Annotated in this window: 49 protein-coding genes and 1 pseudogene; 17 read left to right on the forward strand and 33 right to left on the reverse strand. The window is 64.0% G+C overall.

All coding sequences use genetic code 11. From position 1 onward, the window contains the following. Positions 1-168: 168 nt before the first annotated feature. The 9 genes from NLI84_RS16340 to NLI84_RS16380 all read right to left on the reverse strand — a co-directional run bounded on the left by NLI84_RS16340 (position 169) and on the right by NLI84_RS16380 (position 13,667). Complete coding sequence (locus NLI84_RS16340; protein WP_255991748.1) at positions 169-912, reverse strand: peptidylprolyl isomerase; 744 nt, start codon at positions 910-912, stop codon at positions 169-171. Between the two features lie 19 nt (positions 913-931). Beyond that, positions 932-1,615, reverse strand: a complete 684-nt coding sequence (gene narI / locus NLI84_RS16345) for a respiratory nitrate reductase subunit gamma (protein WP_255991749.1) — start codon at positions 1,613-1,615, stop codon at positions 932-934. A gap of 76 nt (positions 1,616-1,691) precedes the next feature. Beyond that, positions 1,692-2,363, reverse strand: a complete 672-nt coding sequence (gene narJ / locus NLI84_RS16350) for a nitrate reductase molybdenum cofactor assembly chaperone (RefSeq protein WP_255991750.1) — start codon at positions 2,361-2,363, stop codon at positions 1,692-1,694. After that, the gene (gene narH / locus NLI84_RS16355) at positions 2,360-3,922 is read right to left on the reverse strand and encodes a nitrate reductase subunit beta (RefSeq protein ID WP_255991751.1); all 1,563 of its coding nucleotides are present in this window, start codon (positions 3,920-3,922) and stop codon (positions 2,360-2,362) included. The genes narJ and narH overlap by 4 nt, the downstream gene beginning before the upstream one ends. Then, positions 3,919-7,653, reverse strand: a complete 3,735-nt coding sequence (locus NLI84_RS16360) for a nitrate reductase subunit alpha (protein WP_255991753.1) — start codon at positions 7,651-7,653, stop codon at positions 3,919-3,921. The genes narH and NLI84_RS16360 overlap by 4 nt, the downstream gene beginning before the upstream one ends. A gap of 130 nt (positions 7,654-7,783) precedes the next feature. Then, the gene (locus NLI84_RS16365) at positions 7,784-9,166 is read right to left on the reverse strand and encodes a NarK family nitrate/nitrite MFS transporter (RefSeq protein ID WP_255991754.1); all 1,383 of its coding nucleotides are present in this window, start codon (positions 9,164-9,166) and stop codon (positions 7,784-7,786) included. A gap of 27 nt (positions 9,167-9,193) precedes the next feature. Then, positions 9,194-10,462: an MFS transporter gene (locus tag NLI84_RS16370; RefSeq protein WP_255991755.1), complete on the reverse strand. Its 1,269-nt coding sequence runs from the start codon at positions 10,460-10,462 to the stop codon at positions 9,194-9,196. A gap of 159 nt (positions 10,463-10,621) precedes the next feature. Further along, entirely contained in the window at positions 10,622-11,932 is a 1,311-nt protein-coding gene (locus NLI84_RS16375) for a cation:proton antiporter (RefSeq protein ID WP_255991756.1), read from the reverse strand. A 730-nt stretch (positions 11,933-12,662) separates the two neighbouring features. Next, on the reverse strand, positions 12,663-13,667 hold the full coding sequence (locus NLI84_RS16380) for a LysR family transcriptional regulator (protein WP_255991757.1): 1,005 nt from the start codon (positions 13,665-13,667) through the stop codon (positions 12,663-12,665). A 245-nt stretch (positions 13,668-13,912) separates the two neighbouring features. On the opposite strand from NLI84_RS16380, the gene NLI84_RS16385 reads away from it, so the two are divergent. From NLI84_RS16385 to NLI84_RS16400, 4 genes are all read left to right on the forward strand, one after another. Beyond that, positions 13,913-14,974: an NAD(P)-dependent alcohol dehydrogenase gene (locus NLI84_RS16385; protein WP_255991758.1), complete on the forward strand. Its 1,062-nt coding sequence runs from the start codon at positions 13,913-13,915 to the stop codon at positions 14,972-14,974. Between the two features lie 88 nt (positions 14,975-15,062). Then, the gene (locus tag NLI84_RS16390) at positions 15,063-15,830 is read left to right on the forward strand and encodes a DUF3750 domain-containing protein (RefSeq protein WP_255991759.1); all 768 of its coding nucleotides are present in this window, start codon (positions 15,063-15,065) and stop codon (positions 15,828-15,830) included. A gap of 226 nt (positions 15,831-16,056) precedes the next feature. Next, positions 16,057-16,275 carry a hypothetical protein gene (locus NLI84_RS16395; protein ID WP_255991764.1) on the forward strand — a complete coding sequence of 73 codons (219 nt, stop codon included), beginning with the start codon at positions 16,057-16,059 and terminating at the stop codon, positions 16,273-16,275. A 13-nt stretch (positions 16,276-16,288) separates the two neighbouring features. Further along, complete coding sequence (locus NLI84_RS16400) at positions 16,289-16,444, forward strand: DUF1328 domain-containing protein (protein ID WP_255991766.1); 156 nt, start codon at positions 16,289-16,291, stop codon at positions 16,442-16,444. 66 nt (positions 16,445-16,510) lie between these two features. On the opposite strand, the gene NLI84_RS16405 is transcribed toward NLI84_RS16400, so the two are convergent. The 7 genes from NLI84_RS16405 to gatC form a co-directional block, all read right to left on the reverse strand. Next, complete coding sequence (locus tag NLI84_RS16405; RefSeq protein WP_255991768.1) at positions 16,511-17,143, reverse strand: glutathione S-transferase family protein; 633 nt, start codon at positions 17,141-17,143, stop codon at positions 16,511-16,513. A gap of 725 nt (positions 17,144-17,868) precedes the next feature. After that, positions 17,869-18,807, reverse strand: coding sequence for a tetratricopeptide repeat protein (locus NLI84_RS16410; protein WP_255991769.1), 939 nt, complete (start codon positions 18,805-18,807; stop codon positions 17,869-17,871). Positions 18,808-18,875: 68 nt separating this feature from the next. Then, positions 18,876-20,303 (reverse strand): Asp-tRNA(Asn)/Glu-tRNA(Gln) amidotransferase subunit GatB, encoded by a 1,428-nt coding sequence (gene gatB / locus NLI84_RS16415; protein ID WP_255991771.1) that lies wholly within the window; start codon positions 20,301-20,303, stop codon positions 18,876-18,878. A 12-nt stretch (positions 20,304-20,315) separates the two neighbouring features. After that, positions 20,316-21,071: a GNAT family N-acetyltransferase gene (locus NLI84_RS16420; RefSeq protein ID WP_255991773.1), complete on the reverse strand. Its 756-nt coding sequence runs from the start codon at positions 21,069-21,071 to the stop codon at positions 20,316-20,318. Beyond that, on the reverse strand, positions 21,071-22,522 hold the full coding sequence (gatA, locus tag NLI84_RS16425) for an Asp-tRNA(Asn)/Glu-tRNA(Gln) amidotransferase subunit GatA (protein WP_255991774.1): 1,452 nt from the start codon (positions 22,520-22,522) through the stop codon (positions 21,071-21,073). Before gatA ends, NLI84_RS16420 begins: the two co-directional genes overlap by 1 nt. A gap of 8 nt (positions 22,523-22,530) precedes the next feature. Then, positions 22,531-23,121 (reverse strand): D-sedoheptulose 7-phosphate isomerase, encoded by a 591-nt coding sequence (lpcA, locus tag NLI84_RS16430; protein ID WP_255991776.1) that lies wholly within the window; start codon positions 23,119-23,121, stop codon positions 22,531-22,533. Then, positions 23,121-23,408: an Asp-tRNA(Asn)/Glu-tRNA(Gln) amidotransferase subunit GatC gene (gatC, locus tag NLI84_RS16435; RefSeq protein ID WP_255991778.1), complete on the reverse strand. Its 288-nt coding sequence runs from the start codon at positions 23,406-23,408 to the stop codon at positions 23,121-23,123. Before gatC ends, lpcA begins: the two co-directional genes overlap by 1 nt. Before the next feature lie 248 nt (positions 23,409-23,656). Here gatC and NLI84_RS16440 point away from each other — a divergent pair, with 248 nt between their 5' ends. From NLI84_RS16440 to NLI84_RS16480, 8 genes are all read left to right on the forward strand, one after another. Continuing rightward, on the forward strand, positions 23,657-24,703 hold the full coding sequence (locus NLI84_RS16440) for a rod shape-determining protein (protein WP_255991780.1): 1,047 nt from the start codon (positions 23,657-23,659) through the stop codon (positions 24,701-24,703). 71 nt (positions 24,704-24,774) lie between these two features. Beyond that, the gene (gene mreC / locus NLI84_RS16445) at positions 24,775-25,650 is read left to right on the forward strand and encodes a rod shape-determining protein MreC (protein ID WP_255991782.1); all 876 of its coding nucleotides are present in this window, start codon (positions 24,775-24,777) and stop codon (positions 25,648-25,650) included. Then, positions 25,650-26,156: a rod shape-determining protein MreD gene (gene mreD / locus NLI84_RS16450; RefSeq protein WP_255991784.1), complete on the forward strand. Its 507-nt coding sequence runs from the start codon at positions 25,650-25,652 to the stop codon at positions 26,154-26,156. Before mreC ends, mreD begins: the two co-directional genes overlap by 1 nt. Next, positions 26,153-28,123: a penicillin-binding protein 2 gene (gene mrdA / locus NLI84_RS16455; RefSeq protein ID WP_255991786.1), complete on the forward strand. Its 1,971-nt coding sequence runs from the start codon at positions 26,153-26,155 to the stop codon at positions 28,121-28,123. Before mreD ends, mrdA begins: the two co-directional genes overlap by 4 nt. Continuing rightward, positions 28,120-29,232, forward strand: coding sequence for a rod shape-determining protein RodA (gene rodA, locus NLI84_RS16460; RefSeq protein ID WP_255991788.1), 1,113 nt, complete (start codon positions 28,120-28,122; stop codon positions 29,230-29,232). The genes mrdA and rodA overlap by 4 nt, the downstream gene beginning before the upstream one ends. 32 nt (positions 29,233-29,264) lie before the next feature. Beyond that, entirely contained in the window at positions 29,265-30,218 is a 954-nt protein-coding gene (locus tag NLI84_RS19050; protein WP_284699958.1) for a septal ring lytic transglycosylase RlpA family protein, read from the forward strand. Positions 30,219-30,340: 122 nt separating this feature from the next. Continuing rightward, the gene (locus NLI84_RS16475) at positions 30,341-33,400 is read left to right on the forward strand and encodes a bifunctional diguanylate cyclase/phosphodiesterase (protein ID WP_255991790.1); all 3,060 of its coding nucleotides are present in this window, start codon (positions 30,341-30,343) and stop codon (positions 33,398-33,400) included. 166 nt (positions 33,401-33,566) lie between these two features. Further along, positions 33,567-34,472 carry a carbohydrate kinase family protein gene (locus NLI84_RS16480; RefSeq protein ID WP_255991792.1) on the forward strand — a complete coding sequence of 302 codons (906 nt, stop codon included), beginning with the start codon at positions 33,567-33,569 and terminating at the stop codon, positions 34,470-34,472. Positions 34,473-34,534: 62 nt separating this feature from the next. Here NLI84_RS16480 and NLI84_RS16485 read toward each other — a convergent pair whose 3' ends face one another. The 8 genes from NLI84_RS16485 to NLI84_RS16515 form a co-directional block, all read right to left on the reverse strand. Further along, positions 34,535-34,801: an acyl-CoA-binding protein gene (locus NLI84_RS16485; protein WP_255991794.1), complete on the reverse strand. Its 267-nt coding sequence runs from the start codon at positions 34,799-34,801 to the stop codon at positions 34,535-34,537. Between the two features lie 98 nt (positions 34,802-34,899). Continuing rightward, positions 34,900-35,307: a VOC family protein gene (locus tag NLI84_RS16490; RefSeq protein WP_255991796.1), complete on the reverse strand. Its 408-nt coding sequence runs from the start codon at positions 35,305-35,307 to the stop codon at positions 34,900-34,902. A 68-nt stretch (positions 35,308-35,375) separates the two neighbouring features. Next, positions 35,376-36,677, reverse strand: a complete 1,302-nt coding sequence (locus tag NLI84_RS16495) for a dihydroorotase (RefSeq protein ID WP_255991798.1) — start codon at positions 36,675-36,677, stop codon at positions 35,376-35,378. Beyond that, positions 36,677-37,639, reverse strand: coding sequence for an aspartate carbamoyltransferase catalytic subunit (locus NLI84_RS16500; protein ID WP_255991800.1), 963 nt, complete (start codon positions 37,637-37,639; stop codon positions 36,677-36,679). The genes NLI84_RS16495 and NLI84_RS16500 overlap by 1 nt, the downstream gene beginning before the upstream one ends. A 106-nt stretch (positions 37,640-37,745) precedes the next feature. Next, positions 37,746-38,486: a transporter substrate-binding domain-containing protein gene (locus tag NLI84_RS16505; RefSeq protein ID WP_255991802.1), complete on the reverse strand. Its 741-nt coding sequence runs from the start codon at positions 38,484-38,486 to the stop codon at positions 37,746-37,748. A gap of 97 nt (positions 38,487-38,583) precedes the next feature. Beyond that, positions 38,584-39,003, reverse strand: coding sequence for a Holliday junction resolvase RuvX (gene ruvX, locus NLI84_RS16510; RefSeq protein ID WP_255991804.1), 420 nt, complete (start codon positions 39,001-39,003; stop codon positions 38,584-38,586). A gap of 84 nt (positions 39,004-39,087) precedes the next feature. Further along, positions 39,088-39,558, reverse strand: coding sequence for an HNH endonuclease (locus NLI84_RS19275; protein ID WP_373316977.1), 471 nt, complete (start codon positions 39,556-39,558; stop codon positions 39,088-39,090). A 200-nt stretch (positions 39,559-39,758) separates the two neighbouring features. After that, positions 39,759-40,316 carry a YqgE/AlgH family protein gene (locus NLI84_RS16515; RefSeq protein WP_255991806.1) on the reverse strand — a complete coding sequence of 186 codons (558 nt, stop codon included), beginning with the start codon at positions 40,314-40,316 and terminating at the stop codon, positions 39,759-39,761. Between the two features lie 137 nt (positions 40,317-40,453). On the opposite strand from NLI84_RS16515, the gene NLI84_RS16520 reads away from it, so the two are divergent. Continuing rightward, on the forward strand, positions 40,454-41,863 hold the full coding sequence (locus NLI84_RS16520) for a cryptochrome/photolyase family protein (protein WP_255991808.1): 1,410 nt from the start codon (positions 40,454-40,456) through the stop codon (positions 41,861-41,863). 58 nt (positions 41,864-41,921) lie between these two features. On the opposite strand, the gene NLI84_RS16525 is transcribed toward NLI84_RS16520, so the two are convergent. Next, complete coding sequence (locus tag NLI84_RS16525) at positions 41,922-43,724, reverse strand: hypothetical protein (protein WP_255991810.1); 1,803 nt, start codon at positions 43,722-43,724, stop codon at positions 41,922-41,924. Positions 43,725-44,605: 881 nt separating this feature from the next. Here NLI84_RS16525 and NLI84_RS16530 point away from each other — a divergent pair. Continuing rightward, positions 44,606-44,761: a hypothetical protein gene (locus NLI84_RS16530; protein WP_255991812.1), complete on the forward strand. Its 156-nt coding sequence runs from the start codon at positions 44,606-44,608 to the stop codon at positions 44,759-44,761. A gap of 197 nt (positions 44,762-44,958) precedes the next feature. Here the strand turns inward: NLI84_RS16530 and fba are convergent, their stop codons facing one another. Further along, complete coding sequence (gene fba, locus NLI84_RS16535) at positions 44,959-46,017, reverse strand: class II fructose-bisphosphate aldolase (RefSeq protein WP_255991813.1); 1,059 nt, start codon at positions 46,015-46,017, stop codon at positions 44,959-44,961. A gap of 131 nt (positions 46,018-46,148) precedes the next feature. After that, positions 46,149-47,036 carry an SEL1-like repeat protein gene (locus NLI84_RS16540; RefSeq protein ID WP_255991814.1) on the reverse strand — a complete coding sequence of 296 codons (888 nt, stop codon included), beginning with the start codon at positions 47,034-47,036 and terminating at the stop codon, positions 46,149-46,151. A 191-nt stretch (positions 47,037-47,227) separates the two neighbouring features. Between NLI84_RS16540 and NLI84_RS16545 the strand changes: the two genes are divergently transcribed. The 3 genes from NLI84_RS16545 (at position 47,228) to NLI84_RS16555 (ending at position 52,207) form a co-directional block, all read left to right on the forward strand. Next, the gene (locus NLI84_RS16545; protein ID WP_255991815.1) at positions 47,228-48,478 is read left to right on the forward strand and encodes an MFS transporter; all 1,251 of its coding nucleotides are present in this window, start codon (positions 47,228-47,230) and stop codon (positions 48,476-48,478) included. A gap of 75 nt (positions 48,479-48,553) precedes the next feature. Next, positions 48,554-50,776 (forward strand): glycosyl hydrolase family 18 protein, encoded by a 2,223-nt coding sequence (locus NLI84_RS16550; protein WP_255991816.1) that lies wholly within the window; start codon positions 48,554-48,556, stop codon positions 50,774-50,776. A 177-nt stretch (positions 50,777-50,953) separates the two neighbouring features. Then, positions 50,954-52,207, forward strand: coding sequence for a carbohydrate-binding protein (locus NLI84_RS16555; protein WP_255991818.1), 1,254 nt, complete (start codon positions 50,954-50,956; stop codon positions 52,205-52,207). A 102-nt stretch (positions 52,208-52,309) separates the two neighbouring features. On the opposite strand, the gene NLI84_RS16560 is transcribed toward NLI84_RS16555, so the two are convergent. The 6 genes and pseudogenes from NLI84_RS16560 to NLI84_RS16585 all read right to left on the reverse strand — a co-directional run. Beyond that, a complete protein-coding gene (locus NLI84_RS16560; RefSeq protein WP_255991820.1) occupies positions 52,310-53,545 on the reverse strand; it encodes an EAL domain-containing response regulator in 1,236 nt (411 codons plus the stop codon). Positions 53,546-53,579: 34 nt separating this feature from the next. Beyond that, positions 53,580-54,737, reverse strand: a complete 1,158-nt coding sequence (locus NLI84_RS16565; protein WP_255991822.1) for a protein-glutamate methylesterase/protein-glutamine glutaminase — start codon at positions 54,735-54,737, stop codon at positions 53,580-53,582. Between the two features lie 8 nt (positions 54,738-54,745). Beyond that, positions 54,746-55,258: a chemotaxis protein CheD gene (locus tag NLI84_RS16570; protein ID WP_255991824.1), complete on the reverse strand. Its 513-nt coding sequence runs from the start codon at positions 55,256-55,258 to the stop codon at positions 54,746-54,748. Beyond that, entirely contained in the window at positions 55,255-56,082 is an 828-nt protein-coding gene (locus tag NLI84_RS16575) for a CheR family methyltransferase (protein ID WP_255991825.1), read from the reverse strand. Before NLI84_RS16575 ends, NLI84_RS16570 begins: the two co-directional genes overlap by 4 nt. 9 nt (positions 56,083-56,091) lie before the next feature. Next, positions 56,092-56,628: a chemotaxis protein CheW gene (locus NLI84_RS16580; RefSeq protein WP_255991826.1), complete on the reverse strand. Its 537-nt coding sequence runs from the start codon at positions 56,626-56,628 to the stop codon at positions 56,092-56,094. Between the two features lie 195 nt (positions 56,629-56,823). Beyond that, positions 56,824-57,226 (reverse strand): annotated as a pseudogene (locus tag NLI84_RS16585) (methyl-accepting chemotaxis protein); the annotation flags it as partial.

A 57,226-nucleotide genomic window follows, 5' to 3' on the forward strand; every position in this document is an offset into this window, starting at 1 on the left:
GTCGCACCGGTCGGTGACCGAGACGCGCAGGTAGTCGATGCGGCGGGCAAAGCGATCACGAAGCTGGGGCAGATCGGGCACGGACATGATGGGCATCCGGTAATGTAGCTACATTCTGCCTCTAAGGCCGCGTGACCACCATTCACTCGCGTGCCTAGTTCTTGTGGCCTATTGCACCAGCGGACTGTCGGCAGCGGCAAGAGCTATGCCGCTGATGCGCGCACGCCCGACCAAAAGCTGCAGATACTGCCGGGTTGCGGTGTCGACGCTGTACGCATGCATCGCACTGGCGATCGCACCCTCGACCTCGTCAAACGGCCGCAAGCGGCCGGCGATGCTCCGATGGATGCGCGCGATATGCAGGCCGAAACGCGTTTCGATCAGCCGCGGAACGATGCCGGGCGCTGCCCCGAACAGTGCGCGCTCGAATTCCGGCACCGTCTGCCCGCGCGCCAGTTGGCCCAGCGAGCCGCCCTGCGCCGCCGACGGGCAATTGGAACGCTCGGCCGCCAGCGCCGCGAAACGTTCGGGCGCGGCCACGAGCTCGGCCAGCGTCGCTTCGGCAAGCTCGCGCAGCGGGCCCAGCGCCACTTGCGGCGTGACCTGGAACAGGATGTGATCGGCCTCGACGAGCTCGCCGACGGTGTAACGTGTCGGGTGCTGCTGGTAGTGCCGCAAACAGCTCTCCCGGTCGGGCTGCGGCACCTTGATCTCGCGCGCCAGCAGCGCATCGATCAGCCCGTCCTCGTCAGGCGCGGAGAGGCCCAGGCGTGCGGCTTCCTCGCACAGCAGGTGGCGCAGGATGACGGCCACGGTGGCCTGATGCAGCGGCAGGGGCTCACCCTCGTGCCGCGGCAACTCGGCCTCGATATCAGCGTCGGTGAGCTCGTAATCATTGACGACGACGGGCATGGTGCTCTCCTTGCGGGTATTAACGCGGGCGTACCAGCTGCCAGGCACGACCGATATAGGTGACCGACGCGAAGCCGCTCCACACATGGACGAGCCGGGTGAACGGGAAGATCACGAACAGCGTCATGCCCATGAACAGGTGGGCCTTGAACAGCCAGTGCGCACTGCTGATGAAGTCCGCCGCGCCGGCACGGAAAGTGACGATGTGCTGCGCCCAGCTCATCAGCAGCACCATCTCGTGGCCGTCGCGATGCTGGGCAGAGACGAAGATGGTGGACAGCCCCAGCAGCAGCGTGATCAGGATCCACAGCAGCAGCACCTTGTCGCCCGGGCGGGTGACGGCGCGCAGCCGCGCATCGCTCAGGCGGCGATGCAGCAGGATGCAAAGGCCGGTCAGGCAGATGCCGCCCATGACGCCACCGGCCAGCATGGCCACCATCTGCTTGAAGCTGTGCGTGACGCCGAGCGCATCCCACACCGCAACGGGAGTGAGCAGGCCGGCCGCGTGGCCGAAGAACAGCCCGAGAATGCCAACATGGAACAGGATGTTGCCCAGCCGCAGCCGGCCGCGGTGCAGCAGCTGCGAGCTGTCGCTCTTCCAGGTGTATTGCTCACGCTCGAAGCGCGCGAGGCTGCCGAAGAGGAAGATGGCGAGCGCGATATAGGGGTAGATGCCGAAAACGAACTGGTGCAGGTAGGTCATGGGGGTTCTCCTGACGTGAGGGTGAGGTGAGGATGAGGTGTCCGGATGGTGGCGCCCTCGCTGTGGCGCCGGCCGATCAGGGTCTCGTCGCACCCTCCTCGCGAAGCGGTGCCTTGCGATGAAACTGCACGGTCTGCACGCCACCGGGTTGCGGCCTGAGCAGCGGCTCGGCACCGTCGGCCCCTGGGCCGAACGTCTCCAAGAGCTCGTCCATGTCGCGCACCGGCGGCTCGCGCAAGGGCTTGGGCGCGACCGTGGCCAGTTCACGCAGCACGGCAAAAATCGTGGCGTAAGGGCTGCCTGATTCGGCCAGCCTGTCGCCGATCGCCGCTATCACGTGAACCGCCTCGTTCAGCAGCGGCAAGGCCTGCTCCGCGGGCAACTGACCCAGGAATTCGAGAAACAGCGGCAGGTAATCGGGCAATTCGCCGGTTTCACTGCCCGGCTCGAAACCATGGCGCTGGTATTCGTTCAGCAAGTCGACCATGGCCTCGCCACGATCGCGGCTCTCGCCGTGCAGATGCTCAAAAAGATGCAGCGCATAGGCCGGATTGCGATCGAAAGTGGCGACGTAATTCTCCTGCAGCGCGATCAGGCTGTTGCTGCGCAGGAAATCGAGCAGCGGCCACAACCGCGCCCGGTTATCGGCCTGCGAGGCCAAAGCGGCGTCGATCTCGTCGATCGCGGCCACCAACTCTGCCTCCGGATAGCTCAGCAGCGCGGACAGTGCGAGACATAGCGTGTTCATACCCCCTCCTTTGCCTTGCGCGACTTGGGCATGTGCACGTAGATCACGCTGCCCTCCTGCTTCTTGCCAAAGAGCCCGCCGTCCGACACGCCGCTGGAGCAGCCGTTGCCAAAGGTGAAACCACAGCTGCCCTTGTCGTTGAAGCTGTCCTCGACCAGCTCCTTGTGGCTGGACGGGATGACGAAGCGATCCTCGTAATTGGCGATGGCCATGATCTGGTACATGTCCTCGACCGTCGCCGCGTCGAGCCCGACTGGCTTGAGCAGCGCTTCGTCACCCTTGCCATGCACCACTTCGCTGCGCTTGTAGGCGCGCATCGCGATCATCCGTTCGAGCGCATCGACCACCGGCGCTTCCTTGCCGGCAGTCAGCAGGTTGGCCAGGTACTTCACCGGGATGCGCAGGCTCTTCACGTCCGGGATGATGCTGTCGCCGACCACGCTGTGCGGCATCTGCCGGTTTTCCGCGGCCGACTGGATCGGCGACAGCGGCGGGATATACCAGACCATGGGCAGCGTGCGGTACTCGGGATGGAGCGGAAAGGCTACCTTCCATTCCATAGCCATCTTGTAGACGGGGCTGTTGCGTGCGGCATCCAGCCAGCTGTCAGGTATGCCCTGGCGGCGTGCCTCTAGTTGAACCCATTCCGAATGCGGGTCGAGAAAGCAATCGAGCTGCGCCTGGTACAGATCCTGTTCGTCTGCCACGGCGGCTGCGGCTTCGATCTTGTCCGCGTCGTAAAGCAGCACCCCGAGATAGCGGATACGGCCGACACAGGTTTCCGAGCACACGGTGGGCTGGCCTGCCTCGATGCGGGGGAAGCAAAAGGTGCACTTCTCGGCCTTGCCGCTTTGCCAATTGAAGTAGACCTTCTTGTAGGGGCAACCCGAGATGCACATGCGCCAGCCGCGACACTTGTCCTGGTCGACCAGCACGATGCCATCGTCCTCGCGCTTATAGATCGAGCCCGACGGGCAAGACGCCACGCAGGCCGGGTTCAGACAGTGCTCGCACAGGCGGGGCAGATACATCATGAAGGTGTTTTCGAAGGTGCTGTACATCTCCTTCTGCACCCCTTCGAACAGCGCATCACGGCCGCGCGAGCTAAACTCGCCGCCGAGGTCATCCTCCCAGTTCGGACCCCATTCGATCTTGTCCATCTTCTTGCCGGTAATCACCGACACCGGCCGCGCCGTCGGCGGGGTTTCGGACAGCGGCGCGTGCTGCAAATGCTCGTAGTCGTAGGTGAACGGCTCGTAGTAATCGTCGATTGCCGGCAGATTGGGGTTGGCAAAGAGGTTGGCGAGGATCTTCAGCCGCCCACCCTGGCGCGGCTCCAGCTTGCCCGCGGCGTTGCGGACCCAGCCGCCCTGCCACTTCTGCTGGTTTTCCCATTCCTTCGGATAACCGATGCCTGGCTTGGTTTCCACGTTGTTGAACCAGGCGTACTCGACGCCATCGCGGCTGGTCCAGACGTTCTTGCAGGTGACCGAACAGGTGTGGCAACCGATGCATTTATCGAGGTTCAGCACCATGCCGACTTGGGCGCGGATTTTCATTTGGCGACTCCTTCTTCGTCCTCGACACGCGGCCCTTCCAGCCAGTCCACCTTCTTCATCTTGCGCAGCACCACGAACTCATCGCGATTGCTGCCCACCGTGCCGTAGTAATTGAAGCCGTAGGCCTGCTGCGCATAGCCTCCGATCATGTGGGTGGGCTTGAGCACCGCGCGGGTCACCGAGTTGTGGATGCCGCCGCGCTTGCCGCTCATTTCGGCGCCCGGCACGTTCACGATCTTTTCCTGGGCGTGATACATCAGACACATGCCCTGCGGCACGCGCTGGCTGACCACCACGCGGGCGGTCAGCGTGCCGTTGCTGTTGAACACCTCGACCCAATCGTTGTCGACAATGCCGGCCTGTTTGGCCTCGGCCTCGGAGATCCACACGTGCGGGCCACCGCGACTGAGCGTGAGCATGCGCAGGTTGTCCGAATAGGTGCTGTGGATGCCCCACTTCTGGTGCGGCGTGATCCAGTTGAGCACCAGCTCATGGTTGCCGTTGGGCGCCTTGCCCAGCATCGGCGCCACCGTCTTGGTGTCGATCGCCGGCTTGTAGACGCAGAAGCCTTCGCCGAAATCCAGCATCCAGCGGTGGTCCTGGTAGAACTGCTGCCGACCGGTGAGCGTGCGCCATGGGATCAGCTCGTGCACATTGGTGTAGCCGGCGTTGTAGCTGACTTCCTCGCTTTCCAGCCCGGACCAGGTCGGGGCAGAGATGATCTTGCGCGGCTGCGCCTGCACATCGCGAAAGCGAATCTTGTCGTGCTCGCGGCCCACCGCCAGATGGGTATGGTCGCGACCGGTGATCTTGGAGAGCGCATCCCAGGCCTTGACCGCCACATGGCCGTTGGTCTCAGGGGCGAAGGTCAGGATCATCTCGGCGGCGTCGATCGCGGTATCCAGCCGCGGCCGGCCCTGGCTGACGCCGGGTTCGGTCACCGTCTTGGTAAAGCCCGCGAGCTCGTGCACCTCGTGCTGGGTATCCCAGTTGATACCCTTGCCGCCGTTGCCGAGCTTGTCGAGCAGCGGCCCGACCGAGGTGAACTTCTTGTAGACATCAGCGTAGTTGCGCTCGACCACCATCATGCTCGGCGCGGTCTTGCCCGGAATCAGCTCGCATTCGCCCTTCTTCCAATCGAGCGGCGTCATCGGCTGGCCCAGCTCGCCCGGGGTGTCGTGCATCAACGGTTGCAGCACCACATCGCGGCGGGTGCCCAGATATGGCCCGCCGATCTCGCTGAACTTCTTGGCGATGAGCTTGTAGATTTCCCAGTCGGTCTTGCTCTCCCACAATGGCTGCACCGCCTCGGACAGCGGGTGGATGAAGGGGTGCATATCGCTGGTGTTGAGATCGTCCTTCTCGTACCAGGTGGCCGTCGGTAACACGATGTCGCCATACAGGCACGTGGTGCTCATGCGAAAGTCGAGCACGGTCAAGAGGTCGAGCTTGCCCTCGGCCGCCTCTTCGCGCCAGGTGACTTCGCTCGGGCGGATCGCATCATTAGGGTCATCGAACAGCGCGTTCTGCGTGCCCAAGAGGTATTTCAGGAAATACTCGTGGCCCTTGCCGCTGGAGCCGAGGATGTTCGAGCGCCAGACGAACATATTGCGCGGGAAGTTGTTCGGATGGTCCGGATCGTCGCAGCTCATCTGCACGCCGCCGGATTTGAGCTGTTTGGCCAGATAGGTCGGTACGTCCTGGCCCGCGGCGGCCGCCGCGTCGCACACGTCGAGCGGATTGGTCTGCAGCTGCGGAGCGGAGGGCAGCCAGCCCATGCGCTCGGCCTTGGCGTTGAAATCGATCATCGCCATCTTGGACAGGCGCGATTTGTCGGCAGTCGGCGCGAGGATCTCGTCGACATGCAGCTTTTCGTGGCGCCACTGGCTGGTATGCGCGTAGAAGAAGCTTGTGCCGTTCATCTGCCGGGGTGGGCGCACCCAGTCGAGCGCGAACGCGAGCGGCGCCCAGCCGAACTGCGGCCGCAGCTTTTCCTGGCCCACGTAATGCGCCCAGCCGCCGCCGCTTTGGCCGACGCAGCCGCACATCATCAACAGGTTGATAATGCCGCGGTAAGTCATGTCCATGTGATACCAGTGATTCAGCGCGGCGCCGACGATCACCATGCTCTTGCCGTGCGTATCGTGCGCGTTCTGCGCGAATTCGCGCGCCACCTGCACCACGAGCTCGGGCTTCACCCCCGTGTGCTTTTGCTGCCAGGCCGGGGTGTAGGGCGTGTCGTCGCTGTAGGAAGTGGCCACATTGCCGCCACCCAGGCCCTGATCGACACCGTAGTTGGCCAGCTGCAGATCGTGCACGGTCGCAACCAGCACCGACTCGCCGCGCGCCAGCGTGATGCGCCGGGCAGCGACATTGCGCACCAGCAGCTCGTCATGCTCGGCGCCGAAGTAACTAAAACCGACGCCGACGATCTCGTCGTGCGCATCCTTCAGGCTCAACAGCGGGTCGATCTCGCGACCGCTGCCGCCGTCACGGCTTTCCAGGTTCCAGCGCCCCACCTTGCCGGTACCCGCCTTGTCCTCGCCCCAGCGAAAACCGATGGTGCCATTGGGCGCTACGAGCTCGCCGGTCGCCGCATCGATCGCCACCGTCTTCCAGTCGGCGTTGTTGGCTTCGCCGAGCGCGGCAGGCAGCTGCGCGGCGCGCAGGAAATGGTCGGGCACGTAGACGCCATCCTGCTCGCGCAGCTGTACCAGCATCGGCATGTCGGTGTACTGCTTCACGTAGGACGTGAAGTAGGTCGACGGGTTGTCGCGGTGGAATTCGGTGAGCACCACGTGGCCCATGGCCAGCGCCAGCGCGGCGTCGGTCCCCTGCTTGGGCGCAAGCCAGATGTCGCCGAACTTGACCATTTCACCGAAATCGCTGGAAACGGCCACCGTCTTGGTGCCCTTGTAGCGGACCTCGGTATAGAAGTGGGCGTCGGGCGTGCGCGTCATCGGCACGTTCGAGCCCCACACCATCAGATAGGTCGAGTTGTACCAGTCGGCCGATTCGGGCACGTCGGTCTGCTCGCCCCAGATCTGCGGGCTGGCCGGCGGCAGATCGCAATACCAGTCGTAAAAGCTCAGGCACGCGCCGCCAATCAGGCTGAGGTAACGCGCGCCGGCAGCGTAGCTGACCATGCTCATGGCCGGGATCGGCGAGAAGCCGACGACGCGATCGGGGCCGTATTGCTTGATGGTGTAGGCGTTGGCCGCAGCGATGATTTCGGTCGCGGTTTCCCAATCGGCGCGCACGAAGCCGCCCTGGCCGCGCACGCTCTTGTAGCGGCGCGCCCTTTCCGGGTTCTGGCTGATGTGCTCCCAGGCGGCGATCGGATCCATGGTCAGGCGGGCGTCGCGCCACATTTCCATCAAGCGGCCGCGGATCATCGGGTATTTCACCCGCTGCGCCGAATACACATACCAGCTGTAGGACGCGCCACGCGGGCAGCCGCGCGGCTCGTGGTTGGGCAGGTCGGGCCGGGTGCGTGGGTAGTCGGTCTGCTGGGTTTCCCAGGTGATCAGGCCGTTCTTCACGTACACCTTCCAGCTACACGATCCGGTGCAGTTCACGCCGTGGGTGGAGCGCACGATCTTGTCGTGCTGCCAGCGGGAGCGGTAACCATTCTCCCAGCGCCGGTCTTCGTTGACGACCGCGCCGTGTCCGTCAGCGAACGTCGATTGCACTCGGCTCAGGAATTTGAGGCGATCCAGGAAATGACTCATCGTGTTAGCTCCGTCGTGGCCCAAGCGCCGCGGTGACTTCAGTGTCCGCCAGCGGCGCGGCGCGCGACATTCATCAATGGGTAGAGGTGATCACTGCACAAGGACTAGTCCGTTTGGCCAGGTACGGGCCTTAGCACGGCATCGGCGCATGTCGGCGCGCATAGCACCACCAGGTGATCAGCACGCAGCTGAGGTAGAACAGCACGAAGCACCACAGCGCCGCATGCGGGGTTCCGGTGAGCGCGATGGCGGTGCCGAAGCTCTTGGGGATAAAGAAGCCACCGTATGCGCCGATGGCGCCGGAAAAACCCAGCACAGCGGCCGCTTCCTTGTTGCCCTCGAGCGTGGCCTGCCGCTGTGCCGCCTCGCCGCTACCAAGGGCGCGCAGCCGCTCGGTAAGGAAGATCACCGGGATCATGCGGAAGGTGGAGCCATTGCCGATGCCGGTCAGCGCGAACAGCACGATGAATAGCGAAAGAAAGCCGCCAAAATGACCGGCGCTGCCCGCCGTCGGCAAGAACTGCATGACGCCCAGCACCGCGAATGCCATCGCGACAAAGGTCCACAGCGTGACGCGCGCGCCACCCACCTTGTCCGACAGCCAGCCCCCCAGCGGCCGGGTCAGCGCGCCGACCAGGGGGCCGAGAAACGCGTATTGGGTGGGATTGACGTCGGGGAACTGCGACTTGGTCAACATCGCCAGGCCCGCCGAGAAGCCGATGAAGGAGCCGAAAGTCCCCAGATAAAGCCAGCACATCAGCCAGTTGTGCTTACGCTTGAAAATCACCGCCTGCTCGGCGAACGACGCCCTGGCGTCGGCGATATCGTTCATGCCGAACCAGGCCGCCAGCGTGGCCACCACGATGAAAGGCACCCAGATGAAACCGGCGTTCTGCAGCCAGACCGTGCGCAATCCGTCCGACGCGGGCACGGTCTGGCCGTCACCGCCCAGCGCACCGAACACCCCAACCGAGATCACCATCGGCACCAGGAACTGCGTGACGCTCACGCCCAGGTTGCCGATCCCGGCGTTGAGCCCGGTGGCCAGGCCCTTCTTCGATTTGGGAAAGAAGAAACTGATATTGGCCATGCTCGAGCTGAAGTTGCCGCCACCGAGACCACACAGCAGCGCCAGCACCAACAGCGTGGGATAGGTGGTCGACGGATCACGCAGCGCAAAGCCTATGCCCAGCGCCGGAATCAGCAGCGTGGCAGTGGAAATCGCCGTCCAGCGCCGGCCACCGAACACCGGCACCAGGAAGGAATAGAAGATGCGTAGCGTGGCGCCGGACAAGGCCGGCAGCGCGGTGAGCCAGAACAGCTGGTTCTTGCTGAAGTTGAACCCGGCCTGATCGAGATTGACGACGACCACGCTCCACAGCATCCAGACGCTGAAGGCCAGCATCAGTGCCGGAATCGAGATCCAAAGATTGCGGTTGGCGATATAGGCGCCGGTTTGTTGCCAGAAAGCCGGATTTTCCGGCTCCCAGCGCTTGAGGACGTGGGTCGTCATGATCGGACTCCGTGGGGGTAGGGAAACTCAAGGGGTGGTGCGGGCTAATTCGGGCTGCGCAGGCACAACGCGCTCGCCGCGGAAACTGAAATGCATCCAGACGAGGCTCACGCAGACCGTGCCGTACAGCAGCATGAAAGCGCTGGAACGGATGCCCGTGAGATCGAGCGCGAAGCCGAACAGCACCGGCAGCAGGAAGCCGCCGAGGCCACCGGCGAGGCCGACCATGCCGGACACCGCCCCGATCTGTTGCGGGAAATCCTCGGCGATGAACTTGAATACCGAGGCCTTACCGATGGCGGTTGCCACGCCGACCACGAACAGCAGCAGCGTGAACAGCGCGGGGTTCAGCCCGATATGGAATGAGCGCGGGCCACCCACGGTGAGGATGGCGAAGTCAGTCTGCGGATAGCTGAGCAGGAAGAAACAGACCCAGCACACCCACATCACCCACCAGGTGGTCTTGTAGGCGCCATAGCGGTCGGCTATCCAGCCTCCCACCGCGCGCAAGACACCACCGGGCAGCGAAAAGCACGCCGCGAGCAGCGCAGCCCGCTTCATGTCGAAGCCGTATTCGCCGATGTAGTACTTGGTCATCCACAGCGCGAGCGCGACATAGCCGCCGAACACCACCGAGTAGTACTGGCAGTAGCGCCAGACCCGCGGATCGCGCAGCATGGCCAGCTGATCGCGCAGACCCACCGTGGCCGGAACCCGGTGCGCCGGATCGGATGCCGAGCCCAGCCAGAACAGCACCGCCGTCACCAGCATGGCCACCGCATACACCTGCGGCACGATGGTCCAGGCGCCGCCAGCCACCACGATCAGCGCGGGCGCCACGAACTTGGTCAGCGCCGACCCCGAATTGCCGGCACCGAACACCCCCATCGCCAGACCCTGACGCTGGCGCGGGAACCAGCGCGCCACGTAGGGCGTTCCCACCGAGAACGCGCCGCCGGCAAGGCCGACGAACAGCGCCAGCACCAGGAAATGCCAGTAGGCGGTGGCGTAACTCATCAGCCAGATCGCCGGCACCGTGGCGAGCATCAGCAGAAACAACACGACACGGCCGCCGTAGCGGTCGGTCCACAGCCCCAATGGCACGCGCACCAGCGAACCGGTCAGCACTGGCATGGCGGCCAAGAGGCCGAACTCGGTTTCAGAAAGACCCAGCTGCGTCTTGAGCGGAATGCCGATGACGGCAAACATCATCCAGACGGCAAAACAGATGGTGAAGGCGAAGGTGCTCGAAACCAGCACGGGTACTGCTTGGCGGGGGAGGTGTTCGGAAGCCATGGCACGGCTCGCTGGGCACGGGAAGATGTACCGAGCTTATGCAAGCGCCCAAAGCGGGCCTATTGGCCGATCGGGGTGGATAGCTTATGCAGAGTGGCTAGGCAGAACAGGCTATACGGTGGGCGAACGCGACAAAGCGGGGGGCATCTGCGGCTGCTTTCAAGCGTGGAGGCGGCGCGCGCGGCGATTCATCAGCGGCGTGATCGACAGGCCATGCAGCACGATGGAGCTGGCGACGGCGAACAGGGTAATCTCGATAAAAGGCGTCACCAGTTCGCGTGGCAGGCCATGGTTGATCGCGTAGAACAGGTAATAGATCGAGCCAATACCACGTACGCCGAACCATCCCACCAGCCAGCGATTGGGCGGGCGCTCGGCGCTGGCCGGCCTGCCCAGCAGGCTCAGCCAGGTGGCAAGCGGGCGGATCAGCAAAAGCAGTAGCGGAATCAGCCACGCGGTGCTGGGCGGTTCGTAACGCAGCAGCAGAATGCCAAGCAGCAGCACGATCACGACTTCCGCCACCCGCTCCAGCTGTTCGGTGAACGACAACATGGCGTGCTTGAGATAGGAGGCGGCCGACTCCGGATTCGTGGCCAGGGCTTCGCGCGGATCGGGCAGCGCCGGCACAACCAGCGCCTCGGGCGCATCATCCGGGTGGTCGAAGCGGCGTAGCGCCAGGCCCGCCGCGAACACCGCAAGAAAACCATAGGCGTGGCACAGCACCGCCAGCCCGTAGGCCACGGCGATCAGGCCCAGCGCGAGGAACTCGTCCAGGCCCACCGCCTCGCGATGGTGCGTGCGCAGATAGGTCACCAGCCGTCCGGTCCATGCCCCCAGCAGCGCGCCGAGCACGAGCCCGGCGCTCACCGCCCAAACCACGTCGACCGCCCACCAGCGCCAACCCCAGCTGCCAAGCTCGTGCACGCCCAAGAGGCCCAGGCCCAGCATCACCAGCGGAAACGCCGTACCGTCGTTCAGCCCTCCTTCGGCGGTCAGGCCAAAGCGCAAGGCGTCGCCGTCATCGGGATGCGCAACCTGCACATCGGAAGCGAGAACGGGATCGGTGGGCGCCAGTATGGCGCCCAGCAGCACGGCCGCGCCCCAGGGCAGGCCGGCGCCGAAATGCGCGGCCACGGCGATACCAGCCACGGTGAATAGCATGGCCAGGGTGGCCAGCCTGATCGGCAGATGCCAGCGCGCGTCGCGCAACGACACATTGAGCTTGAGCCCGGCGCTGAACAAGGAGATCAGCACGGCGGTTTCGGCCAGCCGTTCCAGCAGGATGGCGTCGCCACGCGGGTCCAGCCGGGCAAGCCCGAACGCGCCCAGCGCGCAGCCCACGCCCAGGTAGAGCATGGCCATGCTGAGCGGCAGGCGCTTGAGCAGCGTGCCCGCCAGCGCCATCAGGAACAGCAGCGCTCCGACGATAAGCAACCAGATGGCGAAATGCTGCGGCGTGGCGGCGTCCATGGGTGTCGTTCCTGCTGGATCAGCGTTTTACGGTGGGACTACTGCGCCGTGCTGCAATCGCGCCCGCACGAGCGATATGCCTGCAGCAGAGGCCGCCCTGCCGTGACCTACCCGCGAGGGTCGGTCCGTGCCACCACTTCGACTCCGGCGTAAAGACCACACCCTCACCCACTTTGCAAGCCATGTTCCACCTCTTGGTCGATCAGGCGAACAGTCGCGACCCGGTAGCGCGGCCGGAGTGGATCGCGCCGCGGACCCACTCTGCAGCCGCCCCACGGCGGGCACGCTGCGTGGCTTGCGGAACCGGGGGCGCCGGGCCCGACCGCGTCGGCCGGGCCATCGACGACTGCGCCATGCGAACAGGCTATCGCCCAAATCGGGCGGCGCGAGCGTGAAAATGCCAGCCTTCGCCTTGCCGCCATCCTCGCGATGTCGCTGGCTTTGGTTGGGGGCAACCGCGCGAAAACACGGCCACGTCACCCGCCTACCTATATTCCGGCAGCACCAGCGCCGCGCCCAGCGTCATCCCGCCCAGGTGCAGGCCCAGCTCGATCAGGCCGCCATGGAGCGGCGACAGCCCGGCGTTGTGCTATTTGCAGAGGGAAAGGCGATTTCTTTCGCAGGATCAATATCTTGTCACGCGCATATGCGCCAACGATGTGCCGCAGCTCGACTGAGCCTGATCGATTGCTACCGATGCCGTGGCGGTGTGGCAAGCAGTACACCTGGTTTATTCAGGCACGACCCGCCCTGGCACACACGATGCGGTACTGCGCGCCAGCTTGCGCCCACGGGCCTCGGCGGCGAGCAGCTCCTTCTCCGACAGCATGAAATCGCCGCTGCTAGACAAGCGTTCGACCACCAGATCGATAAAGGCGCGAACCCGCGCGGGCTGCGCTGCCCGGCTGCCGTAATAGAGATAGACGCCCATGTGGTCGGTGTTGTGTTGCGTCAGCACCGGCACCAGCCGGCCTTCGCGGATCTGGCTCGCCGCGGCGAAGCCGGGTAGCTGCGTCAGTACCTGGCCGGACAGCAGCGCTTGCTGCTCCAGTTCTCCATCGTTGGTGGCCAGCACCCAGGGCAGGTGCAGATCCAGCTGCTCGCCGGCCACCTGGACGAACCACGGCAGCAACTGCCCCGTGCCAGGGTGGCGGAACACGCTGCAGCGATGCGCGGGCAGTTCATCCAGCGTCTGCGGCATGCCGTATCGCGCCAGATAAGCCGGTGCAGCGCAGATCACGAGCTGCAGCGCAAACAGCCGCCTGGCGATCAAGCCGTCCTGTGGCGGGCCGCCGATGCGAAAGCCGACGTCCACCCGGTCTTCCACCCAGTTGCCGATATCGTCGTCCAGCTGTACATCGGGCTGGATATCCGGATAGCGCTGGCAGAACTCGTCGAGCACCGGCCAGAGCAAGGGGGCGAAGGTCGCACGCGGCCCGACGATGCGCAGGCATCCGGCGATCTCGTCCTTGGCACTGCGTGCCCGCTGTAATGCGCGCTCCAGCGCCTCCAGCGCCGGGTAAGCCGCCTCGAGGAACTGCTGGCCTTCGTCGGTCAGCGCGATGCTGCGGGTCGTGCGGTGCAGCAGCCGCACGCCTAGATGCTGTTCCAGCAGCGCCAGCGCCTGGCTTGCCGCCTGCGGCGTCATGCCCTGGGCCTGCGCGGCCTTGCGCAGGCTGCCGAGCTCCACCGCTTTGGCAAAGGTGGAAATGGCACGCAATTCATTGATCGGCACGATGAAACCCCAGGTGATCGATAGCCGATTATCAAGAAAAACTTGCTTCTTATTCAATATTCATCGGCTAGTTTCGTGATAGCAATTGGCCTAAAGTCCACAGCGCTCGACAGCAAGCGACAAAGTGCTGCATCCAAGCGATCGACTTCTTGTTCAGCAGCAACGAGCGAAGCACCTGCTGGCGATGCGCGCTTTCCATCCCGCTGCTTGTCACTCCGTCCCCTATCCCGCATACAGGAAGCACCATGAGCATCGAGACCCGTGCCTACGCCGCCACTTCCACCACCACACCACTGGGGCCATACCGCTTCAACCGCCGCAGCCCGCGCCACGACGATGTGGCGATCGAGATCCTCTATTGCGGCGTGTGCCACTCCGATCTGCATACGGCCCGCAACGACTGGGGCTGGAGCACCTATCCCATCGTGCCGGGCCACGAGATGATCGGCCGCGTGACCGGCATCGGTGCCGACGTGACCCGCTTCAAGGTCGGCGACCATGTCGGTGTCGGCTGCCTCGTCGACTCCTGCGGCCATTGCCCGGCCTGCGCCCATGGCGACGAACAGCACTGCGCCGAGGGGCCGGTCTTCAGCTATGGCGGCATCGACCGGATCGACGGCAGCACCACCCAGGGCGGCTACTCGGAGCGGATCGTGGTCAAGCAGGAATTCGTGGTACGCATCCCGGATGGCCTCGACCTCGCCGGCGCGGCGCCGCTGCTGTGTGCCGGCATCACCACCTGGTCGCCGCTGAAGAACTGGGGGGTGAAGGCAGGCAGCAAGGTCGCCGTCGTCGGCCTCGGTGGCCTGGGGCATATGGCAATCAAGCTTGCCCACGCCATGGGCGCCGAAGTGACGCTATTCACCCGCTCGCCCGGCAAGGAGGACGATGCGCGCCGGCTGGGAGCCGATCACATCGTGCTCTCTACCGACGCCGCGCAGCTGGCAGCGGTCGCCAGCCGCTTCGAGCTGATCATCGATACGGTACCCTATGCCCACGATCTCAACCCCTATATCCCCACGCTGGGCTACAACGGCGTGCTGGCGCTGGTGGGCTATCTGGGGCCGCTGGAACCGGCGCTCGACACCATGCCCATGGTGCTGGGGCGCAAGGCAGTCGCCGGCTCGCTGATCGGCGGCATCGCCAGCACCCAGGAAATGCTCGATTTCTGCGGCAAGCACGGCATTACCGCCGATATCGAACTAATCCGCATGCAGGATATCAACGAAGCCTATGAGCGCATGCTCAGCAGCGACGTGAAATACCGCTTCGTGATCGACATCGCCACGCTGCAAGAAGCCGCCTGATTGCGCCCAGGGCGCCGCAGGCAGCGGCGCCCACCCATCTCTTCCAACCCGCCTGCTCCGGCAAGAGCAGGCCCGCCAGGAGTGTTGCATGCGGTTCTCACGTCGCCTGGCCTGGGCGCTGCCGGCCCTGCTGGTCGTGTCCTTTGGCCTGAGCGTGGCCAACGATTCGCGCGCCGAGCACGGGCCCGCGCAGCGCAGCTGGATGACCGCGCCACGCCATTCGGCCGGTGTCGCCCCCGACCCGGCGCAGCTGGACGACACCGCCATCATCCAGGTGTACGCCGCCCCCACCTTCGGCTGGCGCGGCCTGTTCGCCATCCACCCGTGGATCATCTACAAGCGCAGCGGTGAAGCCGACTACACGCGCTACGAGGTGGTCGGCTGGGCGGGCGACAATGTGGTGCAACGCGATTACGCGCTGCCCGACGGGCTGTGGTACGGCGCGCAACCGCAGCTGCTGCTCGAGCACCGTGGCGAGGGTGTCGACGCCCGGATCGACGCCGCCATCGCCAGTTATCCGTTCCCGCATGAATACCGCGCCTATCCCGGCCCCAACAGCAACACCTTCCTTGCCCATATCGGCCGCGAAGTGCCTGCGCTGGGGCTCGATCTGCCAGCCAACGCCATTGGCAAGGACTACCGCCCGCTCAGCCAGCCGCTGGGGCTGACGCCATCGGGCAGCGGCCTGCAGCTCTCGCTGCTCGGCTTGCTGGGCCTGAACGTGGGGCTGGAGGAAGGCGTGGAGATCAACCTGCTGGGCCTGAACGCCGGCGTGGATCTGAATCGACCCGCGCTGCGCCTGCCCTTCATCGGCCGCCTCGGCATGGCAGACACCCCCCGCATGCAAACGGATTGAGCGGCCCCGCTACAGGCGTGCCGCATCAGCCCATCCGACCTGACTCGCTGCGATTGCCCGGTCCTCGTGCAGAGCGCCAAGTTCGACGCCATCCAGCGCGCACCTTGCTCGACCTGCGAGCCCACTGCGCTCAAGCGCGCCGTTATCACACCGCCATTATTTACAGTCACCCGACACCGATTCGACCTTACGCTGACTTCACCAGTACTGAACAACGAGGTGAACCATGCTGATCCGCCTGCTGCTTGCCACCATGCTCACGCTGCCGCTTCTGGCGTGCAGTGACAAGCCGGAAACCACGATGGACAAGGTCGAGAACAAGGTCGACGACGCGCTCGATCGCCGCCCTGCCGAGCCGGTACGCGATGCGGTGGAAGATGCCGGCGACAAGGTCGAGGATGCGGCCGGTGAGGCCAAGGACGCCGTGAAGGACGCTACCAACTAAGGAGAACTACATCATGCTGCACTATGCCATCGTCTTTCTCGTGATCGCGCTGATTGCCGGGGTGCTCGGTTTTGGCGGCGTTGCCGGCACCGCAGCCTGGATCGCCAAGGTGCTGTTCGTGATCTTCCTGGTCCTGTTCGTGGTCTCGCTGATCCGGCGCAAGACCTGAGGCCGCGACAGGCTCAATGACAAAGGCCGCCCACGGGCGGCCTTTGTCATTGTCGGGATACCGGAATCAGAAGCTCAGCGACCAGGGCTCTGCGGCACCGTCGGCTATCCATTGCTGCATCGCCGGCAAGGCGAGGACGGTTGCCATGTACTGCCGCGCACTGTCGGGCACCTCCACGCCATAGGTGACGAAGCGGGTGACCACCGGCGCGTAGAACGCATCGGCCGCCGAGAACGCGCCGAACAGGAAGGGCCCGTTTTCGCCGAAGTGATTGCGGCAATCGGTCCAGATCGCGCAAATCCGATCGATTTCGGCCTGCGTCGCCGCATCGATCCGGGCGGTCTTGCGGCCACGAATGTCCATGCTCAGATGGGTGCGCAGCTGCGTGAAGCCCGCATGCATCTCGGCAGACACCGATCGCGCCACCGCGCGTGCAGCCGGATCGGCCGGCCAGATGCCACGACCGGGAAACTTCTCCGCCAGGTATTCGACGATGGCGAGGCTATCCCAGATCACCAGGTCGCCATCGACCAGCGCCGGCACCTTGCCCGACGGGCTGATGCGCAGGATCTGCTCCTTGCTGTCGCCCTGGTACAGCGGCACCAGCGTTTCCTCGAAGGCAATGCCCGCCTGCTTCATCACCAGCCACGGCCGCAGCGACCACGACGAGTAGTTCTTGTTGCCGATCAACAGCTGCATGACAGACCTCCGTTAGGGTGGGGTAGGTCTGCAGACTAACGCAAAAATTGTGGCTGGCGTGTTACCGGAAGCGGAGAGCATAGATAGCGCCTGCGGCGCGGTGCTTGAATGCCGGTTCCGCCCGGCGGACGGGCTGCTTTTCTTGCGTCGCCAAGAAAAGTAGCCAAAAGAAGGCGACCCCGCATCCGCGCCCTTCGGGTTCCCTCGCTGCGGACAATCGAGTCGGCGCCTGCGGGACTCGGCCTTTGGCCTCAAACATCCTCGGCGAAACCCCGCCCCGCTTGTTCCTCGCTCGGCGCTTCTGAGGGGAGTTCGGTTGGTATGCCAAGATCGCTGGGTGAATTCACTACATTCTGCGGACCACGTTTCCCCCTTGGCGCAAGGGGGATGAAGGGAGATTTTGCTGGTAGCGAGCTTGTGATGAATGCTCCAGCCCATATCGGCGCGTGGTTTTCTCCCCTTTGCCAGCGCCGAAGGAGCGGAGCGAGACCTTAGGCTCGCGACCGACTGAGGTCAGCCCGGAGGGCCGCAAGGCGGGGTCGCCTTTTCTTTGGTTCGTTTCTTTTGGCGAAGCAAAAGAAATGAACCCGTCCGCCGGGCGGAACCGGCATTGAAGCATCGTGCCGCAGGCACAGCAAAATAAAACCGCCGAACAGCGTCGGCAGTTGGGTTCACTTGTGCGATTAATTTACCAATCGCACCTACGCGAGTTGTATTTTTGCATGCTATTGTTTTGCATATTTATCCAGGGTTTTTAGGATATCTTGTGAACTCTTGAGCTCATCAGATATGAAATCACCCCGATTAATCTCCGACTTACTCATTCCCGCCTCAAGCTGATCTTTTGCCTTCCTGCCCATATCCCTCATCTGCAGCATCACATCCTCGTCGACTGAAATATTATTATTGGCCTCGTTCAAAAAATCGAACAACGCATAGGCCAGTATCGTATTTTTCTCAACCAGCGCCCCATTTGCATAAACAAAACCAAGGGAACCTGCCGCCATGACATTCCCCTTGGCCAAGCTACGCCTAAACAAATTCACCGCCTCATGGCGACTCGCTTTTTCTTTAGTACTTAACAGATGACTGCCATACTTAAACAACCCAATAGGGTCTCCTTGATCGGCCGCCTTCCGAATCCAGTACAAAGATAGCTCCTCGTTTGCAGGAACCCCCTTCCCATTCAAGTACATTGCTGCCAAATTAATCTGCGACCGCGCATCACCCGCCTCAGCGGCTCTCTTATACAACGAAAAGGCCATGCCGACGTTTTTTTCCATCGCAATGCCTTTTTCATTCATCAAAGCCAACCCATACCACCCGCACGGAGCATTCCCTTCGCTTGCTTTTTTTATCCAGTACAGGGCCTTTTCCGAGGATCGCCCCTGCCAGTCTGATTTCAAATTTAAGTTCCAGAGATCACAAGCAGCTTCCATGCTGCCGTTTCGTGTCGCCTTTTCATACCAGGAAACCGCCTGCTCCAAATTCACTCTTCGAAACATTGGATCCGAATACAAAACCCCTAATAAATACTGGGATTTTGCACCTCCCTCTTTTGCCTCAAGAAGCAGCTTTCTTTCAACCGAATCAAATTGATCCCGTGCAAAACCAACAACACTCAAACCCAAAAAAATCAGGGCTGAGGCAATTTTAATTACCATGTATCTGGGTCTCAACTCTGGAATCTCACTATGTAAATAGTAAAGCGGCCTATCGGCCGCTTTACTATTTACCCCACCTTTTTCTTCAACAACTCCAGCGCCATCGCTGGATTCGCCTTACCGCCCGAGCCCTTCATCACTTGGCCGACCAGCGCGTTGAGTGCCTTTTCCTTGCCGGAACGGTATTCCTCGATCGCCTTGGGGTTAGCTGCCAGCACCGCATCGACGATAGCCTCGATCGCGCCAGTGTCGGTTTCCTGCTTCAGACCATCTCTTTCAATGATCGCGTCGGCCGCCAGGCCTTCGTCCCACATCTTGCGGAGCACGTCCTTGGCGGTCTTGTTGTTGATGGTGCTGTCCATCACCCGCTTAATCAGCCCGGCCAACGCTTCGCTGGATACAGGGCTCGCGCTGATGTCCTTTTCCTCGCGGTTCAGCGTGGCGCTGATGTCGCCCATGATCCAGTTGCTGGCGAGCTTGGCATCGGCACCGGCGGCGACGGTGGCCTCGTAGTAGGCCGCCAGCGCCTTGGACGCCGTCAGCGTTACCGCGTCGTAGGCCGGAATGCCGTACACCCCTACAAAACGGGTCTGCATCGTCGCAGGCAACTCGGGCAGCGCGCTGCGCACCCGCTCTATCCAGTCCTCGCCGATCACCAGCGGCGGCAAATCGGGATCGGGGAAGTAGCGGTAATCGTGCGCGTCTTCCTTGCTGCGCATTGCGCGCGTCTCGCCGGTATCCGGGTTGAACAGCACCGTGGCCTGCTGCACCTTGCCGCCATCCTCGATCAGCTCGATCTGGTAGCGCACCTCGGCGGCGATCGCCTGCTCGATGAACTTGAAGCTGTTGAGGTTCTTGATCTCGCGCCGGGTGCCAAATTCGGCTTGCCCCTGTGGGCGCACCGACACGTTCACGTCGCAGCGGAACGAGCCTTCCTGCATATTGCCGTCGCAAATGCCGATCCAGGTGACAAGGCTATACAGCGCCTTGGCATACGCCACCGCCTCGGCGGCCGAGCGCATTTCCGGCTCGGACACGATTTCCAAGAGCGGGGTGCCGGCGCGATTCAGGTCGATGCCGGTGCCGTCATGCAGGCCTTCGTGCACCGACTTGCCCGCATCCTCTTCCAGGTGGGCACGGGTCAGGTTGATCACCTTGTCGACGCCGTCGACGTTGATGGTAATCGCGCCGCCCTCGACCACCGGCAGCTCGAACTGGCTGATCTGGTAGCCCTTGGGCAGATCCGGGTAGAAGTAATTCTTGCGGGCGAAAACCGAGCGGCGATTGACCTTGGCACCAATGGCGAGGCCGAACTGGATGGCCTTCTCGACCGCTGCCTTGTTCATCACCGGCAGCGCGCCAGGCAAGGCGATATCGACCACGGCGGTCTGCGTGTTGGGCTCGGCGCCGAAGGCGGTGCTGGCGCCAGAGAAGATCTTGGACTGGGTGGTGAGCTGGGTATGCACTTCCAGCCCGATGACAACTTCCCATTTCATGGTGTGGGTTCTCTATGTTCGCTCGCCGCAGCGGGGCTGTCGGCGATACCAATGCTGATATTGTTCGGTGAAGCCAAAGCGCGCATACAACGCGCGAGCCGCGGCATTGGCCGCGACCACCTGCAACAGGCCGCGTGCTGCGCCGGCGTCGCGCCCCCAGGCCAGCAGGCGCGCTACCACGCGCGCGGCACGGCCGCGGCGGCGGGCGGCAGGATGAGTGTAGATGTCGAACAACAGCACGCTATCCCATTGCCGCACGGCAAAGCCGCACGCCACCGGCTCGCCCGCTTCATGCAGCACGGCGAACGCGGTCGGCGCCGCGTAACGCGCGAGCAATTGCGTGGCCGTGGCCCCTTGCGCCGGATCCAGGCCGCTGATGCGCACGAAGGCATCGAACCAGCCATCGTGCGGGGTATCCGCCAGCGTCACTGCCGGGTCAAGATCGAGCGCCAGCGTGGCCAGATCCGTCGTCTGTACGCTGGTCGGGTCGACGATCTCATAGCCACGCTCGGCAAGCCGGGTATCGAGCACGCGCGCCTGCTCGGTCAGCTTGAAAATGCACGGCAGGCCAGCCTGACCATAACGCGCTTCGACATAGGCGATCTTGGCCTCGTCCGGCTGCTCAGCCGGATAGAGCGGAATCACCGAGTTCGCGCGCTTGGTATAGCCATTGGCAAAGCGCATGACCCAGCCGTCGACGAGCTCGCTCGCCAGCGCCGGCCAGGCGCTAAGCGCCAGTGCTTCCAGTTGCGCGATTTCGGCCAGCATCACAGCTCCGGCGTGCGCGTATGCCAGTCGGTCGCCAGCTGGAACTGATGCGCCGCGTTCAAGAGGCGCGCCTCGCTGAAATAGTTGCCGATCAGCTGCAGGCCGACCGGACGACCGGTACTGCCGAAGCCCACCGGCACGCTCATCGCCGGCAAACCGGCGAGGTTGACGCCCAGCGTGTAAATGTCGGCGAGGTACATCGCGACCGGATCGTCGCTCTTCTCGCCCAGGTTCCACGCCGTGGTCGGCGCCACCGGGCCTGCAATCACGTCGCATTGCTCAAAAGCGGCCTGGAAATCGTTGGCGATCAGGCGACGGATCTTCTGCGCCTGCAGGTAGTAGGCGTCGTAATAACCGTGCGACAGCACATAGGTGCCGGTCAGGATGCGACGCTTCACTTCCCAGCCGAAGCCCTCGGCACGGCTCTGTTCATACATGCCGTTCAGCCCCTCGAACTGGGCAGCACGATGGCCATAGCGCACGCCGTCGAAGCGGCTGAGGTTGGAGGACGCCTCGGCCGGCGCGATTACGTAGTAGGACGGGATCGCCAGCTTGGTATTAGGCAGGCTGATCTCGACCACGGTCGCGCCAAGCTTCTTGTACTCGCCAATCGCCGCATCGATCGCCGCAGCGACATCCTGCGCCAGGCCTTCGGCGAAGTATTCCTTGGGCAGGCCAATGCGCAGGCCAGCCAGCGGCCGATCGAGATCACGAGCGTAGTCCTCGCGCTCGCGAGCGAGGCTCGTCGCGTCGCGCGCATCAAAGCCCGCCATCACGTTCAGCAGCAGCGCGCAATCCTCGGCGCTCTTGCCCATCGGGCCGCCCTGATCGAGCGAGCTGGCGTAGGCGATCATGCCAAAGCGCGATACCACGCCATAGGTCGGCTTGATGCCGGTGATGCCGCAGAAGCTTGCCGGCTGGCGGATCGAGCCGCCGGTGTCGGTGCCGGTGGCTATCGGTGCCAGCCGCGCCGCGACAGCAGTGGCCGAGCCGCCCGAGCTGCCGCCAGGTACCGCAGCGCCATCCCATGGGTTCTTCACCGCGCCGAAATAGCTGTTCTCGTTGGACGAGCCCATGGCGAACTCGTCCATATTGGTGCGGCCGAGCGTGACAAGGCCGGCGGCGCGGCACTGTTCGATCACGTGCGCCGAGTAGGGCGAAACGAAGTTGCCGAGCATCTTCGAGCCGCAGGTGGTACGCCAGCCTTCTTGGCAGAAGATGTCCTTGTGCGCGACCGGAATGCCGGCGAGCGGCCCGACCGGGCCGTTGGCGCGCGCCTGGTCCGCCGCCAGCGCTTCGGCCAGCGTCTTCTGCTTGTCGAGCGTGATAAAGGCATTGAGCGCCCCGTTGTACTGCTCGGCACGGTTAAGGAACTCGGTGGCGAGTTCGACGGCGGAGATTTGCTTGGCCGCGAGCGCTGCGGCCAGTTGCTTGAGCGAGGATTCGATCATATGTGGGTTCAGTTGGCGGGCACGAAGTCCATGCCGCGTTCGACGAGGTCGATCAGCGTGTGGATGACCTTGATATGGATTTCCTGGATACGGTCGGCGTAGCCGAAGTGCGGCACGATGATCTCGACGTCGGCAGCGCCCTTGAGCTTGCCGCCGTCCTTGCCCATCAGCAGGATCACCTGCAGGCCACGGGCACGCGCCTCTTCGACCGCACGGATCACGTTGGCCGAATTGCCGCTGGTGGTGATGCCGAGCAGCACGTCGCCCGGTCGGCCAAATGCCGCCACTTGGCGCGCAAAGATCTCGGCAAAGCCGTAGTCGTTACCCACGCAGGTGATATGGGTCGGATCGGACACCGCCATCGCCGCCAGCGCCGGGCGATCGCCCCGGTAGCGCCCGGAGAGCTCCTCGGCAAAGTGCATGGCATCGCAATGCGAGCCGCCGTTGCCGCAGGAAATCACCTTGCCGCCGTTCTGGAACGAGTGCACCAACACCTTGGCCGCGGCATCGATGGCGGCAAAGAAACCATCGTCGGCGCGTACGCGCTCCAACAGCTCCGCGGCTTCGTCGAAATGGGCACGCACATTGGATAGGCTCATTATTCGATCACCCTGGGCACGAGATAGAGGCCGTTCTCGACGGCGGGCGCCACGGCCTGGAAGGCGTCACGGCGGTCGGCGGCGGTCACCGCGTCGTCGCGCAGCCGCAGCTGCATGTCCTGCGCATGCGACATCGGCGCGATACCGGTAGTATCGACTGCGCGCATTTCGTCGATCAGCGTGAGGATGCGATTGAGCTGGGTTTGCGAAGCGGCGAGCTCGTCGTCGGTGACGGCGATCCGGGCCAAGCGGGCGATGCGTTTGACATCGTCGAGGGATAGCGACATGGGTGGTTCATTCCTTTCGCATCCGGGCCAAAAAAGCACGCCATGCGGTGCAACAAAGCGGCCCGATTTCTGGCGCCTTAGGGTATCATACCGGGCTTGATTCGCCCAAACCGGGCGAAGGGCCCCGACAAGGCCCCGCGTGGCGTCGTTCATGAAAGACAGCCCGGGGTCGGCACGGAGTCCTAGAATAACTCTGCGACGCGTTGTCAGACGCTTGCGCTACCACGAATTCGAACTGCGAGACCCCAATGCTAGGCATGCTCTCCGGCTATTTCGCCAACGATATCGCCATCGACCTCGGCACCGCCAACACCCTGATCTACACCCAAGGCAAGGGTATCGTGCTCGACGAGCCCTCGGTCGTCGCCATCCAGCAAGAAGGCGGCCCATCAGGCAAGAAAACGATACTGGCCGTCGGCGCCGAAGCCAAGAAGATGCTGGGCCGCACGCCGGGCAGCATCAATGCCATCCGCCCGATGAAGGACGGCGTGATCGCCGACTTCACCATCACCGAGCAGATGCTCAAGCACTTCATCAAGAAGGTGAACCCAAGCCGGCTGTTCAGCTCGCCCCCGCGCATCGTCATCTGCGTGCCCTTCGGCTCGACCCAGGTCGAGAAGCGCGCGATCCGCGAATCGGCCCTCGGCGCCGGCGCGCGCAAGGTCGAGCTGATCGAGGAGCCGATGGCCGCCGCGATCGGCGCCGGCCTGCCGGTCGAGGAAGCCACGGGCTCGATGGTGGTCGACATCGGCGGCGGCACCACCGAAGTGGGCGTGATCTCGCTCGGCGGCGTGGTCCATGCCTCCAGCGTGCGCGTGGGTGGCGATAAGTTCGACGAAGCCATCATCAACTACATCCGTCGCAACTACGGCATGTTGATCGGCGACACCACCGCCGAAGACATCAAGAAGCGCATCGGTTCGGCCTTCCCCGGCGCCGAAGTGCGCGAGATGGAAGTGAAGGGCCGCAACCTGGCCGAAGGCATTCCGCGCTCGTTCACCATCTCGTCGAACGAAATCCTCGAAGCGCTGACCGAACCCTTGAACCAGATCGTGTCGGCGGTGAAGCACTCGCTGGAGCAGACTCCGCCGGAATTGGGCGCCGACATTGCCGAAAAGGGCATGGTGCTGACCGGTGGCGGCGCGCTGCTGCGCGATCTCGATCGTTTGCTGATGGAAGAGACGGGGCTGCCGGTCATCGTCGCCGATGATCCGCTGACCTGCGTGGTCCGCGGCTCGGGCCGCGCGCTCGAGAAGCTGGACAAGGGTGGCGTCGCCATCTTCATCAACGACTAGTTCGTTCCGGCTTGCGCCTAGGAGGCGGGGTCATCCCCGCCTCGATTGTTTGATTCGCCGCACGGTTACACATGCAAGCGACCCAACCCGCCTTTTTCAAGCAAGGCCCCAAGCCGCTGACGCGGCTTTTGATCTTTTCCACGCTATCGATCGCGCTGATGGTCGGGGACGCCCAGTTGCAGATGCTGGGGCGCGTGCGCGAACAGGTCGCCATCGTGCTCTATCCGCTGCAATGGCTCGCGACCACGCCGTTCGCCGCGCTGCACTCCACCCGTGACTTCCTCACCGTGCAGACCGATCTGATTGCCGAAAACCGCAAGCTCAATGACCAGTTGCTGGCCGCCCAGGCCAAGGCGCTGCGCATGGATGGGCTGGCCGCGGAAAACGCGCAGTTGCGCGCACTCGACTACCGGCGCACCAAGGCGCCTTCGCAACTGGCCGAAATCCTCTACAGCGGTCGTGATCCGTTTTCGGCCAAGCTCATCGTCGATCGCGGCGACAACCAGGGCGTGCAAGCCGGTCAGATCGCCATCGATACCCAGGGGGTCGTCGGTCAGGTGGTGCGCACCCAGGCCATGACGTCCGAAATCCGCCTGATCACCGACCGCAACCATATGGTGCCGGTGATGACGCAACGCAGCCAGGTGCGCACGGTGATCTACGGCCGTGGCGCCGGCCAGTTGCTGGAAGTGCGCTATTTGGCGCCCAACGCCGACATCAAACCGGGCGATCTGCTGGTCACCTCGGGCCTGGACGGCACCTACCCTTCCGGTCTGCCGGTGGCCGTGGTCGTCAGCGTCGAGCGCGTGGCCGGCGCATCGTTCCCGCGCATTCTGTGCCGCCCCGCCGCAGGCATCGATACCCACCGCTTCCTGCTGATTCTCGATCCACCGCCCGCTGGCCCCGCCTACCCGGCACCGGCGGCCGCCAACGCGAGTGCGTCCTGATGCCGGTCACCAGTCATCTGCTGCGCCCGGTGCGCCCCAGCCTGATCATCCTGACGCTGATCTGTGCCCTGCTGTTCAACCTGCTGCCGTGGCAGCTGATCGGCAACCATTTCGCGCCTGATTTCGTTGCATTGATGCTGCTCTACTGGACGCTGAACCAGCCGCGTCGCGTCGGCGTCGGCTGGGCCTTCGTGCTCGGCGTGTGCATGGACGTGGCCGACGGCAACTTGCTGGGGCAGCATGCGCTGGCGTACTCGGTCATCACCTATCTCGTGCTGTCGCGGCAACGCCAGCTCAACATCTTTCCCTATTGGCAGCAGGCCACGGCCGTGCTGGGACTGATGGTGTTCGCCCAGCTGCTGATGGCGGCGGTACGGTTGATCGCCGGCGCCGATCTGCCCGCGATCAGCTATTTTCTGGGCCCGCTCTTGACCGCCTTCCTCTGGGTGCCCGTATCCAACCTGCTGCTGGCCTACCAGCGCAAGCCGGTCAGCGAATCGTTATGAGGCCGATCAAACGGCGCCCGATGTTCGGCGTCCCTGCGCGTGGCAAGACCCGCCGCGCCAGCGGCAAGCTATTGAAGAACGATCGGACCGAGCGCAGCAGTTACGAGCTGCGCTTCGCCGCAGCGGTCCTGTTCGTGTTGGCGCTGTTCGGCGTCCTGCTGGTGCGCTTTTTCTGGCTGCAGGTGGTGCAGCACGATCGCTATATGACGCTGGCCGAGGCCAACCGCATTTCGCTGGTGCCGGTGGCTCCGTCGCGTGGCGTGATCCGCGATCGCAACGGCGTGATCCTGGCGCACAACTATTCGGCCTACACGCTGGAAATCGCACCGGCGCGCATCGCCGACCTCGATGCCACGATTGCGGCACTCAAGGGCATCATCGACATCACGCCGCGCGACAAGCGCCGTTTCAACAAGCTGCAGGAAGAGAGCAAGGATTTCGAGTCCTTGCCGATCAAGACCCGGCTCACCGACGAGGAAGTGGCGCGCTTCGCGGCGCAGAGCTATCGCTTTCCCGGCATCGAGATCAAGGCGCGGCTGTTCCGCCACTACCCGCAGGGCGAAATCGGCTCGCATCTGATCGGCTATATCGGCCGCATCAATGATCGTGACCTCGTCGAGCTCGACGAGGCTGGCGTGCGCGCCAACTATCGCGGCACCGAGCACATCGGCAAGGTCGGCATCGAAGCGAGCTACGAGAACGACCTGCACGGCGTCACCGGCTTCGAGCAGGTGGAAATCGATTCGGGCGGGCGCGCCGTGCGCACCCTCAGGCGTAATCCACCCAAGTCCGGCCAGGATCTGCAATTGTCAGTCGATATCGGCCTGCAGAAGGTGGTCGAGCAGTTGTTCGGCGATCGTCGCGGCTCCTTGGTTGCCATCGACCCCACCACCGGTGGCGTGCTGGCGCTGGTGTCCAAGCCTACGTTCGATCCCAATCTGTTCGTCGACGGTATCGATCCGCAGAGCTGGACTGCGCTCAACGAATCGCCCGATCACCCGCTGCTCAACCGCGCGTTGCGCGGCGAATACCCGCCCGGCTCCACGTTCAAGCCCTTTATGGCGATGGCGGCGCTGGAAGGCGATTTTCCGCTGGTGCACCAGACCATCGCCGACCCCGGCTACTACCTGTTCGGCGGCGTGCGCTTTCGCGACTCCAAGGCGGGCGGCTACGGCAGCATGAACTTCGACCGCTCGCTCGTCGTCTCGAGTGACACCTACTTCTACCAGCTCGGCGTGCAGATGGGCATCGACTACATCGCCAGCTTCATGTCGACGCTGGATCTGGGCAGCCGCACCGGCATCGATCTGCCGGGCGAGCGCCCGGGCGTGCTGCCGAGTCCCGAGTGGAAGAAACAGCGTTTTAGCAAACCGGCGCAGCAGAAATGGTATCCGGGCGAAACGGTGTCGATCGGCATCGGCCAGGGCTACAACAGCTACACCCCGTTGCAGATGGCGCACGCCACCGCGACGCTTGCCAACTTCGGCGTGGCCTACAAGCCACACGTGGTCGCCAGCCTCGTCGATCCGGTCAGCAATATGCGCGTGCCGATCGAACCCAAGCCATCACGGGTGCTGCCGTGGAAACGCGAGCACGTCGAGCGGGTCATCCGTGGCATGGTGGGGGTACAGACCGAAGGCACCGGCGCCAGCGTATTTCGCGGTGCCACCTACACTTCGGCCGGCAAGACCGGCACCGCGCAGGTGTTCTCGCTCAAGGGCGCCAAGTACAACGCACGGGCGATCGATGAGCGCCTGCGCGATCACTCCTGGTTCATCGTGTTCGCGCCGGCCGAGCAGCCCAAGATCGCGCTCGCCGTCATCGTCGAGAATGCCGGTTTCGGCTCGCAAGCGGCTGCGCCCATGGCGCGCAAGGTGCTCGACTACTACCTGACCGGCAAACTGCCGGAAGAGCCGGCGCCGGCCGCGGCATCCAGCACCCCGCAACCGGCCGGAGAATCGCCATGATCCTGCGCTTGTGGCAGCGCTTCAAGCAACCGATCGACCCGTGGCTGCTGCTGTTTACGCTGCTGGTATTCCTGGTGTCGTCGGTACTGCTGTATTCGGCATCGAACCAGGATTGGGCCCGTGTATCGGACAAGCTCACCTTCATGGGCATCTCGCTGGCGCTGATGTGGTGCGTCGCCAACATCCGCCAGCAGGTACTGATGCGGCTGGCATTGCCCGGCTATGTGATCGGGGTGCTGCTGCTCTTGGCAGTCGAGTTCTTCGGCGTCACCAGTCACGGCGCCACGCGCTGGCTCGATATCGGCGTGACCCGCATCCAGCCGTCGGAACTGCTGCGCATCGCCCTGCCGCTGATGCTGGCCTGGTATTTCCACCATTTCGAAGCGCACGTGAACTGGCGGCACTACGTCGTCGCCGCCATCATCATCGTGATTCCGGTCGGGCTCATCCTCAAGCAACCCGACCTCGGCACGGCGCTGCTGATCACCTCGGGCGGGTTCTACGCGCTGTTCTTTGCCGGGCTGTCGTGGCGATTGATCGGCATGATGACGCTGGCGGTCGGCGGGCTCGCCTACGTCGTCACGCACTGGGACCTGTGCATCAACATCCTGCACGAGTACCAGTGCCGCCGCATCTCCACCATGCTCGACCCGACCAGTGATCCGCTCGGCGCGGGCTACCACATCATCCAAGGCACCATCGCCATCGGCTCGGGCGGCCTGCTCGGCAAAGGCTGGCTGGCGGGTACCCAGACGCATCTGGACTTCATTCCTGAGCGCACCACCGACTTTATTTTTGCCGTGTTCGGCGAAGAGTTCGGCCTCGTCGGCAACGTGCTCTTGCTGCTGCTCTACCTGTGCGTGATCGGCCGCGGGCTGATGATCTCGTACAACGCATCCACCGTGTTCGGCCGCCTGCTGGCGGGCTCGATCGCGCTCAACTTCTTCACCTACGCCTTCGTCAACATGGGCATGGTGTCGGGCATCCTGCCCGTGGTCGGCGTGCCGCTGCCACTGATTTCGTACGGCGGCACGTCCATGGTGTCGATTTTGGTTGGCTTCGGCCTGCTGATGAGCATCCAGCGCGACCGCAAACTGATGAAGGCGTGAGGTTCAGGATGAGTGACGCGATGACAAGGCAGATGATCAAGACAGGTGACGCGTTGCGACTGCGCGCAGTGGTGCCGCTGCTGGGTATCGTGCTGCTGGCCGCCTGCGGCACCCCGCCGCGCAGCCCCGCACCGGGCTCGCCGCAGCGGCCACCTGCCGCTGAGGCCCCGACACCGCCGCTCGCCGACAAGCCAGCCAACTACCCCTGCACCTATGTGCGCGCGGCAAGTGGTGGTTTCTACAAGGACGACGGCCCGCTCGACCTGCCGCCGTGGATCGATCTGGTTCCCGAACCCACGCCCAAGTCCGAGCCGTTGCACCGCTTTGCCAACCGACCCTACACCGTGCTGGGACAGAGCTTCACCCCGCTGCCCCGCGCCGGCGAGTACAAGGCGCAGGGTATCGGTTCATGGTATGGCCGCAAGTTCCACGGCCAGAAGACGTCGATCGGCGAAACCTACGACATGTTCGCGATGACGGCCGCCTCGCCAGTGCTGCCGGTGCCCAGCTACGCGCGCGTCACCAACGTGAAGAATGGCCGCAGCGTCATCGTGCGCGTGAATGATCGTGGCCCTTTTCACAAGGGGCGGGTGATCGACCTGTCCTTCGTCGCGGCCTGCCGCCTCGGGTACGCGATGCAAGGCAGCAGCGAGGTCATCGTCGAAAGTCTGGCCGCCGACGGCCGCGCCCCGACAGCGCCCGCAGTGGTCGAGCGTGAAACGCCGGCGCACACCGCGTCGGCCCCCGTCGCCAGCGAGGGCGGCCAGCTCTTCATCCAGCTGGGGGCATTCTCCAGCCTGGCCAATGCCGAGGCCTTTCGCAACAGGCTGGGAAGCGAACTGCCACCGGCCCTGCCGCTGGCCATCCAGTCCAGTGGCAACCTGCACCGGGTCCGGCTCGGGCCTTATCCAGACCGTGGCAGCGCCGAGGTCGCCTTGCGCCAGCTCGAGCGCAGTCACGAGCTCAGTGCCGTCATCGCACACTGAATACGCGCGTGCTTGCCAGTCGCGCGGCTTTGCCCCAAGAATGACAAAACACCAAGACAGGCCAGCTGCCTGTTCGCCCCGGTAAACAGGCGGCGGGTCGCACCATGCAGGAGAGGAGTACCTTGAGCCCCCCGTCCGCCAGCGAGCACGACGACGATCGCTCGTTTGCGCGCATCCGCGTGCTGCTGGTCGCGCTTTCCATTGCCGCCATGCTGTTCGCGCTCGGCGCGCTTGGCTGGTCGGCCTGGCGTTCCTACCAGGAGACGCAGAGCCGGGCCGAACAGCAATTGCTGCTGCTGGCGCGTGCCGCCGACGAATACATCGGCCGCACGATGGAATCGTCGGCCACCGCGCTATTCTCGGTCCAGCAGGACCCGTTGTTCCGCTCCTGCCTTGCCGCGACCGACCAGGCCTGCCTGCATGCCTATCTGCGCCGCATCACCCTGCGCTACCCGCAACTGAGCTCGCTGTCCGTCATTGCCGCCGATGGCCAGCTGGCAGCCACCACCCGCATCTACCCCACGCCCCGGGTGAACTACGCGCAGAAACGGTATTTCCGCGCCATTCAGGCACAACCGGGTACGCCGCACTACATCGCCGAAGTCGAGACCGACACGGCGGGCAACACTACTGTGATCCCCGTCGCCACCGGCCTTGCCGATGCCAACGGGCAGTTTGCAGGCGTGCTGGTGGCTGGCCTGGCGCCCGAATACTTCTCCGCCTTCGTCGAATCGCTCGACACCACCGGCAACCTGACCCTGCGGATGTTTCGCGACGACGGCACCACCTTGCTGTATTTCCCCCACGATGCGGAGGAAATCAATCGCAACATCGCCGGCCGGGACTTCTTCGCCACAGCCTTTATGCGCGACCCGGCCGGAATATTTCATGATCGCAAAGACAATACACAGCGCATCTACGGCTGGCGCCGGGTGCAGGGCTGGCCGCTGGGCGTATCGGTGGGTCTTGCCAGCAAGGACGTCTACGCCAGCTGGCGTCGCGAGAATCTGATCAACCTCGCCATCACCGGCCTGATGCTGGCCGGCGCCGCCGGCCTGCTGCTCTACGTGCGACGCCAGCTGCTACGGCTCGAACAGACCGAAGCCGATCTGTACCTGACCAAGGTGGCGATCGAGCGCGGCGCCGACCTCGCGGTCTGGCTCGACAGCAACGGCCACATCAGCTACGTGAACGCCACGGCCTGCCACCGCCTGGGCTACAGCGAGCGCGAGCTGCTGTCGATGCGGCTCAAGGATATCAACCCCGGTTTCAAACCCGAGAGCTGGCCACGCTTCTGGCAGAAACTGCGCGAGCACCGGCATCTGCTCGATGAGGTCACATTCAAGACGCGCGATGGGGTCGAGTTTCCGATCGAGATCTATTCGAACTACATCGTGTTCAAGGGGCGCGAATACAACTGCGCCGTGGTACGCGACATTTCCGAGCGCCGCATCGCCGAGGAGGCCGTCGTCAAGAGCGAGCAGCAGCTGCGCCTGGCGCTCGAGGCCTCGAACACCGGCCTCTTTGACATGCCGCTGGAGAGTCGCCGCACCGCCGTCACCAGCCCCGAGTACGATAGGCTGCTGGGCTACGAGCCGGGCGAATTGCTGGAAACATTCGAGAAATGGAAGAGCCAGCTGCATCCGTCCGACCGCGACCGGGTCATTGCCGCGGTACGCGACTACTACACCGGCGCCGCCAACCAACTGGTGATCGAGTACCGCCGCCGGCTCAAGAACGGCGAATACCACTGGTTCCAGAGCCGAGGCCGCTTTATCGAGGTCGACGCGCGCAACCGGCCTACCCGGCTGATCGGCACGGTGACCGACATCACCGAGCGCCGGCAAGCGCAGGATCGCATCACCGAACTCGCCAACTTCGACACGGTGACGGGTCTCGCCAACCGCAATCTGTTGCGCGATGAACTGCGCCTCGCGGTGGCCGCGGCCGAGCGCTTCAGGCGCAGGCTTGCCGTGCTCTTCCTCGATCTGGACCGTTTCAAGACCATCAACGATTCGCTGGGCCACGCCGCTGGCGACCAGGTGCTGACCCAGGTCGCCGAGCGGTTGCGCCAGATCATCGGCAAGTCGGACATCCTGGCGCGCCAGGGCGGCGATGAATTCGTCGTGGTGCTGACCGAGATCAAGGATGCGCTGACGGCCAGCCGCGTCGCCGAGCAGATCCTCGAATCGTTCGCTGAGCCGTTCGAGCTGGAGGCCGGCGGCTTCGCCAGCTCCACCTCGATCGGCATCGCGGTCTACCCCGAGGATGGCCTGGACACCGACACGCTGATCCGCAATGCCGATGTCGCAATGTATCAGGCCAAGGCCAACGGTCGCAGCAACTTCCAGTTCTTCACCAACGATCTCAACGTGCGCGCGTCCGAGCGCCTGGTGCTGGAAACGAATATGCGCCAGGCGCTGGCGAACGAGGAGTTCGAGCTGCATTACCAGCCGCAGGTGAGCCTCACCGATGGCAGCGTGATCGGCGCCGAAGCGCTGATCCGCTGGCGCCATCCCGAGCACGGCCTGATCCCGCCGGGCAAGTTCATCCCGGTGGCGGAGGAGTCGCGGATGATCGTGCCGATCGGCAACTGGGTATTGCGTGAAGCCTGCCGCCAGGCGATCGAATGGCAGCAGCACGGCCTGCCGCAACTGACCATCGCGGTCAACCTCTCACCGTTGCAGCTGCACCAGGCCAACCTCCTGGAAATCGTCGCTGACGCGCTCGCCGAATCCGGGCTGGAAGCACAATACCTGGAGCTCGAGGTGACCGAATCGGTGGTGATGCAGGAGGTCGAGCATGTGATGACCATGCTGCATGGCTTGAAGCGCATGGGCGTGAAACTGTCGATCGACGACTTCGGGACCGGCTATTCCAGTCTTTCCTATCTCAAGCGCTTCGCCTTCGACAAGCTCAAGATCGACCAGAGCTTTGTGCGCGATATCTCGACCGATCCCAACGATGCCGCCATCGTGCTGGCCGTGATCGGGCTGGGCAAGACGCTGGGCATGTCGGTGCTGGCCGAGGGCGTGGAAACGGCAGACCAGCTCTCCTTCTTGCTGCGTGCACAGACCGATGCCATCCAGGGCTTCTACTTCAGCCGGCCCTTGCCCAGCCTGCACTTCGAGGCACTGCTCAAGCAGTCGCCGACGATGACGCTGGAAAACGTCGTCGCTTAGGCGGCGTGGGAAAGCCTGCATCGCGGCTCGGGCAGCATCGACCTTCAAACAGCGCCGCGCAGCAAGCAGAACGGGCAGCAAAGCATGCGCAATCCAGCCTAGGGCCAACACCGGATAGGCAGCCGTGCCCGAGCGCCGCACCATACCGGGCAAACAGGAGCCTGACATGCCCGCAGCCCGCTTTGTCGTTTTCGGTGAAGCCCTCACCGACCTGATCCATGAACAAGGGGAGCACTGGCGGGCCGTCGCCGGCGGCTCGTGCTGGAACGTCGCGCGCGTCGGTGCGCGTCTGGGTGTGCCAACGGGCTTTGCCGGCGCGATCAGCCGCGACGTGTTCGGCGAGGAGCTCGCGCGCCTCGGCCACGAGGCCGGGCTCGATCCGCGCTACACCCAGCAATACGATCGTTCGCCCTTGCTCGCCATCGTCGCTTCCAAGTCGCCGCCCAGCTACTTCTTCGTCGGCGACGACTCGGCCGATCTGCATTTCGATCCGGATCGCCTGCCAGCAGATTGGCTCGCCGCCGCCCAGATCGTGCATTTCGGCTCGATCAGCCTGGTGCGCGAACCGCTCGCCAGCCGCCTGATCGCGCTGGCACAGCAGGTAAAAGATGCCGGGCGTCGCATCTGCTTCGATCCCAATCACCGCAACCTGATGGGCGAGGGCTACCCGGCCACTCTGCGCACCATGGCTTCGCTCGCCGACTACATCAAGATCTCCGACGAGGACCTGGCCAAGCTGTTCGCCGGGCAGAGCGAGCACGATGCGCTCGCCACGCTGCGCGGCTGGGCGCCGACTGCCGATATCCTCTACACCCGCGGTGGCGACGGCATTGCGCTGCTGACGCCCAGCGGCGCCGTTGATCGGCCTGTGTTCCAAGTGGACGTGGCTGACACCGTCGGCGCGGGCGACGCCAGCATGGGTGGCTGGATGGCGAGCGTACTGACCCGGCCCGACGCCGCGCCGGCCGATCACCTGGCGTACGCCGCCGCCACCGCCGCCATCGCCTGCACCCACCACGGCGCGTACGCCGCGACACGGGCCGAAGTCGAAGCCCTGCTGGCCCGAGCTTAGCGCAGGCCGCAAAACAAAACGCCCCGGTTCGGGGCGTTTTTTCATTGAAACCGGATCGACGCTCAGTCGTCGTTGGCCTTCAGCTCCTCGACCAGATCGACATATTGCTGCATCGCCTCGTCATTGCTCAAGCCCTTGAACTTGGCCCAGGCATCGTACTTGGCCTGGGCGACAAAATTGATCGCCGATGGGCGATCGCCGCTGACATCACCTTCGCTGGCCTGCTTGAACAGCGCGTAAAGCTTGAGCTTGGTCTGCACGTCCGGCGCATCGTTGAGCTGGACGACTTCTTCCTGGGCGGTCTTGAAACGGGCGGCAAGATCGGACATGTAGCGCTCCAATAAATTTCAAACGTATGTTTGATCACTGCGCCAGTATAGCTTTGGACCGCATCACGACAAAAGGGGGAAACCCGGATGTCCCCGTTTTACGGCTGCAGCTCGAATACGTCGTAGCCCGCGTCGTTCAAATGGATCAGGCAAAAGCCGTGGCCGAACGGATCGGCCAGCATTGCCAGCTCGCCATAGCGCTTGGCGGCAGGGGGAGACTCCAGTGTGGCTCCCGCAGCGATGGCGCGTTCGGTCGCCGCCGTTACGTCGTCCACCCGTACATCGAGGTGCACCGGAGTCCAGTGACGCCCGTAGTGGCGCGCGGCGGCGCCAGGCGCGGGGTCGCTCCCGGCGGGCTTCTGCAGCAGATAGACCAGTAGCTCTCCGGCACGCAGTTCGGCGAACTCGTCGTCGAAACGCCGGCTCAGCGCAAAACCCAGGCCCTGCGTGTAGAACGCGATGGCGGCATCGAGATCGGGTACATCGATATTCAGCAGCGGCGTCATGCGGCCTCCCAATGACCAGGGCGGGCACCCGGCCTGCCCTGGCTACGACCACGCCGTGCCACGCCGGTTCAGGCGTCGAACACGCGCTTGCCCTTGACCAGCGTGTGCCGCACCCGGCCCTTGAGCTCGTAGCCAAGGAACGGCGTGTTCTTGCCCTGGCTCTTCAGCGCGTCAGTCGTCACCCGCCAGCTGGCATCGGGGTCGAATACCGTGAGGTCGGCACGCGCGCCGATCGACAGGCTGGCCTCGAAGCCGACCATGGCTGCCGGCGTGCTGCTGACCTTGGCCAATGCCTGCGGCAGGCTCACGCCGGCGCGCTCGGCCCAGGCCAGCGTCAGCGGAAGCAGCAATTCCAGGCCGGTGGCGCCGCGCTCGGCTTCGGCGAACGGCAGCAACTTGCCGTCGTCATCGACCGGGCTGTGATCGGAGCAGATTGCATCGATGGTGCCGTCGATCAGGCCGGCGACGATGGCATCGCGATCACGCACGCCGCGCAGCGGCGGGTCAAACCGGTACTGGCTGTTGAAGTAGCCGATGTCGACGTCGGCCAGATGCACGTGGTTGATGTCGACATCGCAGGTCAGCGGCAGACCGTGCTGCTTGGCCTCGCGCACCAGGGCGACGCCAGCGCCGCTGGAAACGCGCGCCAGGTGCACGCGGCAACCGGTGGCACGCATCAGCTGGGTGATCTGGGCGATGGCAATGGTCTCGGCAACCACCGGGATGCCGGTGAGGCCGAGCCGCGACGCGTATTCGCCGTCATGCGCGACGCCATCGTTCACCAGGCTGGCCTCTTCCGGACGCAGCCGCAGCGCAAAGCCGAAGTTGGCGGCGTACTGCATCGCGCGATACAGCACCTGCAGGTCGGCGATCGGCACGTCGCCCTGCGAGAACGCCACGCAGCCGGCCTCGCGCAGCTGTGCCATCTCGGTGATCTGACGACCGTTGAGGCCGACGGTGAGCGCGCCCACCGGGTAGAGCCGCGCCAGGTCGTGGTTCTTGGCGCGCTGGCGCAGCATCGTCACGAGGCCCGGCTTGTCGAGTGGCGGGTCGGTGTCGGGCGGGCAGCAGATGCTGGTGACGCCACCGGCCACCGCAGCAGCCATTTCCGATTCCAGCGTGGCCTTGTATTCAAAGCCCGGCTCGCGCAGCCGTGCGGCAAGGTCGACCAGGCCGGTGGTCACGACGAGTCCGGTGGCATCGATCGCATCCTCGGCGACGAAGCCGGCCGGCGCCGCGCCAATACCGGCAATCTTGCCCTCGGCAATGAAAAGGTCGGCAACGGTGTCGGTGCCGTGCAGCGGATCGATCAGGCGGCCGTTGCGGATGACGATCTGTTTCATGGTGCGGGTGATCTTGGTCTTGTTCATTACCGGGCCTGCTGCTGGTTGTTCGCCACGATTTCCATCACCGCCATGCGCACGGCGATGCCGAAGGTCACCTGCGGCAGAATGACGGCGCGCTCGCCATCGGCCACGGCCGAATCGATTTCGACGCCGCGGTTCATCGGTCCCGGGTGCATCACGATGGCATCGGGCTTGGCGTAGCCGAGCTTTTCTTCGGTCAGGCCGTAGTGCTTGAAGAATTCCTGGGTGGAGGGCAGGTAGGCACCGCTCATGCGCTCGTTCTGCAGCCGCAGCATCGCCACCACGTCCACATCGGCGAGGCCCTCGGCCATGTCGTGGTAGACGTGCACGCCCAGGCTCTCGATGCCGGTGGGCAGCAGCGTCTTGGGCGCAATCACGCGGATTTCCGGGCAGCCCAGCGTGGAGAGCGCGTGGATCTGCGAGCGCGCGACGCGCGAGTGCAGGATGTCGCCGACGATGGCGACGCGCAGATTGGTGAAGTCGCCCTTGTAGTGGCGGATGGTGTACATGTCCAAGAGGGCCTGAGTCGGATGCGCGTGGCGACCATCGCCGGCGTTCACCACGGCGATGCCGGGTTTCACGTGCTGGGCGATCAGGTGGGCCGCGCCCGATTGCGCGTGGCGCACCACAAACAGATCCGCGCCCATCGCCTCCAGGTTGTGGATGGTGTCGAGCAGCGTCTCGCCCTTGGCGGTGCTGGAGGCCTGGATGTTGAGGCTGGTGACGTCGGCCGACAGCCTTTTGGCCGCGATCTCGAAGGTGGTGCGGGTACGGGTGCTGTTCTCGAAGAACAGGTTGAATACCGAGCGGCCCGCCAGCGTGGGGAATTTCTTGTTGCCGGCATCCACCTCGGCCATGAATTCGCCGGCGCGATCGAGAATCTGGGTCAGGATGCGGCGCGGCAGCCCTTCGGTGGTGAGCAGGTGCACCAGCTCGCCCTGGGCGTTCAGTTGGGGGTTGTACATGGGAATCTCGGCGGAACGCCGCCGATCAAAGCCGGCGGCTGGTTGCGATGGCGTGATTTTCGGCGATCCGGCCGGCGCTGACCAGCCCCGCCTGGGTGAGCGCGGCCTATCGGTGCGTGTCAGCAGGCGCCAAGGGTTGCGGCCAGGCCGGATCTGCACGTATGGCGGGCACGGCCTCGGCCAGAAAATGCGTCAATTGCGCATCGGCCGCGTTGCTCAGCAAGAAGCGCTGGTAAGCGCTGTTTCGCGATACCAGGTGAGTAGCCCCCCGCCAGGCAGGCCAGCGATCGGCGAACCACTGCTCGGTGCTATCCGGCATCGTGATCACGTCGACCCGGCCCGCTAGCAGCATATGCGCCAGCGACTGCATGGAAGCGGTATCGAAGCGCGTCAGCCCGCCCGCACGCACGGCGGCGTCGAGTTCGACATAGCGATGCCCCAGTAGGCCGCCAAACCGATATCCCCTGCCTTGTTCGATCTGCGCCTGCGTCAAGGGCAGCGCATCACGCACGACCCACCATTCGATCTCGTCGATCAGCGGCGGGGACCAGGCCAGATGGCGCGCATTGTTGCCTATCCATTGCGGGTTCACCCAGGCCACCACGCCCTCCCAGTTCGCCTTGGCGATCAGCGCATCGACCCGTCGGCGCGGCAACACCGTCAGCTCGAAGTGGTATCGCCCGGCCGCCTCGCGATTCAGGATGCGGATCAGCGCCTCGCTCAAGTCGGGCAAACCCGCAACCAGATAGGGCGGAAAGTCATGGTAAACGTAAAGCGGCACGGTTCTGGGTTCCGAGCGCGCCAGACTCGCCAGTAGCAGTAACAGCAGCACCAACCAGCGTTGCATTGTGCCCCCCAATCCCTTGTATCAGCTTTGCGCCAATACCGCCGGCGGCAGCATTGCTCCGGGGCTGGTGTATGGCTTTTGCAGTACCCGCGTGCGATCAGCCGGTCCGTGCACCGTCGAACCAGGCCTGCAGGATCTGCATCGCCGCCACCTGATCGAGCGCCGGCTTCTGCTTGCGGCCACGCACCCCGGTCTCGTTCAGCGCCTGGCTCGCCGCAGCGGACGAGTAGCGTTCATCGACCAAATCCACCGGCAGGCCAAATCGGCCATTCAAGCGATTGGCAAACTTGCGCGCCAGGCGCGATAACGCATGCTCCTCGCCCGAGGGCGCCAGCGGCAAGCCCACCACCAGCTGCTCCGGCTGCCATTCGGCGATCAATGCGGCGATGCGGGCAAATCGCGCGTCGTTGCCCTCGGCGGCGATGGTTTCCACCGGATGCGGAATGCCCAGCTCGGAACTGCCGACGGCAACGCCGATGCGGGCTTCACCAAAATCAAACGCAAGAATGGAAGGCATGAATTGAGCAATGTAAAACTCGGTGGAGCTTAAAGAGGCTCCAGCCATTTATGCGTTAAACGGAACTCTGTTTTGAATAACACTTCATAGAACGCGCCGGCAATCAAGCCTGCGCTGTGATCGCCAATCAAAGTATTCCTGCGCAGTCTTTCCATGTTTCTCTTTATTGCATTTAAAACAGGCCAACGTAAGGTTTGAAGGCCAGCATGTGCCCCCTCTCGATATGGGTGTCATATGTTCAATCTCACCCCCACCGTTTAATGGCACACCGCAGTAAAAGCAGCAATCACCGAGCTCGGATCTAATTTTAGCAATGTCATCCCCGGAGTAACTGCCAACCGCGTTTGCCTCCTGTATTTTTCTTCGAGAGGCCCGCTCAATCGCCTTTTCTGGCGACTTTTCGTAATGCCGCGCGGTGTTAGCTCGCATGCAGGACCGGCAGACTTGGCGAAAGGTAATTCGACCGGATTTTTGTTTTGTTTGTCCGAAGTACTCCCGGCTTAACGGATAGACTTGGCCACACTTATTGCATTTTTGTAAGTTTGGAGAATCCATGTTCTTTCCGCCGGCGACTTTATACAGGTAGCATTTTCAATGCCTGCAAACTCAGCCCAAATCCACCGGTTCGGCGTCGCGAGCGCTCGCCAGGCGAGGCGCCCGCAGCGCAGACACCGGAATGGGCTGATTGCCCATGAGGATGGCGAGCAGCGCGCAACGCGGCATGGCGTGTGCGCAGCAGCCGAGGCGGTGGATTTTCAGGCGTGGCCGGCATCTTCGGACAGCATCGCCATATCGATCCCCAACAGCTTCAGCGCCGCCTCGTAGCGCTCGGTCGCCGGCAGCGAGAAGATCACCTTGGGGTCGGCTTCGACCGAGATCCAGGCGTTCTGCGCGATCTCGTTTTCCAGCTGCCCCGCCTCCCAGCCGGCATAGCCCAGCGTGACGAAAATCTGCTCCGGGCCCGTGCCCTCGCCGACCGCCAGCAGGATGTCCTTGGACGTGGTGAGCCCCATGTCGTCCGACACTGGCAGCGTCGACTGCCAGTCACCGAGCGGCTGGTGCAGCACGAAGCCACGATCGGTCTGCACCGGACCGCCAAAGCACACCTGCAGCTCGGCCACATCGGGTTGATGCAACTCGACGTCGATCTGCTCGAACAGCGTGGTCAGCGTCATTCCCAGTGGCCGGTTCACGATGATGCCCATCGCACCGCGCTCGTTGTGATCGCAGACAAACGCGAGCGCGCGGGCGAAGATGGGATCGACCAGATTGGGCATGGCGATCAGGAAGTGGCGGGAGAGATTGAGATCCATGCCGGCATTATCGCACATGGCCTTGCCAGCGTCGGTGACAGTACGGCAACAGCGCCACGCCGCCCACCGACCGGCTGGGTGCGCGACGTGGAATAGCAAGCCGCTATCATGGAGGCCCGTTCGCCAAATGGATGACCATGAGCGATATCGCCCTCGTATGGCTGCGGCGCGACCTGCGCCTGTTCGATCACGCCGCGCTCCATCACGCATTGCGCCGCCACGATCGGGTGGTGCCGGTATTCATTTTCGATACCGACCTCCTCGATACCTTGCCGCGTAGCGATCGCCGGGTCGAGTTCAATTGGGAAAGCGTCGCCGAGCTCAAGCGCGCCTTGCAGCAGCGCGGCGCGGACTTGGTCGTGCGCCACGGCAGCGCCCGCGCGCTGCTGCCGCAGCTGGCGAGCGAGTTCTCCGCGGCGGCGATCTATGCCAACCACGACGACGATCCGTTTGCGCGCGAGCGCGATGCTGTGGTCGCCCGCAGCATCGCTGCGCAGGGCCGCGCGCTCAACAGCTTCAAGGACCATGTGATTTTCGAGCGCGATGAAGTGCTCACACAGGCGGGTGGCATGTACAGCGTGTTCACACCGTACAAGCGCGCCTGGCTGGCTCAGCTGAATGATTTCTACCTCAAGAGTTACCCGGTCGCACGCTACGCCGACCATTACGCGCAGCTGCCGTGCGAGCCAATGCCAACGCTGGAAGCGCTGGGCTTCGTGCGCAGCAATCTCGCCACGCTCAGGCTGCCGACCGGCATGGCGGGTGGCGAAGCGCTGTTCGCCGATTTCCAGGAGCGGATAGAGCGCTACCACGAGGCGCGCGACTACCCGGCGGTGAAGGGTCCGTCCTACCTCTCCACCCACCTGCGCTTCGGCACCGTGTCGATTCGCGAGCTGGCGCGCTTTGCCTGGCAGCACGGTGGCGCGGGTGCGCAAACCTGGCTGGCTGAATTGTGCTGGCGCGATTTCTACCATCAGATCCTGTATCACCGACCGGACGTGGTGGCGCACGCCTTCAAGCCGGAATACGACGCGCTGCCCTTCCCCAACCGCGAGGACTGGTTTGCCGCATGGTGCGAAGGCCGCACCGGATATCCCATCGTCGACGCCGCGATGCGCCAGCTTAACCAGACCGGCTACATGCATAACCGGCTGCGCATGCTCGCCGCGTCCTTCCTGGTGAAGGACCTGCTGATCGACTGGCGCTGGGGCGAGCGCTACTTTGCAACGCAATTGCTCGACTTCGATCTCGCCGCCAACAACGGCGGCTGGCAATGGGCTGCCAGCACCGGTTGTGATGCTCAGCCCTATTTCCGCATCTTCAACCCGGTCACCCAATCCGAACGGTTCGATGCCGAAGCGCGCTTTATCAAGCGCTACTGCCCAGAACTGGCCGCGCTGCCGGCCAAGCTCGCGCACGCGCCATGGCGTGCCAGGCCGATCGACCTGGCTGCTGCCGGCGTCGTGCTCGGTCGCGACTACCCCGAGCCCATCGTCGATCACGCGGTGCAGCGCGAACTGGCACTGGCACTGTTCCAGCGCCCATGAAAAAAACCGACCCCGAGGGGTCGGTTTTTCAAGCTGCGACAGCGACTACTGCTGCAATTTACTGCACGTTCTTGGTGACGGTGTACACCGCCAGCACATTGCGCAAACTCTCGTCCATGTAGTCGAGTCTGATCTGTGCCCAATTGACGGTCTCTCCTGATGGCACCGCAGCCAGCTCGAAGGTTTCCGAGAACGTAGCCGGCGAGTCATAACGCCAGATATCGACCTCCTCCGAGGAATCGCCAGTGGTCCAGTAGTTGGCAGCCACGCCAAAGGCATAGCCGGTTGGGAAGGTTGCCTGGATCGCAACCGGGCCGCCGTTGTATTGGCCAGTTTCGGTTCTTGTCGGCTTCACCAGCACCGGGAAGGCGAGGTTGGCCAGCTCGCCATTGGTGTGCGGGCGACGCAGGATCACCCGAGTCTGCTTGGTCGTGGTCGTGGTGATGTTCAGCTTCTGACCGCCAGCAGTGTAGAACTCGAAGTCATAACTGCTGTTGTCCGGAATACTGTTGATAGCCACATCGTTCATCACATACTGCTTGAGGCACGAACCTTGCGGGCCATCGGCTAGGCAGAATTCCCCGCCGAGCTGCGGTACGTTGTAGCGCACGCCGGCATCGGGCAGGCCCGGGCCTTTCACCAAGGCATAGCTGACAACGCCATTGTTGTTGCCTGCGTTCTCGTCCTCGATCCAGAACTCCAGACCAGTGGTGTAGGTGATTTCGCCGTTGTGATCGTTGCGCAGCGCCAGCGGATACGCCTCCGCCACGAAGCGAGCGCGGTTGCCCATCGCCAGCCAGCGCGTCGTGCCATTCTCGGTCACCTTCTTGAAGCGCCAGCCGGTTTCGATGCCGTCGAGCTTGCCATCCTTGTTAAGGACGGTGAAGCCCACGCGGGCGATCGTGCCGTCCTGCGTTTCCTGCGCCGGACTTTCCAGCGTAACGCCGGTGAACTGGATGCCCACGTTGTTGGGATCAGTAGTCGCATCGGCGAGGAAGTTATCCCGGCTCTGGTCCTCCTGGAGGAAGTCCACATCGAGCAGCGGTTCGACCTCGGCACTCGTCGGCAGGCCGTTGGCGAACTTGGCGGTGAATGCTTTCAGTGCCGCCTCTATGCCCTGCAGATCGCCGACCACCGCCCTGATGTCACCCGGATCCGGCAACTTGGTCGCGTCGGCCTTGGACTTCAGATCGTCGGTGATCGCAGTATTGGTCAAGAGGTTGGTGATGGTTGCCTGCTGCGTCACCGGATCGACCGTCACGCGCAGCACGTCGAGCGCGGCGTCCAGCCCCGAGTGGTCGGTGGCGAAACTGGTGCGCAACAGATCGATGGTGCTCTCGATGCCAAGGCCGGTCAGCACGTCCTGCAGCCGCGCCTTGAGCGCATTCGACTGCTCGGTGAGTTCGGTCGCGGTCAGGCTGGCGAAGTTGGGGTTGTCGAAGAAATTGCTCGCCAGATCGCCGGCGATATTGGCGATGATCAGGTCGGTCAGCGGGGTGACGTTGATGGTGCCACCAACGTCGGCCGCGGTCGCGGCGGAATGGACCACGTAACGGCGCCCGCCGACCACGCCTTCGGCGCGGAACACGAATGGCGCGGTGAGGCCAGTCACATCGACGCTATAACCACCGTCGGCCCCGATGGGCACGCTGCGCGTCACGCCATTGGCGTCCTTCACGGTGACGGTTCCCGCTAGCGGCGCCCCGGCCGCGGCCACGCCGCTAATTGCCGCCGAAGGCGCGGGTGTCGGTGTCGGTGTCATTGCCGCGTCGTCATCCCCGCCGCCCGAACCTCCGCCACAAGCGCTCAACAGCAATCCCGTGCCTATCGCGAGCAAGGCGGTTTTTACGGCTTTATGCATGTTCTATCCCCGATGATTTGCACTGTACAAACTGCGGCATTAAAAATGCCACACGCCTAACTTCTGTCAAAATAAGTAAAAAACATATTATATTGTCATGACGAAAATACAATTATTCTCCGCTATAGAATACAACAACCTCATGATTTATATATCAATAAAACAAAAATACAACAATCCGCATCGTTGTCGAAAAAAGTAAGTTTTAACAAGGGGTTCATAACAAATAATTGCGACTTCGCTTTAATCTTTCCAACATGCCGCACTGATGTGCAGTCTTGGAGCGCCGGTCGGATTCGTCCTGGGGCAGGACTGGCGCGTCGCAGCGGGCATCGCTGTGCGTGCCGGCCTGCTTCGGATATCAGCGCTGATGAAGTGGGCCCTGCGCGCGCAGGCGCTGATAGGCCGCCGCCCATGCACAGCCGCAGGACACCAGCCCGGTGGATGCTCAGTGCGCCAAGCCGAGCGCCGCCGCCTGGCAGCAGTGGCACCGCCTGCGCCTGGATCCCGAGTCGGAAAGCCGGTGTTCATCCGGGCATGCGCCATGGCGCCACGGGCAACGCTGCACACCCGTGATACACGCGCTCTCGCCCGCCCTCCTGCCTATCTCTTCACCGACCCACGCAACCGCCCTGTCGGCAGAGAACGACAGGAATTTTCCTTTTCTTTCAAAGTGATGGCGTTGCAAGCCAAATAAGCGTCGCCTATCGGCGACAAGCCAACACAAAAATTGACACACACGCTCAGCTACGATTCATCACCAAATCAACAAGCCATTGATAAAGAACAATTTTTAAAAGCTGGCACGAACTTTGTTATTACCCCTCTCGTGGCCCCAGTCGGCGCCATGCAACATCTGCAAAATACGGAGCTTTATAAAAATGCAAATCCGCACCTTGATCGCCAAGTTCGCCGCCCTCTTCGCTCTCTCCGTCTTCTCGATCGCCGCAGTGCACGCTGCCGACGCACCGAAGGCCGACGCACCGAAAGCCGACGAAGCCAGCACGCCGAAGGCCGAGCAACAGAAGGCCGAGTAACCCGGCCTCGCCGACTGGCCGGCCACGCTGTTCACCTTGATGCAGCGTCGCCCGGTCAGCCCGTCGGCACCGAGCCCGCTATACCCGGCACCGTACCCCGCCCCCTGATTGCGGTGCCGGGTGGGCTCTTCAAGAAAAAACCCGCGCTTTGCGCGGGTTTTTTCTTGCTTGGCGAGCAGCGGTTCGCTCGCGATGGCTTAGGCTGCGGCGCGGTCGTGCCGGTAATAACGGCGCGCGAGGCGCCACAACGGCTCTGGCCAGATGCGGCTGCCCTGCCCCGCCGCGCCAAATGCCTCAAAGCGTTCTATGCAGACGGCGCGCATCGCGGCGATGCCCTCCTTCAGATACTGGCGCGGGTCGAAATCGGCCGGCTGTTCGGCGAAATGACGCCGGATCGCGCCCGTCATCGCCAGCCGCAGGTCGGTATCGATATTGATCTTGCGCACGCCGTAGCGAATGGCGCGCTGGATGTCCTCCACCGGCACCCCCCAGGTCGGCTTGAGCTCGCCACCGAAACGGCGCACTTCCTCGAGCAGCGCCTGCGGTACGCTGGAGCTGCCATGCAGCACCAGGTGGGTATCGGGTATCGCCTCATGGATTTCGCGTACCCGGTCGATCGCCAGCACCTCGCCACTCGGTGGGCGGCTGAACTTGTAGGCGCCGTGACTGGTGCCGATGGCGATGGCGAGCGCATCGACCCCGGTCGCATCGACAAAGCGCCGCGCCTCCTCCGGATCGGTGAGCAGCTCATCCCGACTGAGCACCCGCTCGGCGCCGACCCCATCCTCCGCTTCGCCCTGCCCGGTTTCCAGGCTGCCCAGGCACCCGAGCTCACCCTCGACCGATACGCCGCGCTCGTGCGCCAGGCGCACCACGTCGCGGGTGACGGCGACGTTGTAATCGAAGTCGGCGGGTGTCTTGCCATCGCACCTGAGCGAGCCATCCATCATCACGCTGGTGAACCCGAGTTCGATCGCAGTGGCACAGACCGCCGGGCTGGTGCCGTGATCCTGATGCATCACGATGGCCAGCTGCGGGTAGCTTTCCACCGCCGCCTGGATCAGGTGCTTGATAAAGGCTTCGCCGGCATATTTACGGGCACCGGCGCTGGCCTGCAGGATCACCGGGCTGTCGCTCACTTCCGCAGCCTGCAGGATGGCCTGGATCTGTTCCAGATTGTTGACATTGAACGCAGGCACACCATAACCGGTTTCGGCGGCATGATCGAGTACCTGGCGCAGACTGACGAGAGGCATGGCAAGACTCCTTATGTTGCATCGCAACACCAATGTAGTCCTGCCATAACCCACTACGAATCGGGGTTTTCAGCGTTGGGGAAAGTACTGAAACCAGTTTGCGCTGCATTGCAAAACCAATTGCGAACCTGCTATTTCGCTGCCGGCTTCGCCAAGCTTGCCTTCGCGCCGCCCAGACCGTCGGCCTGGAAGGCGATGGTCACCGGGAACGACTTGCCGCAGGCACCGAAGGTCCAGACCTCGCGCCAGCGCCCGGCCAGCAGCGTGTAGTTCACTGGTTTTCCCACTTGCAACACCAGATAGTCGGCGCCGTCCACCGCGCCATCCAGCCCAGTGGCGATGATCCTGGCGTTTTCATCCTTGCAATCGACCGCCGTCTGCTGGCGCTGGATTTCAGCCTCGATATCCAAGTTCTGCAGTGCTTCGCGCCGCTGGCGCAACGAGGCGATGCTCTCACCCAGCCGCACTGCCGCCGCCCATTCGGGCTTGCCGCCCTGTTCGAACCAGGTGGCGCGCTCGGCGCTGGGCACGCCCGACACCAGATTGCCAAGCTCGGTGGCGACGATATGCACCGCGCGATCGAGCCCCTGCTGTGCGGCCTTGTAATTCCACTCGGCCGCCTCACGCTCCAGCGGGCGCTCCTTAGCCGGCTTGGCCGCCTGCGCCGCGAGCTTGGCCCGATCGAGCTGGCTATCCGCGTCCTTGAGCTGCTCGGCCGATTGCCCCATCAGGCTGCCGGCGAGCAGGAACTGCGCCTCGACCACGCCGCGTTCGGCCAACGGCCGCAATACCAGTTCGGCCGCTTTGGGGTTGCGCTCGACCCCCAGCCCCTGCAGATACAACTGCGCCAGCACCATGCGGGTGTAGTCGCTGGCGCTGTCGTCGGCCACATCGGTCTTGGCGGTGGCAAAGGCCAGCTCATAGTTGCGCTTGGCAATGGCGCTCTCGACCAGCGACTCGCTGGCGCAGGCACCCGCCATGCAGGCCAGCAAGACGCCAGCCAGGGTGATTCGTTTCATGACTCGTCCATCCTTGATCAACGCCGCGCTTCAGCGTCGCGGCTGTGCGGCGATCTTACCGCAGCCCGCCTCCCCCGCGCTGCCCCGGCATGCAGACGGGCCGGGCCGGTCGGGTATTTCTACCTTTGCCCAAATTGTCCTAGCGCCAGGTGCGTCTCGCCGCCCCGGAACGAGCCGCATAACATGCTTACATGTCCGCTTCCGCCCACTTAAGCGCCCCCGTTCACGACGTGACCGCCGCCCCGCTGCTGCGCAACCGCAATTTTCTCCTGATCTGGCTGGCCAGCATCATCTGCAATCTTGCGCTCGCCATCGCCATGCTGGCCGAGACCTGGTACGTGGTGAAAACGCTGGGCGTCAAAGAGGACCTCGGTTTCGTGATGATCGCGGGCTCCGTGCCACGCATCGCGCTGATGGCCGTCGGCGGCGTGATCGCCGACCGCATGAAACGCGGTCGCATCATCGCAGTATCGATGAGCGTGCGGGTGGTGCTGCTGTTCGCGCTGGTCGCCTTGCTGGCGCTGGGCGACCTGAATATCTGGGTGCTGACCGGTTTCGCCTTTCTCTACGGCGCGCTCGATGCCTTCTTCTGGCCGGCGCGCGACGCGGTGCTGCCCGGCATCGTGCGCGACAGCGACCTGACCCGCGCCAATTCCATCATGTTGACCACCAACCAGATCGGCCTGGTGTTCGGTCCGGTACTGGGCGGCATCCTGCTGGCGCTCTTGCCTTACGAGGCCGTGTTCTCGCTCACCGGCGTACTGCTGGCCATCGGCGCCGCATGCGTCGCCTTCCTCAAGGAGCCCGAGGTGGTGCGCCGGCGCGGTGAGAGCCGCATGCTCATGGAACTGAAGGAGGGCGTGAAGTACGCGCTGGCGAGCCCGGTGCTGCGCTCGCTGATGATCATTTACGCCATCGCCAACCTGCTGTTCATGGGCCCGCTGGGCCTGGGCATTCCCATCGTCGTCACCGACAACCTCGCCGGCGAGGCCAGTACGCTGTCCTTCCTGCAAAGCGCATTCGCCGTTGGCATGGTCACCGGTGGCACGCTGCTCACCGTGTACCCGCCGATGAAGAAACGGCTGTTGATGATCGCGCTGGTGATCGCGCTGGAGGGGGTGGTACTGGGCCTGCAGGGCCACACCCACTGGACGCCGCTGGCGATGGGGCTGCAGTTCCTCTTGGGCCTCGGGGTCGCCGCCAACAACGTGCCGATGATGTCGCTGATCCAGCACTACACCGACCGCGACAAGATCGGCCGGGTGATGAGCCTCAACACCATGGCGTCGATGGGCCTGTCGCCAATTTCCTATGCCATGGTCACCGCGCTGCTGTCGCTGCATGTGGGCATAGGCTGGATCATGCCGGTGTTCGGCCTGACCATGGCCGTGCTGGTGCTGGCGATGGCAGTGCGTATCCCGACCATCCGTCACACCGACTAGGCCGCGTACTCCGCCCATCCGCCGTAGGCGTAAGGTGGCGACTACAATCGGACGCCACCCAACTGCTGATCCGGGATGGCCATGGTGTACCGGCTGCTGCTGCTGTTTTGTCTGATCTGCTCCACCGCGCTTGCCGCGCCACAGCGGCTGGTCGCCTATTTCCCTTTCTGGGCCAGCTACAGCCATGGCGCCGCGCTCAGCGATGCGCCGGTCGAAGCGCTCACCCACCTCGTCTACGCCTTTGGCAAACTGCAGGCCGATGGCACGCTGCAGCCCGGCGATTTCTTCGCCGACCAGGTGCGCATTCGCATCGGCGCGGACAAGCAGCTCTATCGCGGCAACTACGGGCTGATCCCGCTGGTCAAGCAGCGCAACCCGCGATTGAAGGTACTGTTGTCGGTCGGCGGCTGGAACTGGTCTCTGCATTTCTCCGACGTGGCCGCCGATCCGGTCAAGCGCCAGCGTTTCATCGGCAGCGCGCTCGACCTGGCCCGCCGCCATGGCTTTGACGGTTTCGAGCTCGACTGGCGCTTTCCTGTCGTTGGTGGGCATCCGCAAGCCGGCAAGCGGGCAGACGATTTCAGCAACTTCCAGCGGCTGCTGCGCGAGATGCGCGCCGCCTGCCAGGCACGGCGCCAGGCCTGCGAGCTGGCGCTGACCGCCAGCCCTGGGCCTGAGGCGGTGCCCGCTGGCGATTGGGTGGCACTGACACGCGACGCCGATTTCATCTCACTGATCGGCACCGATTTTCGCGGCAGCTGGAGCGGCGAAACCGGGCATAAATCCCCCCTGTTTGCGCCCACCGGGCAGCCTTCGATTGCCGCCGGCATCGCCCGGTTGCGGCAGCTCGGCGTGCCCGCCGAAAAACTGGTGCTGATGCTGCCGGCGCAGGCCAGCAGCTGGCAGGGCGCGCCGGCGATCAACCATGGCCTGGGCCAGCCCCACAAGGGCTCGCCGTGGGGGACCTGGGACAACGAGAAGACGGGGCCGTCCGGCATTTTTACCTACCGCGAAGTACTCGGCATGCGCGCCGACCCCGCTTTTATCGAACACTGGGACGACGTCGCACAGGCGCACACGCTCTACCGCGCGCGTGACGGCCTCTTGCTGTCGTACGAGAGCGAACGCTCGCTGGCCGGGAAACTCGCCTGGGCCGACGATCAGAATCTCGGCGGCATCGCGCTATGGGAAGTGAGCAGCGATCTGCCAGGCCTTGACGGGCTGACCGGCCAGGTATTCCGCCACCAGCATCCCTGGCGCGCCGCGGGGTGGGATATCCGCGCGCGGCTCAGCAATGGCCAAGCCTGGCTGACGCTGGCGCTATACACGCTGCTGGGGTTGATGCTGCTGCTCGCATGGCGCGCCTATCGCGAACGGCGACGGATGCGGCGCGAAGAGGCGGCCTGCGCCGAAGTGCTGGTCGGCACGCTGATCACGCTACCCGACGAGCTGCGTATGGCCGCGCATATGGCGCAGCGGCTGCGCGCACGCGCCGTGCTGCCGCCCCCGGCGCAGCGTCAGCTCGCGCGTCTGGCCGACGAGAGCATGGGGCTGTGCCGCCAGCTGCTGCCGCTGGCGCACAGCGTAGCTGGCCGCCGCACCGCCAGCGACGACCTGCTGCAGCTGCAGAAGCTCTCTACCGAACTCGCTGGCGAGCGCAGCCTGGAGCGGATGCTGGAAGCGCTGCTGCGCTATCTGTCCGACGACGACCGCGTGGCCGCCGCCGAGCTGATGGAGCCCGAGGAGACCGACGCCATTGCCGGCGACGACGTGCTTACGCTATCGGCCACCCGGCAGGAGGCGCTGGTACGCCATGCCACGCTGGCCGACTACCACGTGGCCTTGCGTTTCCATACCCCGCTGACCGATACCGAGGAAATCTACTTCCGCAGCCTGGCCAGCCAGGTCGTGCTGATCCGCAGCCAGCTGCAAACGCTGGCGCGCCAGCCACAGCTGCTTTCCGAGCTCTATGAGGTGGCGAGCCGGCGCGAGCGGCTGCTGTTCATCCGCGCCGATCGCGGCTATAGCGGCATCCATGCCACCGATCTGGCCAGCCCCGTCCATATCACGCTGCGGCTGCGCGCGTTGCGGCTCTATTTCGACGAAACCCTGCTGCTGCAGGTACACCGCTCCTACCTGGTGCGGCCCGATGCCGTGGATGGCGCACAGCGCGCACGCGGCGGCGGCATGGAATTGCTGGTCGGCCCGCACCACATTCCGATCGCCCGGCCTTATCTGGCCGGCCTCAAGCAGCGCTTCCCACACTGGTTCACGCTGCAATCGGCCTGCAATTCGTGAAATCTGCCACAGCGCCCCACTCAGGAATACCCATAAAAATCATCGAATTAACATAAAACATCCGGTCATTCGTGAAGTCCGGGTGCGCCCCCCCTTCCCCACCGTCGATGACATCGCCATAGTGAGCCGCGCAGCCGCACAGAACGGTCTGCACAGACAAACAGGATGGAGAAGACAATGACCAAGATGGTAACGATGGGGCTGATCGCCGCCCTGCTCGGCGGGGCCGCCAGTGCGGCGGCGCTGCCGCAATGGCAGGACGGCGGTCAATATGGTGTCGGCAACGTGGTGCAGTATCAGGGCCAGCGCTACCAGACGCTGCAGGCGCATACCGCGTGGACCGGCGCGGGTTGGAACCCGGTCGACGCAGTCTCGCTCTGGCAGCGGCTGGGCAGCTGCGTCACCAGCACCGGCGACCTGTGCAACCCGCCTGTCGTCGCCAGCGTCGCGCCGACCACCTGGGCCGGTGGTGCCAAGGGCGCTTACAGCCTGGTGCACGACGACCTGTGCGCCTACATCACCGACGGCCAGATCCACCACGCGGCGCCCGAACTGAACCAGCGCGGGCTGCGCGCCGCCTTCGGCGTCATCAGTGCCAACTGCGCGCCGTACCACTGGCAAGCCGCCAAGCGCTTCATCGCCGACGGCCACGAGGTGTTCAGCCACAGCCGCAACCATGTGAACAGCAACACCGCGGGCTGGAACAACGCGGCGGAAATCGCCGGCTCGGCGACCGATATCGCCACCAAGCTCGACGGCTATACGCCAAGCTTCTTCGCCTGGCCGTCGGACGTCACGCCCGATGCGCCGCTGGCCTACCTGAAGTCGCAGCCGGGTTATCTAGGTGGGCGCGCAGCCAGCCGCGTCGACGAGAACGGCAATATCCAGTACGGCACGGCAGCGGGCGTGAACGCCGCCAACTTCGCCGACCCCTATGCAATCAAGTGGGATCTGTTTACCCAGTCGGGCATCTGGTCGCTGTATCCGCAGGGTAGCGAAATCCTCAACCTGCACGTCGATGCCGCGATTGCCCAGGGCGGCTGGTCGCTGCGCACCGCGCACGGCGTGGCCGATAGCTCGTGGGAAACCATTCCGCTCACCCGTTACACCGCCCACCTCGACTACGTGAAGAGCAAGGTCGATGCCGGCGAGCTGTGGATGGCGCCGCCATCCGATGTGATCCGCTACCGCTTTGCCCGCGACGCCTGCGCGCCGACGGAGGTGGGCGGCGACACGCTGCGCTTCGCGCAAACCGCCGACTGCAGCCGCTACGCCACGGTGCTGACGCTGGAATTCACCAGCGACAAGCCCGCCGTGACGGCCAGCGCCAGTCAGGGCGGCGTCACCTTGCCGGTGCAGACGTTGGCACCGGGCCGCTACCGCGTGAGTGCAGAAACCAGCAAGGGCGATGTAACGCTGCACCTGAACTGAGCCTTGGCATGACAAAACGCCCCGTCTTGACGGGGCGTTTTCGTGGGCGCTCCCGGCAGCCCGCCGCGCGGGCGCACGCCGGTGTCGAAGGATTGCCGTTGCTTAGGGCTTGCTCGGCATGCGGCCTTCGCGCAAGGCGCGCAAGTGCTGCGTATGCCGGCGCAGCCAGATCGGCAATTCGTCGCCGGACATGGCCTTGGCAATCAAATAGCCCTGACCCAGCGTGCAGCCGAAATCCTGCAGCAGCCTCCAATCCTCAATGGTTTCCACTCCTTCGGCCACCGTGACGAGGCTGAGGCGATTGGCCATGTCGAGCGCAGACTGCAGGATCACACGCAAGTGGTGACGATCGGCCGCGCCGTGGACGAAGGAGCGGTCGATCTTGAGCTCGGTGAAGGGAATGCGGACCAGTTGCTGCATCGACGAAAAGCCGGTGCCGTAATCATCGATCGACAGGCCAAAACCTTTGAGCCGCAATCGCGCCAGTATGCCGAGCGCAGCGCCCAGATTGGCGACCAGCGAGCTTTCGGTGATCTCCCACACCACCTGGTCGGACCCGAGCGCATGATGTTCCAGCAACTCGGCCGCCTCGCCGACGAAGTCCGGGGAGTCGAGCAGCACCGGCGACAGGTTGATCGCCACCGAGAGCCGCAAGCCGTGCTTGTTCCAGCGCGCAATCTGCCCACACGCCTGTCCGGCGATCTTCATCGTCAGCGCATGGATCAGGCCATGCTGTTCGGCCACGGGAATGAAACGATCCGGCGGAATCATGCTGCCATCGGCGAGCGGCCAGCGCGCCAGCGCTTCGACGCCCTTGATCACTCCGGTGCGGACATCGACCTTGGGCTGGTAGTGCGCCACGATCTGGTCTTGCTCCAGCGCAGCCTGCAGCTGGGCCACGCCGAATTCGGCCTCTTTGCGACGCGGCCCGGCGGCGGTGGCGGCGGGGCCGCCGTAGCGCTGCAAGGCGGCCGCGAGCTGCGGTAGATTGAGCGGCTTTTGCAGCGCGGCGAGCACCTGCATGCCCAGCGCCCGCACCATGGTCTCGACCGAGCTGATCAGGGCGCTCTCGCGGCTGGACGCCACGATCAGCGGCACGTGCAGATTGCGCTGCGCCAACAGCTGGATCAACTCGACGCCGTCCATACCCGGCATTTCCAGATCGATCACCAGCACGCGGGGAGGAAACGGTAGGTGCGCCAGCGTTTCCAGCGCCTCGACGCCGTTGGCGGCTTCGTAGATGCAGCCCAGCCCCAGCTCGCGGCACAGGGCGACGGAATGCTGTCTTTGCACGGCACTGTCGTCGACGATCAGGATCGAATCGATTTGCTGGGTCAATGGATGAATATCAGATTGCATATTGTGTGTAGTCTCACCGCGCAAGGCGCTCTATCACGGCAGCAATACGCTCCAGCGGCAGCACGTCGCTGACGCCGCCCAGCTGTATCGCCTCCTTGGGCATGCCGAATACCACGCAGCTGGCTTCGTCCTGAGCATAGGTCGTGGCCCCGGTGTCATGCAGCTCCTTGAGCCCGCGCGCGCCGTCGTCACCCATGCCGGTCATGATGATCCCGATGGCGTTACGCCCGGCCGCCTTGGCCACCGAACGGAACAGCACATCCACCGAGGGCCGGTGCCGGCTGACCAGCGGACCATCCGCCACCTCGACGTAATATTGCGCGCCGCTGCGTTTCACCATCATGTGCTTGCCACCGGGTGCGATCAGCGCGGTGCCGGCGGCTACCCGGTCGCCGTGCTTGGCCTCGCGTACCTCGATCCTGGACAGGCTGTTGAGCCGCGCGGCAAAGCTCTGGGTGAATTTCTCCGGCATGTGCTGCACCACGACGATGCCGGGACTCGTGGCCGGCAGCGCGGTCAGTACCGCTTCCAGCGCCTGCGTGCCACCGGTGGAGGTGCCGAGCGCCACCAGCTTGTCCGTGGTCGGCAGGTGCTGGTTGCCGCTGGGCGCGTTGAGCATCGCATCGGCGCTGAGCTTGCTGCCCATCCGCTCGTGGTCGAGATCGACCGCTTCGCGACGCGGCGCGGTCGTTCTACCCGGCCCGGCTATCGTCGGTGGTGGCGCGTGCGCGCTGCCGCTGCCGCTGCCGCTGCCGGTGACCCCGGGATTGAGCCGCAGCCGCGATACCTTGGCCAGCGACGCGGCACGGATCGCCGACACCAGATCGGCCGAGGCATCCTGCAGGAAATCCTTGAGGCCGATGGTGGGCTTGGTGATGATGCCGAGCGCGCCGGCCGCCAGCGCCTGCATGGTCACATCGGCGCCGCGTTCGGTCAGCGTCGAGCAGATCACCACCGCGGTCGGGCGGATCGTCATCAACTGCTTCATGAAGGTGATGCCGTCCATGCGCGGCATCTCGATGTCGAGCACGATCACGTCCGGCCAGTTGTTCTTCATCTTCTGCATGGCGAAGATGGGATCGGACGCGGTGGCGATCACGTCGATATCGCGATGCCTGGCCAGCACCTCCTGCATGACCTGCCGCACCACCGATGAATCATCGACGATCATGACCTTGATCATCCGCTCAGCCCCGCCTGGATTTTCTGGAGCGCCGAGGTCGGCATCGTCCCGCCGTAACGCACCCATACATCTCCGCGTCCGACATCGACGCGCAGATAGCGATAGCCACTGCCGCCCAGGTCGCTGCACACGAGCTTCATGCCCGCCTGCTTCAACAGGCGTCGCGCATAGCGGGCGTTGCCCTCGCCCACGCTCTCCTGCACCGTCTGGGTATCGAAAACCCGGGCGCCGCCAAATAGCTTGGCTTCGAATTCGTCGGGGTCATGGCCATTGCGGCGCAGTTGCGCCATCAGCAGGCGGAATGCATCTTCGCCATAGCGGCCATCGAGCGTCCAAACGCCCTTGGGCACGACGATGCGCTCGGGCAGCAGGAAATGGCATACCCCGGCCACCGCGCGTTCGCGATGGCGCAGCACGATGGCGACGCAGGAACCCAGCAGCGTTTCAACCAGGACTTCGCCACTGCCGAAGTAGAGCTCGCCGGGGTTGAGGAAAACGCGCCGGCTCATGGCGGCTTCCGATAGATCGACGGCGCGATGGTTTCGAGCTCGAGCGGCATGCCATGCAGCGATTCGGAATGCCCGACAAAGAGATAGCCGCCGGGGCGCAGATGCCGGGTCACCGCCTTCACCACCTCGATCTTGGTCGGTGCGTCGAAATAGATGATCACGTTGCGCAGGAACACCGCGTCGAACGGCCCCAGCCGTGCCGGCAGCGCCGTCAGGTTGAGCTGGTTGAATGTCACTCGTTCGCGCAGCGCGCGGCTGACCAGCAATTGCCCGGTGTACTCGCCCTGCCCGCGCAGGCAGTAGCGCTTGAGATATTCAGGCGGCACCTGCTCGCAACGCACCATGGGATAGAGCGCGCGCCGCGCCTTGGCGAGGATGCGCTGGCTGATGTCCGAGCCGAAGATGCTCCATGGCGATTCGCCAAGCACGTCGTCGAGCAGCATGGCGATGCTGTACGCCTCCTCGCCACTGGAGCTCGCCGCGCTCCACACGTTGAAGGGCCGCGCGTGCGCGTGACGCGGCAACACCTGGCTGCGCAGGAAATCGAAGTGCTTCTTCTCGCGAAAGAAGTAGGTTTCGTTGGTGGTGATCAGATCGATCGCGCGCTGGCGTTCCGCCTGCGCCTCGGCATGATCGCCCACGATCAGCCGGTGATAGTCGCGGAAACTGTCCAGCTCCAGCTCGCCAATACGCTTGGCCAGCCGGCTCGCCAGCAACGCCTTCTTCTCGCGCGACAAATGCAGGCCGATATGCTGCTTGAACAGCCCCTGAAACAGCCTGAGCTCTTCGTCGGTCAACACGGAAGGCGCTTGCGTCACGACCACGATCGTCTCCTACTCCTGCGCCTCTTGCTCGCCGGCCGTTACACCGATCAGCGTGGCTAGTTCATCCACCGATAGCACCTGGTGGATATCGAGTGCGATGACGAAACGCTCATTCAGATTGATCATGCCCTCGATGAACTCGGCACGTATCTTCGCGCCGAAGGACGGCCTGGGCTCGATCTGCCCGGGCTCGACGTTGAGCACCTCGTTCACCGCGTCGACCAGCACGCCCAGCAGCAGCGCCTGACCCTCCTGCTCGATTTCAAGGATGACGATGCAGGTGCGACGGGCGATCTCGGTACGCTCGCGGCCAAAGCGCACCGCCAGATCGATCACCGGCACCACCGCGCCGCGCACATTGATCACGCCGCGCAGAAAGTGCGGCATCAGCGGAATTTCGGTGAGCCCGGCGAACTCGATGATTTCGCGTATCTGTTCGATCGGCATGGCAAAGGTCTCGCCTGTCAGCGAGAACGTCAGGTACTGCCGCGTGGCACTCCGTTCAGCGAGGGCGGTATTGCCAGCGTTGGTGGGATAGTTGGCCATGAAGTCTCTCTTAGAGCCTGTCCAGGGTCCGGGCAGCGCTTGCGCCACTGCGCCGATTAGAATCGGGGAAAACACTATTTCATCGACCGCCTGCTACGTCCCGTCAACCCGCAGACGCCAGGCGTCAGCGTAGCGACGCATTGCCAGGCTGACTGCGTCATGGCGGTATCGATGCCACATGTACAGTCCGCCCGCTCAGAACCGCGCGAACGAGCTCTCGTCGATCCCCTCGTCCTCGCTATGCAAACGCCGCGATGCCGCAGCAGCCGGCTTGGTCTTGCGTGACCGCCCTCCACTCCCTGCCGTGCTGCCGGCAATACGGAAGAAGCCAATCATTTCCTGCAGCTGGATCGCCTGCGCGCTCATTTCCTCGGCCGTCGAGCTCAGCTCTTCCGACGCCGACGCGTTCATCTGCGTGGTCTGCGCCAGCTGGTTCACCGCGGTGTTGATCTGCTCGAGGCCCATGGTCTGCTCGCGGCTGGCGGCCGTGATCTCCTGCACCAGATCGGCCGTCTTGCGGATCGAGGGCACCATCTGATCGAACAGGCCACCGGCACGCTCGGCCATGGTCACGCTGTCGCCCGCCACCGCGCTGATC

The organism is Chitinolyticbacter albus (genome assembly GCF_024437655.1).
GTDB lineage: Bacteria > Pseudomonadota > Gammaproteobacteria > Burkholderiales > Chitinibacteraceae > Chitinolyticbacter > Chitinolyticbacter albus.

Bases quoted from the DNA above. Each gene is read 5' to 3' on its own strand.
- NLI84_RS16410 (WP_255991769.1), bottom strand. From the start codon at position 18,807: ATGGTAATTAAAATTGCCTCAGCCCTGATTTTTTTGGGTTTGAGTGTT.
- NLI84_RS16545 (WP_255991815.1), top strand. From the start codon at position 47,228: ATGTCCGCTTCCGCCCACTTAAGCGCCCCCGTTCACGACGTGACCGCC.
- rodA (WP_255991788.1), top strand. From the start codon at position 28,120: ATGATCCTGCGCTTGTGGCAGCGCTTCAAGCAACCGATCGACCCGTGG.
- fba (WP_255991813.1), bottom strand. From the start codon at position 46,017: ATGCCTCTCGTCAGTCTGCGCCAGGTACTCGATCATGCCGCCGAAACC.
- mrdA (WP_255991786.1), top strand. From the start codon at position 26,153: ATGAGGCCGATCAAACGGCGCCCGATGTTCGGCGTCCCTGCGCGTGGC.
- NLI84_RS16440 (WP_255991780.1), top strand. From the start codon at position 23,657: ATGCTAGGCATGCTCTCCGGCTATTTCGCCAACGATATCGCCATCGAC.
- NLI84_RS16565 (WP_255991822.1), bottom strand. From the start codon at position 54,737: ATGATCGTCGATGATTCATCGGTGGTGCGGCAGGTCATGCAGGAGGTG.
- NLI84_RS16555 (WP_255991818.1), top strand. From the start codon at position 50,954: ATGACCAAGATGGTAACGATGGGGCTGATCGCCGCCCTGCTCGGCGGG.
- narJ (WP_255991750.1), bottom strand. From the start codon at position 2,363: ATGAACACGCTATGTCTCGCACTGTCCGCGCTGCTGAGCTATCCGGAG.
- NLI84_RS16495 (WP_255991798.1), bottom strand. From the start codon at position 36,677: ATGAACAAGACCAAGATCACCCGCACCATGAAACAGATCGTCATCCGC.
- NLI84_RS16365 (WP_255991754.1), bottom strand. From the start codon at position 9,166: ATGACGACCCACGTCCTCAAGCGCTGGGAGCCGGAAAATCCGGCTTTC.
- NLI84_RS16580 (WP_255991826.1), bottom strand. From the start codon at position 56,628: ATGGCCAACTATCCCACCAACGCTGGCAATACCGCCCTCGCTGAACGG.
- mreD (WP_255991784.1), top strand. From the start codon at position 25,650: ATGCCGGTCACCAGTCATCTGCTGCGCCCGGTGCGCCCCAGCCTGATC.
- NLI84_RS16340 (WP_255991748.1), bottom strand. From the start codon at position 912: ATGCCCGTCGTCGTCAATGATTACGAGCTCACCGACGCTGATATCGAG.
- NLI84_RS16505 (WP_255991802.1), bottom strand. From the start codon at position 38,486: ATGCAACGCTGGTTGGTGCTGCTGTTACTGCTACTGGCGAGTCTGGCG.
- NLI84_RS16370 (WP_255991755.1), bottom strand. From the start codon at position 10,462: ATGGCTTCCGAACACCTCCCCCGCCAAGCAGTACCCGTGCTGGTTTCG.
- NLI84_RS16540 (WP_255991814.1), bottom strand. From the start codon at position 47,036: ATGAAACGAATCACCCTGGCTGGCGTCTTGCTGGCCTGCATGGCGGGT.
- narI (WP_255991749.1), bottom strand. From the start codon at position 1,615: ATGACCTACCTGCACCAGTTCGTTTTCGGCATCTACCCCTATATCGCG.
- gatC (WP_255991778.1), bottom strand. From the start codon at position 23,408: ATGTCGCTATCCCTCGACGATGTCAAACGCATCGCCCGCTTGGCCCGG.
- NLI84_RS16550 (WP_255991816.1), top strand. From the start codon at position 48,554: ATGGCCATGGTGTACCGGCTGCTGCTGCTGTTTTGTCTGATCTGCTCC.
- NLI84_RS16385 (WP_255991758.1), top strand. From the start codon at position 13,913: ATGAGCATCGAGACCCGTGCCTACGCCGCCACTTCCACCACCACACCA.
- NLI84_RS16400 (WP_255991766.1), top strand. From the start codon at position 16,289: ATGCTGCACTATGCCATCGTCTTTCTCGTGATCGCGCTGATTGCCGGG.
- NLI84_RS16525 (WP_255991810.1), bottom strand. From the start codon at position 43,724: ATGCATAAAGCCGTAAAAACCGCCTTGCTCGCGATAGGCACGGGATTG.
- gatA (WP_255991774.1), bottom strand. From the start codon at position 22,522: ATGATCGAATCCTCGCTCAAGCAACTGGCCGCAGCGCTCGCGGCCAAG.
- NLI84_RS16405 (WP_255991768.1), bottom strand. From the start codon at position 17,143: ATGCAGCTGTTGATCGGCAACAAGAACTACTCGTCGTGGTCGCTGCGG.
- NLI84_RS16570 (WP_255991824.1), bottom strand. From the start codon at position 55,258: ATGAGCCGGCGCGTTTTCCTCAACCCCGGCGAGCTCTACTTCGGCAGT.
- narH (WP_255991751.1), bottom strand. From the start codon at position 3,922: ATGAAAATCCGCGCCCAAGTCGGCATGGTGCTGAACCTCGATAAATGC.
- NLI84_RS19275 (WP_373316977.1), bottom strand. From the start codon at position 39,558: ATGGATTCTCCAAACTTACAAAAATGCAATAAGTGTGGCCAAGTCTAT.
- NLI84_RS16490 (WP_255991796.1), bottom strand. From the start codon at position 35,307: ATGACGCCGCTGCTGAATATCGATGTACCCGATCTCGATGCCGCCATC.
- NLI84_RS16500 (WP_255991800.1), bottom strand. From the start codon at position 37,639: ATGTACAACCCCCAACTGAACGCCCAGGGCGAGCTGGTGCACCTGCTC.
- NLI84_RS16480 (WP_255991792.1), top strand. From the start codon at position 33,567: ATGCCCGCAGCCCGCTTTGTCGTTTTCGGTGAAGCCCTCACCGACCTG.
- NLI84_RS16530 (WP_255991812.1), top strand. From the start codon at position 44,606: ATGCAAATCCGCACCTTGATCGCCAAGTTCGCCGCCCTCTTCGCTCTC.
- NLI84_RS16420 (WP_255991773.1), bottom strand. From the start codon at position 21,071: ATGCTGGCCGAAATCGCGCAACTGGAAGCACTGGCGCTTAGCGCCTGG.
- NLI84_RS16395 (WP_255991764.1), top strand. From the start codon at position 16,057: ATGCTGATCCGCCTGCTGCTTGCCACCATGCTCACGCTGCCGCTTCTG.
- NLI84_RS19050 (WP_284699958.1), top strand. From the start codon at position 29,265: ATGATCAAGACAGGTGACGCGTTGCGACTGCGCGCAGTGGTGCCGCTG.
- NLI84_RS16360 (WP_255991753.1), bottom strand. From the start codon at position 7,653: ATGAGTCATTTCCTGGATCGCCTCAAATTCCTGAGCCGAGTGCAATCG.
- NLI84_RS16485 (WP_255991794.1), bottom strand. From the start codon at position 34,801: ATGTCCGATCTTGCCGCCCGTTTCAAGACCGCCCAGGAAGAAGTCGTC.
- NLI84_RS16520 (WP_255991808.1), top strand. From the start codon at position 40,454: ATGAGCGATATCGCCCTCGTATGGCTGCGGCGCGACCTGCGCCTGTTC.
- lpcA (WP_255991776.1), bottom strand. From the start codon at position 23,121: ATGAGCCTATCCAATGTGCGTGCCCATTTCGACGAAGCCGCGGAGCTG.
- mreC (WP_255991782.1), top strand. From the start codon at position 24,775: ATGCAAGCGACCCAACCCGCCTTTTTCAAGCAAGGCCCCAAGCCGCTG.
- NLI84_RS16375 (WP_255991756.1), bottom strand. From the start codon at position 11,932: ATGGACGCCGCCACGCCGCAGCATTTCGCCATCTGGTTGCTTATCGTC.
- NLI84_RS16390 (WP_255991759.1), top strand. From the start codon at position 15,063: ATGCGGTTCTCACGTCGCCTGGCCTGGGCGCTGCCGGCCCTGCTGGTC.
- gatB (WP_255991771.1), bottom strand. From the start codon at position 20,303: ATGAAATGGGAAGTTGTCATCGGGCTGGAAGTGCATACCCAGCTCACC.
- NLI84_RS16515 (WP_255991806.1), bottom strand. From the start codon at position 40,316: ATGGATCTCAATCTCTCCCGCCACTTCCTGATCGCCATGCCCAATCTG.
- ruvX (WP_255991804.1), bottom strand. From the start codon at position 39,003: ATGCCTTCCATTCTTGCGTTTGATTTTGGTGAAGCCCGCATCGGCGTT.